This is a genomic window from Staphylococcus sp. HMSC062A01 (assembly GCF_001836805.1).
Taxonomy (GTDB): domain Bacteria; phylum Bacillota; class Bacilli; order Staphylococcales; family Staphylococcaceae; genus Staphylococcus; species Staphylococcus haemolyticus.
Genome location: NZ_KV830599.1, coordinates 115,343 through 171,241, shown reverse-complemented (window position 1 = coordinate 171,241; position 55,899 = coordinate 115,343). Strand labels below are relative to the sequence as shown.

At 32.6% G+C, this 55,899-nt stretch carries 69 protein-coding genes, 1 other RNA gene, 1 pseudogene and 1 riboswitch (2 of these 72 only partly in view); of the genes and pseudogenes, 48 read left to right on the top strand and 23 right to left on the bottom strand.

Features of this window, described 5'->3' with window-relative positions:
- From HMPREF2715_RS11590 to HMPREF2715_RS01030, 3 genes are all read right to left on the bottom strand, one after another.
- Positions 1–5, bottom strand: partial view of a hypothetical protein gene (locus tag HMPREF2715_RS11590; protein WP_075140371.1) — the start only. It extends 181 nt beyond the left edge of the window; 5 of the gene's 186 nt are visible here — the first part of the coding sequence; it begins with the start codon at positions 3–5; its stop codon lies beyond the left edge, outside the window.
- Positions 6–27: 22 nt separating this feature from the next.
- Positions 28–927 carry a TIGR01777 family oxidoreductase gene (locus tag HMPREF2715_RS01035; protein ID WP_070581540.1) on the bottom strand — a complete coding sequence of 300 codons (900 nt, stop codon included), beginning with the start codon at positions 925–927 and terminating at the stop codon, positions 28–30.
- Between the two features lie 305 nt (positions 928–1,232).
- Positions 1,233–1,412: a hypothetical protein gene (locus HMPREF2715_RS01030; protein ID WP_011276381.1), complete on the bottom strand. Its 180-nt coding sequence runs from the start codon at positions 1,410–1,412 to the stop codon at positions 1,233–1,235.
- A gap of 207 nt (positions 1,413–1,619) precedes the next feature.
- On the opposite strand from HMPREF2715_RS01030, the gene HMPREF2715_RS01025 reads away from it, so the two are divergent.
- On the top strand, positions 1,620–2,375 hold the full coding sequence (locus HMPREF2715_RS01025; RefSeq protein WP_070839161.1) for a DUF4887 domain-containing protein: 756 nt from the start codon (positions 1,620–1,622) through the stop codon (positions 2,373–2,375).
- 66 nt (positions 2,376–2,441) lie between these two features.
- Here the strand turns inward: HMPREF2715_RS01025 and HMPREF2715_RS01020 are convergent, their stop codons facing one another.
- A complete protein-coding gene (locus tag HMPREF2715_RS01020; protein ID WP_011276379.1) occupies positions 2,442–2,651 on the bottom strand; it encodes a hypothetical protein in 210 nt (69 codons plus the stop codon).
- Positions 2,652–2,988: 337 nt separating this feature from the next.
- On the opposite strand from HMPREF2715_RS01020, the gene HMPREF2715_RS01015 reads away from it, so the two are divergent.
- The 12 genes from HMPREF2715_RS01015 to ssrA all read left to right on the top strand — a co-directional run bounded on the left by HMPREF2715_RS01015 (position 2,989) and on the right by ssrA (position 15,769).
- Complete coding sequence (locus HMPREF2715_RS01015; protein ID WP_011276378.1) at positions 2,989–4,002, top strand: sugar-binding transcriptional regulator; 1,014 nt, start codon at positions 2,989–2,991, stop codon at positions 4,000–4,002.
- 51 nt (positions 4,003–4,053) lie between these two features.
- A complete protein-coding gene (gene gap / locus HMPREF2715_RS01010; protein WP_011276377.1) occupies positions 4,054–5,061 on the top strand; it encodes a type I glyceraldehyde-3-phosphate dehydrogenase in 1,008 nt (335 codons plus the stop codon).
- 163 nt (positions 5,062–5,224) lie between these two features.
- Positions 5,225–6,415, top strand: coding sequence for a phosphoglycerate kinase (gene pgk, locus HMPREF2715_RS01005; protein ID WP_011276376.1), 1,191 nt, complete (start codon positions 5,225–5,227; stop codon positions 6,413–6,415).
- Positions 6,416–6,542: 127 nt separating this feature from the next.
- Positions 6,543–7,304, top strand: coding sequence for a triose-phosphate isomerase (tpiA, locus tag HMPREF2715_RS01000; protein ID WP_011276375.1), 762 nt, complete (start codon positions 6,543–6,545; stop codon positions 7,302–7,304).
- 2 nt (positions 7,305–7,306) lie between these two features.
- Positions 7,307–8,824, top strand: coding sequence for a 2,3-bisphosphoglycerate-independent phosphoglycerate mutase (gene gpmI, locus HMPREF2715_RS00995; RefSeq protein WP_070581537.1), 1,518 nt, complete (start codon positions 7,307–7,309; stop codon positions 8,822–8,824).
- 154 nt (positions 8,825–8,978) lie between these two features.
- Positions 8,979–10,283, top strand: coding sequence for a surface-displayed alpha-enolase (eno, locus tag HMPREF2715_RS00990; RefSeq protein ID WP_070581536.1), 1,305 nt, complete (start codon positions 8,979–8,981; stop codon positions 10,281–10,283).
- A gap of 265 nt (positions 10,284–10,548) precedes the next feature.
- Positions 10,549–11,019: a hypothetical protein gene (locus HMPREF2715_RS00985; RefSeq protein WP_011276372.1), complete on the top strand. Its 471-nt coding sequence runs from the start codon at positions 10,549–10,551 to the stop codon at positions 11,017–11,019.
- A 67-nt stretch (positions 11,020–11,086) separates the two neighbouring features.
- Positions 11,087–11,320, top strand: coding sequence for a preprotein translocase subunit SecG (secG, locus tag HMPREF2715_RS00980; protein ID WP_011276371.1), 234 nt, complete (start codon positions 11,087–11,089; stop codon positions 11,318–11,320).
- A gap of 224 nt (positions 11,321–11,544) precedes the next feature.
- Positions 11,545–12,285: an alpha/beta hydrolase gene (locus HMPREF2715_RS00975; RefSeq protein ID WP_070581535.1), complete on the top strand. Its 741-nt coding sequence runs from the start codon at positions 11,545–11,547 to the stop codon at positions 12,283–12,285.
- 42 nt (positions 12,286–12,327) lie between these two features.
- The gene (gene rnr / locus HMPREF2715_RS00970) at positions 12,328–14,706 is read left to right on the top strand and encodes a ribonuclease R (protein ID WP_070581534.1); all 2,379 of its coding nucleotides are present in this window, start codon (positions 12,328–12,330) and stop codon (positions 14,704–14,706) included.
- Positions 14,707–14,730: 24 nt separating this feature from the next.
- On the top strand, positions 14,731–15,201 hold the full coding sequence (gene smpB, locus HMPREF2715_RS00965; RefSeq protein WP_011276368.1) for an SsrA-binding protein SmpB: 471 nt from the start codon (positions 14,731–14,733) through the stop codon (positions 15,199–15,201).
- A gap of 206 nt (positions 15,202–15,407) precedes the next feature.
- Positions 15,408–15,769: a transfer-messenger RNA gene (gene ssrA, locus HMPREF2715_RS00960) on the top strand.
- Between the two features lie 549 nt (positions 15,770–16,318).
- On the opposite strand, the gene HMPREF2715_RS11980 is transcribed toward ssrA, so the two are convergent.
- The 5 genes from HMPREF2715_RS11980 to HMPREF2715_RS00940 all read right to left on the bottom strand — a co-directional run bounded on the left by HMPREF2715_RS11980 (position 16,319) and on the right by HMPREF2715_RS00940 (position 19,126).
- Entirely contained in the window at positions 16,319–16,495 is a 177-nt protein-coding gene (locus tag HMPREF2715_RS11980; protein WP_176744749.1) for a hypothetical protein, read from the bottom strand.
- A 198-nt stretch (positions 16,496–16,693) separates the two neighbouring features.
- Positions 16,694–17,425, bottom strand: a complete 732-nt coding sequence (locus tag HMPREF2715_RS00955; protein ID WP_070839158.1) for a hypothetical protein — start codon at positions 17,423–17,425, stop codon at positions 16,694–16,696.
- A gap of 127 nt (positions 17,426–17,552) precedes the next feature.
- The gene (locus HMPREF2715_RS00950) at positions 17,553–17,777 is read right to left on the bottom strand and encodes a hypothetical protein (RefSeq protein WP_070581532.1); all 225 of its coding nucleotides are present in this window, start codon (positions 17,775–17,777) and stop codon (positions 17,553–17,555) included.
- A 239-nt stretch (positions 17,778–18,016) separates the two neighbouring features.
- Complete coding sequence (locus tag HMPREF2715_RS00945) at positions 18,017–18,304, bottom strand: hypothetical protein (protein ID WP_016931004.1); 288 nt, start codon at positions 18,302–18,304, stop codon at positions 18,017–18,019.
- A 75-nt stretch (positions 18,305–18,379) separates the two neighbouring features.
- Positions 18,380–19,126, bottom strand: coding sequence for a poly-gamma-glutamate hydrolase family protein (locus HMPREF2715_RS00940; protein WP_070581531.1), 747 nt, complete (start codon positions 19,124–19,126; stop codon positions 18,380–18,382).
- A gap of 136 nt (positions 19,127–19,262) precedes the next feature.
- Between HMPREF2715_RS00940 and HMPREF2715_RS00935 the strand changes: the two genes are divergently transcribed.
- Positions 19,263–19,871: a GNAT family N-acetyltransferase gene (locus HMPREF2715_RS00935; protein WP_053024265.1), complete on the top strand. Its 609-nt coding sequence runs from the start codon at positions 19,263–19,265 to the stop codon at positions 19,869–19,871.
- Positions 19,872–19,940: 69 nt separating this feature from the next.
- On the opposite strand, the gene HMPREF2715_RS00930 is transcribed toward HMPREF2715_RS00935, so the two are convergent.
- The gene (locus HMPREF2715_RS00930) at positions 19,941–20,696 is read right to left on the bottom strand and encodes a hypothetical protein (protein WP_306432230.1); all 756 of its coding nucleotides are present in this window, start codon (positions 20,694–20,696) and stop codon (positions 19,941–19,943) included.
- A gap of 151 nt (positions 20,697–20,847) precedes the next feature.
- On the opposite strand from HMPREF2715_RS00930, the gene HMPREF2715_RS00925 reads away from it, so the two are divergent.
- Positions 20,848–21,084 (top strand): hypothetical protein, encoded by a 237-nt coding sequence (locus HMPREF2715_RS00925; RefSeq protein ID WP_016931008.1) that lies wholly within the window; start codon positions 20,848–20,850, stop codon positions 21,082–21,084.
- A 46-nt stretch (positions 21,085–21,130) separates the two neighbouring features.
- On the opposite strand, the gene lnsA is transcribed toward HMPREF2715_RS00925, so the two are convergent.
- The 3 genes from lnsA to tsaA all read right to left on the bottom strand — a co-directional run bounded on the left by lnsA (position 21,131) and on the right by tsaA (position 22,298).
- Positions 21,131–21,688, bottom strand: coding sequence for a lipoprotein N-acylation protein LnsA (gene lnsA / locus HMPREF2715_RS00920; RefSeq protein WP_370591732.1), 558 nt, complete (start codon positions 21,686–21,688; stop codon positions 21,131–21,133).
- Positions 21,689–21,829: 141 nt separating this feature from the next.
- Positions 21,830–22,018: a type II toxin-antitoxin system toxin TsaT gene (tsaT, locus tag HMPREF2715_RS00915; protein WP_011276326.1), complete on the bottom strand. Its 189-nt coding sequence runs from the start codon at positions 22,016–22,018 to the stop codon at positions 21,830–21,832.
- Positions 22,019–22,040: 22 nt separating this feature from the next.
- Positions 22,041–22,298 (bottom strand): type II toxin-antitoxin system antitoxin TsaA, encoded by a 258-nt coding sequence (gene tsaA, locus HMPREF2715_RS12175; RefSeq protein WP_070441716.1) that lies wholly within the window; start codon positions 22,296–22,298, stop codon positions 22,041–22,043.
- A gap of 550 nt (positions 22,299–22,848) precedes the next feature.
- Between tsaA and HMPREF2715_RS00905 the strand changes: the two genes are divergently transcribed.
- Entirely contained in the window at positions 22,849–23,052 is a 204-nt protein-coding gene (locus tag HMPREF2715_RS00905; protein WP_070441713.1) for a sterile alpha motif-like domain-containing protein, read from the top strand.
- Here the strand turns inward: HMPREF2715_RS00905 and HMPREF2715_RS00900 are convergent.
- Positions 23,044–23,286 (bottom strand): hypothetical protein, encoded by a 243-nt coding sequence (locus HMPREF2715_RS00900; protein WP_011276324.1) that lies wholly within the window; start codon positions 23,284–23,286, stop codon positions 23,044–23,046. The two genes, HMPREF2715_RS00905 and HMPREF2715_RS00900, sit on opposite strands and share 9 nt — an antisense overlap.
- Before the next feature lie 227 nt (positions 23,287–23,513).
- Between HMPREF2715_RS00900 and HMPREF2715_RS00895 the strand changes: the two genes are divergently transcribed.
- Positions 23,514–24,122, top strand: a complete 609-nt coding sequence (locus HMPREF2715_RS00895) for a histidine phosphatase family protein (protein ID WP_070581527.1) — start codon at positions 23,514–23,516, stop codon at positions 24,120–24,122.
- A 186-nt stretch (positions 24,123–24,308) separates the two neighbouring features.
- On the opposite strand, the pseudogene HMPREF2715_RS00890 reads toward HMPREF2715_RS00895, so the two are convergent.
- The 3 genes and pseudogenes from HMPREF2715_RS00890 to HMPREF2715_RS00880 all read right to left on the bottom strand — a co-directional run bounded on the left by HMPREF2715_RS00890 (position 24,309) and on the right by HMPREF2715_RS00880 (position 26,246).
- A pseudogene (locus tag HMPREF2715_RS00890) lies at positions 24,309–24,925 on the bottom strand (LysE/ArgO family amino acid transporter).
- Between the two features lie 130 nt (positions 24,926–25,055).
- Positions 25,056–25,547: a GNAT family N-acetyltransferase gene (locus HMPREF2715_RS00885; RefSeq protein WP_070839152.1), complete on the bottom strand. Its 492-nt coding sequence runs from the start codon at positions 25,545–25,547 to the stop codon at positions 25,056–25,058.
- A 276-nt stretch (positions 25,548–25,823) separates the two neighbouring features.
- Complete coding sequence (locus HMPREF2715_RS00880) at positions 25,824–26,246, bottom strand: organic hydroperoxide resistance protein (protein ID WP_016931015.1); 423 nt, start codon at positions 26,244–26,246, stop codon at positions 25,824–25,826.
- A gap of 162 nt (positions 26,247–26,408) precedes the next feature.
- Between HMPREF2715_RS00880 and aroD the strand changes: the two genes are divergently transcribed.
- Entirely contained in the window at positions 26,409–27,134 is a 726-nt protein-coding gene (gene aroD / locus HMPREF2715_RS00875) for a type I 3-dehydroquinate dehydratase (protein WP_070581525.1), read from the top strand.
- 70 nt (positions 27,135–27,204) lie between these two features.
- Positions 27,205–27,744 (top strand): nitroreductase family protein, encoded by a 540-nt coding sequence (locus HMPREF2715_RS00870; RefSeq protein WP_070581524.1) that lies wholly within the window; start codon positions 27,205–27,207, stop codon positions 27,742–27,744.
- A gap of 170 nt (positions 27,745–27,914) precedes the next feature.
- On the opposite strand, the gene HMPREF2715_RS00865 is transcribed toward HMPREF2715_RS00870, so the two are convergent.
- Positions 27,915–28,238, bottom strand: coding sequence for a thioredoxin family protein (locus HMPREF2715_RS00865; protein ID WP_011276317.1), 324 nt, complete (start codon positions 28,236–28,238; stop codon positions 27,915–27,917).
- Between the two features lie 141 nt (positions 28,239–28,379).
- Between HMPREF2715_RS00865 and HMPREF2715_RS00860 the strand changes: the two genes are divergently transcribed.
- The 7 genes from HMPREF2715_RS00860 (at position 28,380) to HMPREF2715_RS00830 (ending at position 32,893) form a co-directional block, all read left to right on the top strand.
- Entirely contained in the window at positions 28,380–28,733 is a 354-nt protein-coding gene (locus HMPREF2715_RS00860) for an arsenate reductase family protein (protein ID WP_011276316.1), read from the top strand.
- A gap of 115 nt (positions 28,734–28,848) precedes the next feature.
- On the top strand, positions 28,849–29,229 hold the full coding sequence (gcvH, locus tag HMPREF2715_RS00855; RefSeq protein ID WP_011276315.1) for a glycine cleavage system protein GcvH: 381 nt from the start codon (positions 28,849–28,851) through the stop codon (positions 29,227–29,229).
- Positions 29,230–29,420: 191 nt separating this feature from the next.
- On the top strand, positions 29,421–29,807 hold the full coding sequence (locus HMPREF2715_RS00850; protein ID WP_037537242.1) for a toprim domain-containing protein: 387 nt from the start codon (positions 29,421–29,423) through the stop codon (positions 29,805–29,807).
- Positions 29,800–30,096, top strand: a complete 297-nt coding sequence (locus tag HMPREF2715_RS00845; protein WP_011276313.1) for a thioredoxin family protein — start codon at positions 29,800–29,802, stop codon at positions 30,094–30,096. Before HMPREF2715_RS00850 ends, HMPREF2715_RS00845 begins: the two co-directional genes overlap by 8 nt.
- Positions 30,097–30,153: 57 nt before the next feature.
- Positions 30,154–30,259: riboswitch (SAM riboswitch) on the top strand.
- A gap of 84 nt (positions 30,260–30,343) precedes the next feature.
- Complete coding sequence (locus tag HMPREF2715_RS00840; RefSeq protein WP_070581522.1) at positions 30,344–31,369, top strand: methionine ABC transporter ATP-binding protein; 1,026 nt, start codon at positions 30,344–30,346, stop codon at positions 31,367–31,369.
- The gene (locus HMPREF2715_RS00835) at positions 31,362–32,057 is read left to right on the top strand and encodes a methionine ABC transporter permease (protein WP_011276310.1); all 696 of its coding nucleotides are present in this window, start codon (positions 31,362–31,364) and stop codon (positions 32,055–32,057) included. The genes HMPREF2715_RS00840 and HMPREF2715_RS00835 overlap by 8 nt, the downstream gene beginning before the upstream one ends.
- A gap of 20 nt (positions 32,058–32,077) precedes the next feature.
- Positions 32,078–32,893 (top strand): MetQ/NlpA family ABC transporter substrate-binding protein, encoded by an 816-nt coding sequence (locus HMPREF2715_RS00830; protein WP_070581521.1) that lies wholly within the window; start codon positions 32,078–32,080, stop codon positions 32,891–32,893.
- Positions 32,894–32,940: 47 nt separating this feature from the next.
- On the opposite strand, the gene HMPREF2715_RS11975 is transcribed toward HMPREF2715_RS00830, so the two are convergent.
- Positions 32,941–33,105 (bottom strand): hypothetical protein, encoded by a 165-nt coding sequence (locus HMPREF2715_RS11975; protein WP_016931019.1) that lies wholly within the window; start codon positions 33,103–33,105, stop codon positions 32,941–32,943.
- A gap of 168 nt (positions 33,106–33,273) precedes the next feature.
- Between HMPREF2715_RS11975 and HMPREF2715_RS00825 the strand changes: the two genes are divergently transcribed.
- Positions 33,274–33,468 (top strand): CsbD family protein, encoded by a 195-nt coding sequence (locus HMPREF2715_RS00825; RefSeq protein ID WP_011276307.1) that lies wholly within the window; start codon positions 33,274–33,276, stop codon positions 33,466–33,468.
- Positions 33,469–33,611: 143 nt separating this feature from the next.
- Here HMPREF2715_RS00825 and HMPREF2715_RS00820 read toward each other — a convergent pair whose 3' ends face one another.
- On the bottom strand, positions 33,612–34,463 hold the full coding sequence (locus HMPREF2715_RS00820) for a polyprenyl-phosphate transporter PopT (RefSeq protein ID WP_053024275.1): 852 nt from the start codon (positions 34,461–34,463) through the stop codon (positions 33,612–33,614).
- Between the two features lie 354 nt (positions 34,464–34,817).
- Here HMPREF2715_RS00820 and sufC point away from each other — a divergent pair, with 354 nt between their 5' ends.
- The 12 genes from sufC to HMPREF2715_RS00760 all read left to right on the top strand — a co-directional run bounded on the left by sufC (position 34,818) and on the right by HMPREF2715_RS00760 (position 47,346).
- Positions 34,818–35,579 carry a Fe-S cluster assembly ATPase SufC gene (sufC, locus tag HMPREF2715_RS00815; protein ID WP_011276304.1) on the top strand — a complete coding sequence of 254 codons (762 nt, stop codon included), beginning with the start codon at positions 34,818–34,820 and terminating at the stop codon, positions 35,577–35,579.
- A 177-nt stretch (positions 35,580–35,756) separates the two neighbouring features.
- The gene (gene sufD, locus HMPREF2715_RS00810; protein WP_037548923.1) at positions 35,757–37,064 is read left to right on the top strand and encodes a Fe-S cluster assembly protein SufD; all 1,308 of its coding nucleotides are present in this window, start codon (positions 35,757–35,759) and stop codon (positions 37,062–37,064) included.
- A 40-nt stretch (positions 37,065–37,104) separates the two neighbouring features.
- The gene (locus HMPREF2715_RS00805; RefSeq protein ID WP_176744748.1) at positions 37,105–38,355 is read left to right on the top strand and encodes a cysteine desulfurase; all 1,251 of its coding nucleotides are present in this window, start codon (positions 37,105–37,107) and stop codon (positions 38,353–38,355) included.
- Positions 38,345–38,806: a Fe-S cluster assembly sulfur transfer protein SufU gene (gene sufU / locus HMPREF2715_RS00800; protein WP_070581519.1), complete on the top strand. Its 462-nt coding sequence runs from the start codon at positions 38,345–38,347 to the stop codon at positions 38,804–38,806. Before HMPREF2715_RS00805 ends, sufU begins: the two co-directional genes overlap by 11 nt.
- Before the next feature lie 179 nt (positions 38,807–38,985).
- Positions 38,986–40,383, top strand: a complete 1,398-nt coding sequence (gene sufB / locus HMPREF2715_RS00795) for a Fe-S cluster assembly protein SufB (RefSeq protein WP_070839149.1) — start codon at positions 38,986–38,988, stop codon at positions 40,381–40,383.
- 202 nt (positions 40,384–40,585) lie between these two features.
- A complete protein-coding gene (locus tag HMPREF2715_RS00790) occupies positions 40,586–41,266 on the top strand; it encodes a hypothetical protein (protein WP_070581518.1) in 681 nt (226 codons plus the stop codon).
- A gap of 294 nt (positions 41,267–41,560) precedes the next feature.
- Positions 41,561–42,634: an NAD(P)H-dependent flavin oxidoreductase gene (locus HMPREF2715_RS00785; protein WP_070581517.1), complete on the top strand. Its 1,074-nt coding sequence runs from the start codon at positions 41,561–41,563 to the stop codon at positions 42,632–42,634.
- A gap of 124 nt (positions 42,635–42,758) precedes the next feature.
- Positions 42,759–43,607, top strand: coding sequence for a DUF72 domain-containing protein (locus tag HMPREF2715_RS00780; RefSeq protein WP_070839146.1), 849 nt, complete (start codon positions 42,759–42,761; stop codon positions 43,605–43,607).
- A 13-nt stretch (positions 43,608–43,620) separates the two neighbouring features.
- The gene (locus HMPREF2715_RS00775; RefSeq protein WP_070581515.1) at positions 43,621–44,448 is read left to right on the top strand and encodes a sulfite exporter TauE/SafE family protein; all 828 of its coding nucleotides are present in this window, start codon (positions 43,621–43,623) and stop codon (positions 44,446–44,448) included.
- A 21-nt stretch (positions 44,449–44,469) separates the two neighbouring features.
- Positions 44,470–45,792 carry a bifunctional metallophosphatase/5'-nucleotidase gene (locus HMPREF2715_RS00770; RefSeq protein WP_070581514.1) on the top strand — a complete coding sequence of 441 codons (1,323 nt, stop codon included), beginning with the start codon at positions 44,470–44,472 and terminating at the stop codon, positions 45,790–45,792.
- Positions 45,793–45,924: 132 nt separating this feature from the next.
- Positions 45,925–46,845, top strand: coding sequence for a lipoyl synthase (gene lipA, locus HMPREF2715_RS00765; protein WP_029376689.1), 921 nt, complete (start codon positions 45,925–45,927; stop codon positions 46,843–46,845).
- Positions 46,846–46,953: 108 nt separating this feature from the next.
- Positions 46,954–47,346 (top strand): YutD family protein, encoded by a 393-nt coding sequence (locus HMPREF2715_RS00760; RefSeq protein WP_070581513.1) that lies wholly within the window; start codon positions 46,954–46,956, stop codon positions 47,344–47,346.
- Positions 47,347–47,418: 72 nt separating this feature from the next.
- Here the strand turns inward: HMPREF2715_RS00760 and HMPREF2715_RS00755 are convergent, their stop codons facing one another.
- Complete coding sequence (locus tag HMPREF2715_RS00755) at positions 47,419–47,685, bottom strand: DUF3055 domain-containing protein (RefSeq protein ID WP_037548938.1); 267 nt, start codon at positions 47,683–47,685, stop codon at positions 47,419–47,421.
- 102 nt (positions 47,686–47,787) lie between these two features.
- On the opposite strand from HMPREF2715_RS00755, the gene HMPREF2715_RS00750 reads away from it, so the two are divergent.
- The 8 genes from HMPREF2715_RS00750 (at position 47,788) to dltD (ending at position 54,687) form a co-directional block, all read left to right on the top strand.
- The gene (locus HMPREF2715_RS00750; RefSeq protein ID WP_059748168.1) at positions 47,788–48,222 is read left to right on the top strand and encodes a DUF86 domain-containing protein; all 435 of its coding nucleotides are present in this window, start codon (positions 47,788–47,790) and stop codon (positions 48,220–48,222) included.
- Positions 48,222–49,013, top strand: a complete 792-nt coding sequence (locus HMPREF2715_RS00745) for a TIGR01457 family HAD-type hydrolase (RefSeq protein ID WP_070581512.1) — start codon at positions 48,222–48,224, stop codon at positions 49,011–49,013. The genes HMPREF2715_RS00750 and HMPREF2715_RS00745 overlap by 1 nt, the downstream gene beginning before the upstream one ends.
- Positions 49,014–49,030: 17 nt before the next feature.
- Entirely contained in the window at positions 49,031–49,996 is a 966-nt protein-coding gene (locus HMPREF2715_RS00740) for a 2-hydroxyacid dehydrogenase (RefSeq protein ID WP_070581511.1), read from the top strand.
- A gap of 440 nt (positions 49,997–50,436) precedes the next feature.
- Complete coding sequence (locus tag HMPREF2715_RS00735; protein WP_103262005.1) at positions 50,437–50,565, top strand: teichoic acid D-Ala incorporation-associated protein DltX; 129 nt, start codon at positions 50,437–50,439, stop codon at positions 50,563–50,565.
- 14 nt (positions 50,566–50,579) lie between these two features.
- Positions 50,580–52,037, top strand: coding sequence for a D-alanine--poly(phosphoribitol) ligase subunit DltA (dltA, locus tag HMPREF2715_RS00730; RefSeq protein WP_070581510.1), 1,458 nt, complete (start codon positions 50,580–50,582; stop codon positions 52,035–52,037).
- Positions 52,034–53,248 (top strand): D-alanyl-lipoteichoic acid biosynthesis protein DltB, encoded by a 1,215-nt coding sequence (gene dltB / locus HMPREF2715_RS00725; protein ID WP_070581509.1) that lies wholly within the window; start codon positions 52,034–52,036, stop codon positions 53,246–53,248. The genes dltA and dltB overlap by 4 nt, the downstream gene beginning before the upstream one ends.
- A gap of 15 nt (positions 53,249–53,263) precedes the next feature.
- A complete protein-coding gene (dltC, locus tag HMPREF2715_RS00720; protein ID WP_011276285.1) occupies positions 53,264–53,500 on the top strand; it encodes a D-alanine--poly(phosphoribitol) ligase subunit 2 in 237 nt (78 codons plus the stop codon).
- A complete protein-coding gene (dltD, locus tag HMPREF2715_RS00715) occupies positions 53,497–54,687 on the top strand; it encodes a D-alanyl-lipoteichoic acid biosynthesis protein DltD (RefSeq protein WP_070581508.1) in 1,191 nt (396 codons plus the stop codon). Before dltC ends, dltD begins: the two co-directional genes overlap by 4 nt.
- 81 nt (positions 54,688–54,768) lie before the next feature.
- Here dltD and HMPREF2715_RS00710 read toward each other — a convergent pair whose 3' ends face one another.
- On the bottom strand, positions 54,769–55,011 hold the full coding sequence (locus HMPREF2715_RS00710) for a NifU family protein (RefSeq protein ID WP_002433501.1): 243 nt from the start codon (positions 55,009–55,011) through the stop codon (positions 54,769–54,771).
- A 103-nt stretch (positions 55,012–55,114) separates the two neighbouring features.
- Here HMPREF2715_RS00710 and HMPREF2715_RS00705 point away from each other — a divergent pair, with 103 nt between their 5' ends.
- Positions 55,115–55,435 (top strand): YuzD family protein, encoded by a 321-nt coding sequence (locus HMPREF2715_RS00705; RefSeq protein ID WP_037548965.1) that lies wholly within the window; start codon positions 55,115–55,117, stop codon positions 55,433–55,435.
- An 81-nt stretch (positions 55,436–55,516) separates the two neighbouring features.
- Here HMPREF2715_RS00705 and HMPREF2715_RS00700 read toward each other — a convergent pair whose 3' ends face one another.
- Positions 55,517–55,899, bottom strand: the end of a protein-coding gene (locus HMPREF2715_RS00700) for an NAD(P)/FAD-dependent oxidoreductase (protein ID WP_037559160.1). Its footprint extends 682 nt past the window's final position; only the last 383 of its 1,065 coding nucleotides appear in the window; its start codon lies beyond the right edge, outside the window; its stop codon occupies positions 55,517–55,519.

Below are 55,899 nucleotides of genomic sequence, written 5' to 3'. Positions count from 1 at the left end.
TTCATTTTCAAAACTCCAATTAAATTATTATGCATCTATTAAATCTTCGAAAGCAATTTTTAGATTAGAATAGTTAAATGTAAAACCGAGCGCATCCAGTTTATTTGGTAATACCTTTTGCGTATCTAAAACAACCGTAGACATTTCACCAAGTGCTAATCGCATTAGGAATGATGGCACCCATGTTTCATGAGGGCGATGCATGACACGCGCAAGTGTGTATCCAAATAAATTTTGGCGTTCAGCAATTGGTGCAGCCATATTGAATGGACCTTTTGCTTTAGGATTATCGATTGTGAATAGAATTGCGCGCACTAAGTCATTAATGTGAATCCATGAATACCATTGGAATCCAGATCCTAATTTACCACCTACGAAGAATTTATAAGGAAGCTTCATCGTCTGTAAGGCGCCTCCATCATTAGATAAAATCATGCTGAATCTGCCAAGTACTACTCGCGTACCAAATGACTCAAAGCGTTTAGCAAAACGTTCCCACTGATAAACCACATCAGATAGAAAATCAAATGGATGTGTTTGATATTTTTCTGTATACGTATGATATAAACTAGGTGGATAATAACCCATTGCACTAGCATTAAAGAGCACTTCAGGTTTATGTTCCCGTTGGCTAAACAAGTCAACTAGTGATTGTGTTGACTGAATACGACTAGTCATAATCAATTGTTTATATGATGGAGTCCAGCGTTTATTTAAAGTTGCACCAGCCAAATTAACTACAACATCTATATCTGGAACTTGGGACATCCAACCGTCTTTTGACCAATTAACATAAGAAATCTTTGGATCATCACTTTGCTTATCACTACGAGTTAGTATTGTAATATGTACATCGCGATTCTTTAATTCATTTACTAATTGACTGCCTACCATTCCAGTTCCGCCAGTTATTAAGAATTGCTTCATATTTACACCTCTATTAATTTATAGTATTAAGATAACTTTTCTATTATCAACATTGAACTTTTCTTGTTCAAAAAATGTACAATGATTAGTCAATAATATGTCATTTACTAAGCTGTAGACAGGATTTAAATTATCTAAAGTTAAGTTATAATTAATTTGTACCTTCGCTATAGTAGATTTCAATATCTCTGAGTAAATTGAGTATACCCCATAGACTACACAAAATAAACGAAGGTCAATTTTGACTCCCTTTAGTAGAAGCCCATGCGAGAATCGTGTGGGCTCTTTGTATATCTATTATAGTCCTAATGAATAAAGATTAAGAATAATATGATTAGAGGAATGAAAATGACTGATAAAAATATAAAATCAAACTGAGATGTATGACTGTCATCATAATCATCATTATTCAACATCATAGTTTTTAGATTATGTTTAGGTACATTTTCATCTTCAAATATATCTTCAGAAACAAATTTTTTCATTATGACTCACACTTTCACATTATAATAAAATTAAATTTGCATAATTGATGTTTGTAATTACTTATGATGTTATCATATATAAGTGATTATGTATCATTATAATTAATGTCTTAAACCTTTTTATTTCATTTCCGTGCGAATTACTGTAAAATTATATGCTACATTTAGGGGACTAGACAATTTTAATATATTAAAGTGAGGTAACTTATGTCTAAGAACAATAGAAATAGAGATGACTTTGGTGAACCGGAAAAGAAAAAAATGAGTGGCATTTCGAAACTTATTAGTACGATTATCGTTTTATTATTATTAAGCGGATTAGCATTTGCGATTTTTGCATTTGTAGATCATTCAAATCGTTCAAGTGAACGCTTAAACAATCAATCAACTGAAGAGCACAAAGATAAAAATGATAAAAAAGACAAAGAAGATAAAGACAAAAAGGATAAGTCAGATAAAGACAAAAAGGATAAGTCAGATAAAGATAAAAAAACTAGTGAAGATAGTTCGAATGTGACTCAAGAAAATGTTACGCAGCAAACAGCTCAAACCCAACAACGTCAGACACAACAAGCAACACCTTCAACTCAACAAAGAACTAAACAACAACCATTAACAGAAGAGAAACAAAGAACCAAAGAAGCACAGACTAAGGAAGAAAAAACACAAGAGAGAACAACTAAAGAAGAAGCTACAACAGAAGAAGCTCGCACTAAAGAACAAGCAACTCAAGAAAGTAACAGTAATAATAGCAGTGATAGTAATTCTAGTGAGTCAAATACGGATAAGTCTAATGGTAACCAGACAAGCAATCAAACTAGAACGCAACAATCACCGCAAACACAACAACGATCAACAACTCAGTCGTCTACGCAGCAATCAACCACAAGACAAACTTCACAACGAAGTTCTACGTCTAGTCAAAGTCAGTCAAGCCAAAAATCATCAAATAGTAATGAATAATATAGTTAGTAGTTATCAAAGTGAGATTTTGAAACAGTCATGTTTCAAGTCTCACTTTTTACTTTTTTAAAACATCCAATTGAGTAAAAAGGTAAAAATAATTGAAAGCAAAATAGAAATGATTATTGAAGAAAGGCAACCAAATGGACAACCACAACCATAATGATATCTTATTGAATAGTTGTTACGTTCATTACCATTAAAATAGTTATCATCTTTATATCTACGATCTTCAGGGTCAATGACTTCTACATTATTATCATTTTCTTGAGCCATTTCTTCATCCTCCTTAAATGAATTTCTTATATTGTAAATTAAAATAGTTTAAACAAGAAAGTATTTTGCAAAAGAATAATTTCTAAACTTAAAGGGTAATACTATAAAATAAGGGTTTAATTAAACTTTGTGCCACTTTATAAAATGGGAAATACTACTTAAATTAGGGAATTTTACAGATAATTTTAAATATTAGAGTTTTTCTCTTGCATTTTCAACAACACAATAGTACTATTGCAAGTGTAAAGAGGTTAGATTTTGTCCCGCGCGGGACACAATAAGTCAAACTGGGTTTATGCTATTGGTTACCCTTTATACATAAAGGAGGAAGGTAGTAGTGAAGGACTTGATTAAAATTCAACAGAAGCTGATACCTGATTTAATTGATAAAATGTATCGACGCTTTTCTATCTTAACTACTATCTCAAATAATCAACCAGTAGGTAGAAGAAGTTTAAGTGAGCACATGGATATTACCGAACGTGTCTTAAGATCTGAAACTGATATGTTGAAAAAGCAAGATTTAATTCAAGTCAAATCGACTGGAATGGAAATCACTGAAGAAGGCAAGTCAGTTTTGAATCAGCTTAACGAATATTTCAATATTTATACTGATGATAATCAATTAGCTGATCAAATTAAGTCAACTTTTGGTATTAAAGAAGTTCACGTTATACCTGGTGATGCAGATGCTCAAGAGAATGTTAAATCCGAAATGGGAAGACAAGCTGGCCAATTATTGGAAAGCATCTTATATGAAGACGCTATTGTTTCAGTAACAGGTGGTTCAACAATGGCAAATGTAAGCCGAGCCATGCATCTTCTACCATTTAATGTATTTTTCGTACCAGCTCGTGGTGGTCTTGGTGAGAATGTTATTTATCAAGCTAACACGATTTCAGCGAGCATGGCGCAACAAACAGGTGGTTATTATACAACACTTTATGTACCAGATAATGTGAGTGAATCAACGTATAATACACTTCTGATGGAACCCTCTGTGGTTCATACATTAGATAAAATTAAACAAGCAAATATAACAATTCACGGTATTGGTGATGCGCTGAAGATGGCGTATCGTAGACAATCGTCAGAACAGGTGATTGAAAGCCTTCAACATCATCAAGCCGTCGCAGAAGCTTTCGGTTACTATTTTGACGCTCAAGGAAATGTAGTCTACAAAGTAAAGACAATAGGACTACAACTTGAAGATTTAGAAACCAAAGATTTTATATTCGCTGTTGCAGGTGGACAATCTAAAGGTGAAGCAATTAAAGCTTACTTAAGTATTGCACCTAAAAATACAGTTTTAATTACTGATGAAGCAGCAGCAAAGGTAATATTAAATTAGTAATAAAAAGTTTAAAGCTTTTTAAATATCATTTTAAAGGAGGCCATTATAATGGCAGTAAAAGTAGCAATTAATGGTTTTGGTAGAATTGGTCGTTTAGCATTTAGAAGAATTCAAGACGTAGAAGGTATTGAAGTAGTTGCAGTAAACGACTTAACAGACGACGAAATGTTAGCTCATTTATTAAAATATGACACTATGCAAGGTCGTTTCACAGGAGAAGTTGAAGTTATTGATGGTGGTTTCCGCGTAAATGGTAAAGAAGTTAAATCATACGAAGAACCAGATGCAAGCAAATTACCTTGGGGCGATTTAGATATCGACGTAGTATTAGAATGTACTGGTTTCTATACAGATAAAGAAAAAGCAGAAGCACACATCAATGCAGGTGCTAAAAAAGTATTAATCTCTGCACCAGCTAAAGGTGATGTAAAAACAATCGTATTCAACACTAACCACAATGACTTAGATGGTTCAGAAACAGTTGTTTCAGGTGCATCATGTACTACTAACTCATTAGCACCAGTTGCTAAAGTATTAAGTGATGAATTTGGTTTAGTTGAAGGTTTAATGACAACTATTCACGCATACACTGGTGACCAAATGACTCAAGACGGTCCACATAAAAAAGGTGACAAACGTCGTGCGCGTGCAGCAGCTCAAAACATCGTACCTAACTCAACAGGTGCTGCAAAAGCAATCGGTAAAGTTATTCCTGAAATCGATGGTAAATTAGACGGTGGTGCTCAACGTGTACCAGTTGCTACGGGTTCATTAACTGAAGTAACAGTTGTATTAGAAAAAGACGTTACTGTTGAAGACGTTAACAAAGCAATGAAAAACGCTTCAAACGAATCATTTGGTTACACTGAAGACGAAATCGTTTCTTCTGACGTAGTTGGCATGACTTATGGTTCATTATTCGATGCTACTCAAACTCGTGTAATGTCTGTTGGTGACCGTCAATTAGTTAAAGTTGCAGCTTGGTATGACAACGAAATGTCTTACACTGCTCAATTAGTTCGTACTTTAGAATATTTAGCAGAATTATCTAAATAATTTAGAAGCATAGTTAAATAAACTTGTGCTCAGTATGGATGTACTATTCACAGTACACTTGTACAAATTATTGAAATAAGTTAGCTTATGAGTAAGCGGGGAGCACTAACGCTTCTCCGCTTATTTTTATATTAGTAATTCCTATTTAGAGGAGGAAATTATAATGGCAAAGAAAATTGTTTCTGATTTAGATTTAAAAGGGAAAGTTGTTTTAGAACGTGCTGATTTCAATGTACCTTTAAAAGACGGTAAGATCACAAATGATAACCGTATTGTTCAGGCTTTACCAACAATTAAATATATCATCGAACAAGGTGGTAAATTAGTACTATTTTCTCACTTAGGAAAAGTTAAACAAGAAAGTGATAAAGAAGGTCTTACATTAAAACCTGTTGCTGATGCTTTATCTGAAAAATTAGGTAAAGAAGTTACTTTCGTACCTGAAACACGTGGTAAAAAATTAGAATCAGCTATCAAAAACTTAAGTGAAGGCGATGTATTATTAGTTGAAAATACACGTTTCGAAGATTTAGATGGTAAAAAAGAATCTAAAAATGACCCTGAACTAGGTAAATATTGGGCATCACTAGGCGATGTATTTGTAAATGATGCTTTCGGTACAGCTCACCGCGAACATGCTTCTAATGTTGGTATTTCAACGCATTTAGAAACAGCGGCTGGTTATTTAATGGAAAAAGAAATTAAATTTATCGGTGGTGTTGTTAACGATCCACATAAACCAGTAGTTGCAATTTTAGGTGGCGCAAAAGTATCTGACAAAATTGGTGTTATTAAAAACTTAGTAAATATCGCTGATAAAATTCTTATTGGTGGTGGAATGGCGTATACTTTCTTAAAAGCACAAGGCAAAGAAATTGGCTTATCTTTACTAGAAGAAGACAAAATCGACTTTGCTAAAGAATTACTTGAAAGTAATGGCGATCAAATTGTGTTACCAGTAGATGCGAAAGTTGCGAAAGAATTCTCAAATGACGCTGAAATTACTGAAGTATCAATCGATAACATCCCTTCTGATCAAGAAGCAATGGACGTTGGCCCTAAAACTGTTGAATTATTCTCTAAAGAATTAGAAGGTGCACATACAGTAGTATGGAATGGACCTATGGGTGTATTTGAATTTAGTAACTTTGCTCAAGGTACAATCGGTGTATGTAAAGCCATTGCTAACTTAAAAGACGCTACTACAATTATCGGTGGTGGTGACTCAGCAGCAGCTGCAATTTCTTTAGGTTTTGAAGATGACTTCACACATATTTCTACTGGTGGCGGTGCATCATTAGAATACCTAGAAGGTATTGAATTACCAGGAATTAAAGCAATTAATGATAAATAATCATCTTATAAAAGGTGTACGTTTTTCTAAGCATTTTCAAGGGAAAATGTACAAAGAATAAGACTTTACGTCTTAAAAAGTTATTTAACGCTAAAATTACAATTTTAAATATATAGGAGTGTAATCAATGAGAAAACCAATCATAGCTGGTAACTGGAAAATGAACAAAACAGTTAAAGAAGCTAAAGACTTCGTTAATAATTTACCAACATTACCTGATGAAAAAGAAGTTGAATCAGTAATTTGTGCACCAACAATTCAATTAGATGCATTAATTTCATTAGTGAATGATGGCAAAGCAAAAGGATTGAAAATTGGTGCTCAAAACACTTATTTTGAAGATAATGGTGCATTCACAGGAGAAACTTCTCCAGTGGCATTAGCTGACTTAGGTGTTAAATACGTAGTTATTGGACACTCAGAACGTCGTGAATTATTCCATGAAACAGATGAAGATGTGAATAAAAAAGCACATGCGGTATTTAATCATGGCATGACACCAATTATTTGTGTTGGTGAAACTGATGAAGAACGCGAAAATGGCAAAGCTAATGAAATCGTTAGCAATCAAGTTGAAAAAGCATTAGAAGGTTTATCTGAAGAGCAACTTAAAGAAGTTGTTATTGCATACGAACCAATTTGGGCAATCGGTACTGGTAAATCAGCTACTTCTGATGATGCTAATGAAATGTGTGCTCACGTGCGTAAAACAGTAGCGAAAGTGGCTAGTCAAGATGTTGCTGATGCAACACGTATTCAATATGGTGGTAGTGTTAAACCTAACAACGTTAAAGAATACATGGCTCAATCTGACATTGATGGTGCATTAGTAGGTGGCGCATCATTAAAAGTTGAAGATTTCGTACAATTGTTAGAAGGTGCAAAATAATTATGGCTAAACAACCGACAGCTTTAATCATTTTAGATGGTTTCGCTAATCGTGAAAGTGAACATGGTAATGCTGTAAAACAAGCGCATAAACCAAATTTTGACCGCTATTACAGTAAATACCCAACTACACAAATTGAAGCCAGTGGTTTAGACGTAGGTCTTCCAGAAGGCCAAATGGGTAACTCAGAAGTTGGTCATATGAACATTGGTGCAGGACGTATTGTTTACCAAAGTTTGACACGAATCAATAAATCAATCGCAGATGGCGATTTCTTTGAAAATGATGTGTTAAATAACGCCGTGCAACATGTTAATGAGCATGATTCTGCATTACATGTCTTTGGATTACTATCTGATGGTGGTGTACACAGTCATTACCAACATTTATTTGCATTGTTAGAACTTGCTAAACAAAAAGGTTTAGATAAAGTTTATGTACATGCATTCTTAGACGGTCGTGACGTAGACCAAAAATCAGCACTAAAATACATTGAGGAAACAGAAGCTAAATTTAAATCATTAGGTGTAGGTGAGTTCGCATCTATTTCTGGCCGTTATTACGCTATGGACCGTGATAAACGTTGGGACCGTGAACAAAAAGCATATAATGCTATCCGTAACTTTGAAGGGCCTGCTTATGCTTCAGCAAAAGAAGGCGTTGAAGCTAACTACGCTAATGATTTAACAGATGAATTTGTTGAGCCATTTGTTGTTGAAGGTCAAAATAATGGCATCAATGATGGAGATGCAGTTATCTTCTTCAACTTCCGCCCTGATAGAGCAGCTCAGTTGTCAGAAGTATTTACTAATAAAGCATTTGATGGCTTTAAAGTAGAACAAGTTAAAGATTTATTCTACGCAACATTTACTAAATATAATGACAATGTAGATGCTGAAGTTGTCTTCGAGAAAGTGGATTTAACAAATACAATTGGTGAAGTTGCTCAAAATAATAACTTAAAACAATTACGTATTGCTGAAACTGAAAAATATCCACATGTAACGTACTTCATGAGTGGTGGACGTAATGAAGAATTTGAAGGTGAGCGTCGTCGTTTAATCGATTCACCAAAAGTAGCGACTTATGATTTAAAACCAGAAATGAGTGCGTATGAAGTTAAAGATGCGTTATTAGAAGAGTTAGATAAAGGGGATTTAGATTTAATTATCTTAAACTTTGCTAACCCTGATATGGTTGGACATAGTGGTATGTTAGAACCAACTATCAAAGCAATTGAAGCAGTGGATGAATGCTTAGGTGAAGTTGTTGATAAAATCTTAGACATGAATGGTTATGCAATTATTACAGCTGACCATGGTAACTCTGACCAAGTATTAACAGATGATGATCAACCAATGACTACTCATACGACTAATCCGGTTCCTGTTATTGTAACTAAAGAAGGCGTTACATTACGTGAAACTGGTCGTCTGGGAGATTTAGCACCAACACTATTAGATTTATTAAATGTAGATCAACCATCAGACATGACTGGTGAATCACTTATTAAACACTAAAAATTAGTCCAGTTATAAATGGTAAGAATATTGAAATCCCTAATACGATATTTGAAACTTTAGGGATTCAGTCCTTATCTGATATAAATATTTTATTTAAAGATTAAATCAAGCTATAATAGCTTTAGAATCTAAATTAAAGGAGATTTTTCACATGCCAATTATTACAGATGTTTATGCTCGCGAAGTCTTAGACTCACGTGGTAACCCAACAGTTGAAGTTGAAGTATTAACTGAAAGCGGTGCTTTCGGTCGTGCATTAGTGCCATCAGGTGCTTCTACAGGTGAACACGAAGCAGTTGAATTACGTGATGGAGATAAATCACGTTATAGCGGTAAAGGTGTTACTAAAGCTGTTGAAAATGTTAACGAAATTATTGCACCAGAAATCGTTGAAGGTGAATTTTCAGTATTAGATCAAGTATCTATTGATAAAATGATGATTCAATTAGACGGTACACCTAACAAAGGTAAATTAGGTGCAAACGCTATTTTAGGTGTATCTATCGCAGTTGCACGTGCAGCAGCAGACTTATTAGGTCAACCTTTATACAAATATTTAGGTGGATTCAACGGTAAACAATTACCAGTTCCTATGATGAACATCGTTAATGGTGGTTCTCACTCAGACGCACCAATCGCATTCCAAGAATTCATGATTTTACCAACAGGTGCAGAATCATTCAAAGAAGCATTACGTTGGGGTGCTGAAATCTTCCATAACTTAAAATCAATCTTAAGTGAGCGTGGTTTAGAAACAGCAGTAGGTGACGAAGGTGGTTTCGCTCCTAAATTTGAAGGTACTGAAGATGCTGTAGAAACAATCATTAAAGCTATCGAAAAAGCAGGTTACAAACCTGGCGAAGAAGTATTCTTAGGATTCGACTGTGCTTCATCTGAATTCTACGAAAATGGTGTATATGATTACACTAAATTCGAAGGTGAACATGGTGCGAAACGTAGCGCAGCTGAACAAGTTGACTACTTAGAAGAATTAATTGGTAAATACCCAATCATCACTATCGAAGATGGTATGGATGAAAATGATTGGGACGGTTGGAAACAATTAACTGATCGTATTGGAGATAAAGTTCAATTAGTAGGTGACGATTTATTCGTAACTAACACTGAAATCCTTTCTAGAGGTATTGAACAAGGTATTGGTAACTCAATCTTAATCAAAGTTAACCAAATTGGTACTTTAACAGAAACTTTCGAAGCAATCGAAATGGCTCAAAAAGCTGGATATACTGCAGTAGTTTCTCACCGTTCAGGTGAAACAGAAGATACTACAATCTCTGATATCGCAGTAGCTACTAATGCTGGTCAAATTAAAACTGGTTCATTATCAAGAACTGACCGTATTGCTAAATACAATCAATTATTACGTATTGAAGATGAATTATTTGAAACTGCTAAATTCGATGGTATCAAATCATTCTACAATTTAGACAAATAAGTATAATAATTTAACCTATTTAAAACATTAATAGAGTTCACGCTTATGTATTACCTGTCACAGAGTTGAGACTGTGGCAGGTTTTTTAATTATTAAACAATGTAAGTGATTAATTAAATTGTAAAATCATAATGACAAAATCATTAATGTAGCTTTTATCACATATATCTAACCTACTAATGATTTTTAACGAACATGGAACAGATTTAATTTAGGTATACAAACTGATATAATAGTTATGTATATAAAAGAAGGAGAAATAAAGATGGAGAATCAACTTAATCAACCTAGTCAAAGAGAACGCAATGCAGGTAAATTAATAGGCTACAGTTCTTTAATTTTATGTATTTTATTGATCATCCATAACTTTATTGCACTAGATACGTTAACTGCTAAGACACTATTATCACAGGCAGGACAGAAAGCAAGTGATAGTGCAGTAGCTAATATATTAAATAGCTTTAGATATACTGGCATTATGTATATTTTGGCATATTTAGCAGGTGTCATTGCATTATGGAATCGACATAAATATCTGTGGTGGTTTATGTTTGCAGTCTATGTTTCAAATGTATTATTTACATTAGTAAACGTAACTATGGTTATAAATGCGATAATAACAGCTAAATCAATGTTGTTTATTATTCCTATTATAATCGTAATTGTGGGCTCTACAGTATTAGCATTATACATGCTAGTTATTTCAATCATCCGTAAGAGCACCTTTAATCGATAGTCATTGATTATAAAGACTAGTATATGATATAATTCGGAACGTATATAATGAATGGAGGACAATTTTCATGCATACACTTTTTATAGTACTATTAATTATTGATTGTATTGCATTAATCACTGTTGTATTACTCCAAGAAGGTAAAAGTAATGGACTTTCAGGTGCTATTAGTGGTGGCGCAGAACAGTTATTTGGTAAACAAAAACAACGTGGCGTCGATTTATTCTTGCATAGATTAACAATTATTTTAGCAGTCATTTTCTTTTTAATAATGATTGGTATCAGTTACTTTGGTTTATAAGGTCCGACGATGTTAATGTCGGGCTTTTTTATTTATAATGAATAGTGACGGACGACGTCATTGATATTTAGTCAGGAGACCTAAGGTCCGATTTAAATAATGCATATTTCCGAGATAATAAGGGAATATTTAGTTAAATATAATATTAATACGAAGCATTGTATTTGAATTAAAAAATATAACGCAAGAATAATTTTGAGATAATGATGGAAGAGGGATTTTAAATGCAAATTAAATTACCACAACCGTTTTTCTTTGAGGAAGGAAAACGAGCAGTCTTACTTCTACATGGATTTACAGGTAATTCATCAGACGTAAGACAATTAGGAAGATTCCTACAGAAGAAAGGTTACACTTCTTATGCGCCTCAATATGAAGGGCATGCTGCACCACCTGAAGAAATTCTAAAATCAAGCCCACATGTGTGGTTTAAAGATGTGATTGATGGTTATGATTATTTAGTGGACCAAGGCTATGAAGAAATTGCCGTAGCAGGCTTATCTCTTGGTGGTGTATTCGCATTGAAATTGAGCTTAAATCGTCCTGTAAAGGGTATTATAACTATGTGTGCACCCGCTGAAGGTAAAACGCAAGGTGCGATATACGAAGGCTTTTTAGAATATGCACGAAACTTCAAAAAATATGAAGGCAAAGATCAAGCAACGATTGATAAAGAAATGAAAGACTTCCATCCTACTGAAACGTTAAAAGAGTTAAGCGAAACATTAAATAACGTTAGAAACGAAATCGATGAAGTGTTAGATCCAATTTTAGTAGTACAAGCTGAAAATGATGAAATGATTAATCCTCAATCAGCAAATTATATATACGAGAATGTCGACTCAGATGAAAAAGACATCAAATGGTATGCAAATTCAGGACATGTCATTACAATCGATAAAGAAAAAGAACAAGTATTCGAAGATGTATACAGTTTCTTAGAAACTTTAGATTGGTCTGAATAATAAATTTAAAAATATTAAACGAAAGAAGAAAGGAGGGGCATGATGAATTTAAAGCAATCCATTGAAGAAATCATAAAGCAACCTGATTACGAACCGATGTCGGTATCTGATTTTCAAGATGCTTTAGGTCTTAATAGTGCCGACTCATTTAGAGATTTAATAAAGGTGCTAGTAGAACTTGAACAAGCAGGTTTAGTTGAACGAACTAAAACAGATAGATACCAACGCAAACATTCGCATAAAAGTTCAAATTCTAAGTTAATTAAAGGGACGTTAAGTCAAAATAAGAAGGGCTTTGCATTCCTACGTCCTGAACTAGAAGATATGGATGATATCTTTATTCCACCAACGAAGATTAATCGTGCATTAGATGGTGATATAGTTATTGTAGAAATACAGAAGTCTAAAGGTGAGCATAAAGGTAAAATTGAAGGCGAAGTTAAATCAATCGAGAAACATTCTGTCACTCAAGTAGTCGGTACCTATAGTGAAGCGAAACATTTTGGCTTTGTTATCCCAGATGATAAACGTATTATGCAAGACATTTTCATACCGAAAGGTCAAAGTCTTGGTGCGGTAGATGGTCATAAAGTACTCGTTCAAATTACGAAGTATGCAGATAGTACAGATAATCCTGAAGGACATATATCTGCGATTCTAGGCCATAAAAATGACCCAGGAGTAGATATCTTATCAATCATTTATCAGCACGGTATCGAAATCGAATTCCCTGATAATGTATTGAAAGAAGCCGAAGCGGTTCCTGAAGAGATTAAGCCTGATGAAATTAAAGGTCGTACAGACTTACGTGACGAGTTAACGATTACCATTGATGGTGCAGACGCAAAAGACTTAGACGATGCTATTAGTGTAAAAAAATTAAAAAATGGTCACACTGAATTAACTGTAAGTATTGCGGATGTTAGCTACTATGTTAAAGAAGACTCAGAACTTGATAAAGAAGCTTACGATAGAGCGACAAGTGTTTATTTAGTAGACCGTGTTATTCCAATGATTCCACACCGTTTGAGTAATGGTATTTGTTCATTGAACCCAGAAGTCGATCGCTTAACACTAAGTTGTCGCATGGAAATCAATGAACGAGGCGAAGTGGTTAATCATGACATTTTTGATAGTGTAATCCATTCTAATTACAGAATGACATATGATGCAGTTAATCAAATTATAACTGAAAAGGCCCCTGACGTACGTAAGCAGTATCAAGAAATTACACCAATGCTTGATTTAGCACAAGATTTATCAAATCGTTTAATCCAAATGCGTAAACGTCGTGGTGAAATTGACTTTGACATAAGTGAAGCTAAAGTGTTAGTGAATAACGAAGGCTTACCAACTGATGTGGTTTTACGTGAGCGAGGCGAAGGTGAACGTTTAATTGAATCATTTATGTTAGCTGCTAACGAAACGGTGGCAGAACATTTCAATAAACTTGAAGTTCCTTTCATTTACCGTGTTCACGAACAACCTAAATCAGATCGTTTAAGACAGTTCTTCGACTTTATTACAAACTTTGGAATTATGATTAAAGGTACGGGGGAGGATATTCATCCTTCAACATTACAATCTATCCAAGAAGAAGTTGAAGGTCGCTCTGAACAAATGGTTATATCAACAATGATGTTACGTTCAATGCAACAAGCACATTATGATGATACAAACTTAGGTCACTTCGGTTTATCAGCGGAATACTATACACATTTTACATCACCTATTAGACGTTATCCGGACTTAACAGTTCATCGTTTAATTCGAAAATATCTTATCGATAATTCAATGAATAACAAAGAATTACACAAATGGGAAGATAAATTACCTGAATTAGCTGAGCACACATCTCAACGTGAACGTCGTGCAATTGAAGCAGAACGAGATACTGATGAATTGAAAAAAGCTGAGTATATGATTCAACATATCGGTGATGAATTTGAAGGTATTGTAAGCTCTGTTGCAAATTTTGGTATGTTTATCGAACTACCTAACACAATTGAAGGTATGGTTCATATTTCAAATATGACAGATGATTATTATCAATTTGATGAACGCCAAATGGCACTTATTGGTGAGCGCCAAGCAAAAGTATTCCGTATAGGCGATCAAGTTACAGTGAAAGTCACACATGTCGATGTAGATGAACGAATGATTGATTTCCAAATTGTTGGTATGCCATTGCCAAAAAATAATCGAAGTCAACGACCATCGAGAGGTAAAACGATTCAAGCTAAAACACGTGGCAAGTCTTTAGATAAATCAAAAGATGATGATCATAAAGGCAAGAAGAAAAAACGTAAGCAACGAAAAGGTAAAAACCAACGTAGTCGTGATAAACAAGGTAAAACGAATCACAAACCATTCTATAAAGATAAAAGTGTGAAGAAAAAATCACGTCGTAAGAAAAAATAATCAGCAAAGAGGTGACACAGATTAATGGCTAAGAAGAAAACGAAATCACCCGGTACACTAGCTGAAAACCGTAAAGCCAGACATGATTATAATATTGAAGATACAATTGAAGCAGGTATTGCTTTAAAGGGAACAGAGATTAAATCTATTCGTCGAGGTAGTGCCAATTTGAAAGATAGCTATGCTCAAGTTAAACGTGGCGAGATGTTCATTAATAATATGCACATTGCACCTTATGAGGAAGGTAACCGTTTCAATCATGACCCTTTACGTTCTAGAAAGTTATTACTTCATAAGAAGGAAATTATTAAACTTGGGGAACGTACGAGAGAAATTGGCTATTCACTTATTCCATTAAAACTTTATTTAAAACATGGTCAATGTAAAGTCTTATTAGGCGTAGCACGTGGTAAGAAAATACATGATAAACGTCAAGCTTTAAAAGATAAAGCAATGAAACGTGATGTTGATCGTGCAATCAAAGACCGTTATTAAGCATGTTTGTTGATTAATCGGGTGCTATTTGGTATGATAACTGATGTTGTGAATTAAAAAATACGTTAGATAGAGAGTGAAGTAGGATTCTTTCGATTGTGTTATTTTACTTTAGTATGAATGACTAGAACTAAGAATTGCTTTATATATTGCTTTCTTAGTTCAGTCAGTCACTACGTATTGTAATGATTTATAAATTTTATTACGGGGGCGTTTTTGGATTCGACAGGGGTCCCTCGAGCACATTAAGCGTGTCGGAGGGCTGTCTCCGACATCAACACATTTCAGTAAATATAACTGACAAATCAAACAATAATTTCGCAGTAGCTGCGTAATAGCACTCTGCATCGCCTAACAGCATCTCCTACGTGCTGTTAACGCGATTCAACCCTAGTAGGATATGCTAAACACTGCCGTTTGAAGTCTGTTTAGATGAAATTTAATCAAACTAGCATAATACTGGTTGTCTGTTGCTTACTATTATGCGAAATTCATCAATAGACTACACACGTAGAAAGATGTGTATCAGGACCTCTGGACGCGGGTTCGAATCCCGCCGTCTCCATAATGTAGCCTATAACCTTTGTGGTTGTGGGCTTTTTGTTTTTGTTGCCACAGTATTGCCCCAAAATTGCCATACAAAAAATGGCTCTATAATAAATAGGAATTAAAAGATAGACTGAAAAATTTAAATCAACGCGATGATTATTATTTGTTATTATAGTTGAAAGATAATAAAATTAATGGCTTAAGTGGTATGTGTAAAATATTGTTTTTTTTAAAAGTGGAGAATATATGAGGGTTTTAGCATTTGTCATTAATTCTAATTATTGAAAAAAGGTTATGGCTCATTTTTTACTTAATAAAGGCGAGAGTTTAGTATGTACATTGGGAAGTAAAGTACTTACCCTGAATAGTGGTATAAAGGAAGAAAGAAAAAATGCTCATTCTTTTTATACAAGTAATGGTTTAGATAGAAAAGTATTTGGATTCGTTAAATATTTATTATAATAAGTGACAGAAGGTGGATTAATAAATTTGTTGCGTCAGTAATATTGATAGAAAAAACAAGCATTTACGTTTCAATTAAAGAAGCATGTAAATGCTTGTTTTGCTATTAGTTATCGTTGATTTTTTTACCATCTATACGATCTGATTCGCCTTTATCTTTGTGAACCTTAGGGTTGTCTTTTTTGTGAGTACTTTTCTTAACATTATCTACTGAATCATCATTGTTACCACATGCCCCTAATAGTAAAAAACTTGAGAGTAGTACAAAAGCTACTTTCTTCATAAGTGTCACCCTTTATTTAATTATATTTAATATCTAATTGATATAAATATTATTACTATAAGTATGTCACACTTTTCTAAAAATTCAACAGTTAATAATATTTGATAATTTAAATTAAAAAATACCGGGATAAGTCGAAAAGTTGATTATCCCGGTAAAAGTAATTGTATTAATTAATTTATATATTGATTACACTAATTAGTTTGCACTAATATTTGATTCATCTGTATTAGTCTCAGTTGTTGCTTCGCCATTGTCAGATTGTTCAGCGGAGCTATTTTCTGAATATGTCTGTGTTTGATTTTCATTAGACTGATTATCAGTACTTGAACTATCCTCTGTAGAGATATTTCCGTTTGAACCGCTATTATCATCATTGTCATTACTATTTCTATTACTTTGATTATAGTTTTGATTTGTGTCGTTTGCTTGATTCGCATTTTGATTATTATTAGAAGAAATATTATTTTGATTGTTTACAGTATTATCTTGTGTAGTATCTTGTTGAGTAGAAGGTGCTTCGTTATTTGATTCTTCAGTTGTTGGTTGCTCTTGTTGTGAGCTTTGTTGTTCTTGAGTATTTAATTCTTCATTAGTTGATGTTTCTTCAGAACGATTTTGTTCTTCTTGAGTAACATTATTATCATCTTTGTCGTCATCTTTTTTGTCTTTTTTCTTTTTATCATTAGATGATTTATCCTCTTTAGGTTGCTTATCTTTAGATTGAGTTGCTTGATTTTCAGTTGGATTATTACTTTCAATCATTTTATGAATGCCTAAAGCAAGCATACTTAGTAGAATAATCGTAATAGCCATCGCAAAATATTTAAAATAATTCTTATTTTTAAATACTGCCAAAATAGCGAACAAGATTAATATAATCGCAATAATTAGTAATACCGTGCCTGTATAGAACAACAGTTTCTCCATACGCTACCTCCATTAAATTTACATCATTAATTGTATTGTATTACACATATAATATAATACATATTACCTTGTAATTAACATCTAATTACTATTTAAAAACAGTAGTGTAAACGTATAATTAATCAAGCTATTTCACCTTATCGAAAATGCTAATCTCTTTATGCTCTTTACTTACAGATACATATAAGTTTTCATCGTTAAGTTGTGCTTCGTTTGATGTTTGACTTAAGTTAATTTCAGCTAATATTTTGAAAGATCCATTATGATAAGGTTCAACAATAGATATTTCATTCGCATGTTCTTGAATCATCAAATGTCTTTGTGATTGATTATCTATTTTCCAGTTAGTCATATATTCACCTTTTTCGTAAAAATAAAACTGGAAGTAGGACAGAATTTTTTAATTCGTTCCACTTCCAGCTTGGTTCGATTGTAGAATTTCTTAGGGAAATTCTCTTTGCTGGGGATCCGCCCGCAAGGATGACTTGAAATGAAAAAGCATAATTTAAGCACCTTTTCAGTTCAGTCAGCTACTACGAAATTGCAAAATAGCATCATTATTTTACTTATGCCCTAGGCCCAGTAGTTTAACTATTTAAAACTTTGCTCTATTTCTGTAAAAGCTTTGTTAGTAACGCTAATGTCATCAATTCTATCTGCTGTAAGTTGTCCTTCAAGATAACCATGATCGATTAGAACTTTACAATTCTCTAAAAAATCATCGTATTCACGATCACAGAAATAATCATCTTGTGCTTTTATACTATCTCCAAAATAATTCGCTTCACTTTCAGATTGCCCTTCATTAGAACGTTCCATGTATAATTTATAAAATTTAGCTATCGTATATTTTTGTTCTTGAGTTAATGAATCTAACATGACATGTTCCCCCTCACTATAATATGTTATACCCAAATTAAATATGATTGAAAACGTAGTGTAGGGGTTAATAAACTACTGTGCATCTTCAATGCCTTTATTAACTGCTTTAGCGAATTTGTAAAATGTATGTGTGTAATTGTCTGGGTTCTTTCTTGTATTTTGATCTAATTTTTTATCCTTAAAGAATAATGCTCTTTGTCCAGTAGTTAATTCAAGTTGAACGCCTGAATCATTATCACTTCTATTAATAATATTAGATGATGATGTCGCTTCAATACCTTTAGGGCTCTTTTGAACAGTGAAACCTCTATTTTTTAATGATTTTGTGATAGATTTCGCTAATTTTTTATCCTTACCGCCAACGTAAACAATAGGGTCTTCACCAGAATAGCCATGAATGGATATTGTCTCATCTGAGTGGTCTAACATTTTTAATAGTGTCGGTTCATCAAACACAGTTGAAGTGATATGCAAGCGTTCGTTATGCTTTGGCATTAATCCTTCGAATGTGTAAAAATCATATTCACCTATATTGGCCACACGACGTGCAAGTTCAGTTGTACCTGGTTCAATACCTCCGCCATGTATCGCTGTGACAAGCATGTGATTATCTTTACGATTTTTCGTTTTAATACGCCAATCTTTACCTTCTGTTGTGTTTTCTTTTAGCTCTTCGAAATTTGAATAATAATCTAATGAACGATTTTGTTTATCTTCACGTGTTTTATAAAGTATAAATGCAATAGCTATAATAGTAATAATTAAGACAGAAATAAAAATATAATATAATTTAGAATACCAGTTTTTTCTTTTTCTCATATGACCTTCCTTTATATTGATTGTAATAATAAAAATGTGTAATTTAACTTTTATATTATAAATTATATTACTGATAACCTCAAATATTGTTTAATTTAGAAAAATAAGTAAAAAATTGAAATAAGGAGGAATGAAAGTGACGAAAATAACAATTCAATCAGCGAAGCCTCACCATAATGAAGGGGGTCAGTTAATTTACTCGGCAATAGATGACATGGCTAAAATTATATTAGGTAAGTCAAGTGATAATGAAATTATTGGTGACTTACAACAACTTTGGAATAATCGTGCGAATCGCTTTAGTCATGATATGTCATTTGTAGCTCTTGATGATAATCAAGTGCTTGGAGCTATTACGTGCAATCCTTTAAAACAGATTGATAGAGCGATGACGCCAACAGTACTTCAAATTATTTCAATGAATAAGTTGAAACCTTTCTTATCAATCATCTCACATCCGAAGTCCTTTTATTCACTTGTTACGATGGACGAGGGTAATGAAGATGAATACCATATTAGTATGCTAGCGACTATGCCTAATGCAAGGGGAAAAGGAGTAGGGCAACAATTATTAAATTTTGCTGAACAAAAAGCTAAAGAATCAGGCTTCAGTAAACTTTCATTAACAGTAGTACAAGATAATGATGTAGCATTGAAACTATATCAAAAAATGGGATTTGAAATTGTTGGAGAAATTAATAGAAAACCGTATTATCTATATCAAATGAGAAAAGAAGTAAAATAGAGAGAGGCATAGTCACATCACATATTTAACATGTGATAGCTTGCCTCTCTCTAAGTCCAATGAACTTTATTAATTATTCTTATATTTATCGTATTTACCGTTAGCTATATCTTGTTCTCGTTGTTGTATTGTTTGATAAACTTCTTCAGCATCATCACCATCATAATAGCCTTGTTCAATTGCATGCTTAGTTTGAATCTCTCCAGAAGATAAACCGCCGTTATATTTTTTTCTCAAAGCATCTACGTATTCATCCTCATTAGTTGCAGCGTTGATTTCTGCATTTGGATCGTCTATGTTTTCTTCTTCTGAAGACTGGTTAGACTGATCATAAACAGATTTTTCTTGACCACTTTCCACGCGTAGTGAACTTGCATAAGCTTCACTTGCAGGGCCTTCCATTACATTACCTTGTGGAATAACACCATTTGCAACTGCACTATTATATGCAGCAATTTTATCTATTTCAGAGTAATCGTTGCTGTTAATAACTGCTTCTAATGTGGCACGGTCAGTTATATTGTGAATATCGATTTGCTTTGCATTCTGAGAATTCGAATTAGAAGTGGATTGCTGTTCGTTGGAAGAACTGTCTTCATTGTTTTGATCAGTAGATTCATCATCGCTTTCTGCATCATATTTTGATGACTTAGAATTAGAATGTTGATCATTTTTCTTTATAGTATTTTCATTCTCTTTTTTATTCTGTGAGGAAGATTTAGATTTAGAATGATCTTCTTCCTTATCTTCATTCGAAAAACTACAACCAGTTAATATAAAAAGACCTAATAATAATGTAAATAAAACTTTTTTCAATATAGTCACTCCTAAATTTAATATAATACTATTTTATAATGAAATGACTAGTAAATGTTTGAAAATATTTTAAAAGATATATTTACATAAATTATAAGGTAATTTCATTGTTATTTTACAAAATAGTGGTAAATATGAAGTGAATAGGATGTGAGATAACATGGATAAAAAATTATTAAAAAAGTACTTTGATAATAATGATTTTAAAGCAATTGCGATTGTAGTGGGTTCTAAAAAAATGGTGTTAGAAAATGATATTCATCTAGATTATGAAAATGAAATTATTATCTATCCTTTAAAAAATTGTACGCGTATTATCCCGTTTAGCTCTATTTCTTATATTGATTTATTAGAAGAAAATGAGCATTTCATAAATTATTTCAAGGAAACTGTCTAACGAAAAAGAGTAACTATTTCAAAGCTACTCTTTTTACTATGGATATTTAGTATTGTTTAACTAATTTGAGTTGATAATCTTTCGTGAAATTATCTACAAGCGCGTATGGAGAAATGATGAGTAAGCCATGTTCGTTAATTGAATTTTTACTTACGCCATATTTATAAGCTTGATAAATAATCTTAGTACAGTATGTAAATCTTTCACTTTTAAGATTTAAAGTGACTAGATATGTCTTATCTGTATCTTTATAGTGTTCTTCAGCCCATTTAGCGGCTCTCTCTCCAGCTCCAGGCATAGAACAACGATAGATTTTAATCCAATCATCTTTGCCTTCACCAAATCGTTGTTTGAAAGAATGGAACGACTCTGTAATAGGTTTGTCCCCAGGGCCTTCTATTTGTAAAACGGTATCGTGATCAAGTGCGATACTAGAATGACCAAAGAAACCATATAAAACTGGGCCCTTAGTAAGTATAATATCACCTGGCTGTAAATCAAAATCATCTTCAGTTGGTGAGAGTGGATTAGAGTTACTCGTATAAGCTAATAAATGTGTTGGAAAAGTTATAAGAATTATCAGTGTAACAAATAATATTTTTATAAATGGAGAAATTGAATATTTCACTTTGATACTCCTTAGAAATTAACAAATCATATTTGATGAGTTATTAATGAATATTACATATAGATATAAATAAAAAAGAACAAAAATAACAGTGTCATTTTGTTCTTTAATTCTACGCTATAATATACCAAATATGAATACGTAGATGAGTAAAGCAAATCCAAAAATATAAAATATTACGGTAAAACCTAAATATGATTCTTTACGTTCTTCTTTTTTAGATTTAAGTAATAAGCCCAATATAATTGAGGCTGCTATTACAAAAATGATACCAAGCCATAACAATATAGTTAAATGCAAACTCATGTGTAAGCCTCCTAAATTTATATTAAAAAAATGTATATACTATAGGATAAATGTAGTATAAAAGCATAGCAATATTGATTAGAAAAATAACTTCGCTAACCAGGTTCTTGCAAATGAGCGCAGTACTTAAGCTTAGTACAATTGTAATACCACTAATTGTAAGTCCTGGAATTAGCCAGAAGAAATCATCTAAGTCTGCATTGTAAGTAACAATGATATTGAAACCCAAAAATAATAGCGTAATAAAAATATTTATCCAAAAAATTTTATTATTATTCATGGGTGTCACCTCTTATTAAATAGTAAAACTTTACATAATCATATCATTTATTGTATACCGGTAAAATGAGTTAATCAAAGTAATTGTATGTTTTTATCTTAATATTAGAATTTGTCAAAAATTTAGTTGCTAATATTGTAAAAGTGAGCAATAATAAATATCAAACTTATATTTAATCTTCTTTATATACAAAAATGCCAACCGACTTAATGAAGCGGCTGACACAACATCCCTTATAACTTTTGATGAATGTTTTAATATTTATTTTCATTTTTGCATGAAGCTACGTAACTAAACAAATGAACTTCGATTTCTTCACCATATTGTAACAATTACGACAAGTTACCATCTTAATAAATAACAAATTTAGTGATTAATTATTGGGTAAATGATTTAATAATCTTAAACAGTATATTTAATGCAATGAGTTATATACTAGAAACAAGCAAAAGTTGCTAATTACATATTAAAGTTGAGTTATCTTATATGTTTAGACAATATTAATAATGAAATATTTTAAGAGAGATTAATTAAACTGAGGAGGGGAACTATGACATTCTATGATTTTGTAATTGGGTTTATAAACGATGATACACCTCTAGGAAGTTTAGCTCAATATATTGAAAACGACTGTGAGTTTCCAAAACATGAACGAAATAACAAAGCTATTAGATCGTATGTTATGTCTAACTACGTCGATCATCAACTTATTGAAAGTACTAATAGAGCAATAAGTCTATATAAATTAATTTGAGTGAGCGTAATACCAATTTTGGGTGTTTAGCGCATTCCACACATCTTTAGTTTTAAAGTTAATTTCATTATCTTTTATTGAAAAAGGCTCAATAATATTTCTGTCCATCCAAGAATTAATTAATTCTTTTGGAACACCATCTAATAACATATCTGTTTTACTTATGATTAAACATTCCCAATCTAACGAGAGCTTATTTGGATTAACATAATTATATTGATTATGGTCGCTCATGAAAGACACTCCTTTTAGAATTGTGAATCTTATAATATTTTATACCCACCATGACGGGACTCAAACCACTTTATAAATTTTTTCTATGTTCTTGTTTTTGAAAATTAAAAAATTAATGTATACTATTACTCGAAAATACAATTGTACTTAGGAACGGTTAATAACAAATAAAAGCGTTCAATTAATGTCAGTAATTTGAAACAAAAACTAAGTTTGAGGTGTATACAATGTTAAAAACACTTTATTTAATGAGACATGGACAAACAATGTTTAATTTACGAGGTAAGGTGCAGGGGGCAAGTGACTCTCCTTTAACAAGTTTAGGAACCTCTCAAGCCAAACAAGCTGGTCAATATTTTAACGAACATAATATTTCATTTGGAAATTTATATTCATCGAGCTCTGAACGCGCATGTGATACATTGGAATGCGTCGCACCAAACCAAGACTATAACCGTTTAAAGGGACTCAAAGAATGGCATTTTGGTATTTTAGAAGGCGAAAGTAATGATTTATTAAATGCAAATTATGATATTACAGATGCTTTTGGGGATCGTTTAGTAGTGTTTGACGGAGAGTCTAAAAATGAAGTAGAAGAACGTTTTATAGGTACATTAACTGAAATAATGCGTACATCAGATAGTGATTCGAATTTAGTTGTAAGTCATGGAACTACGATTGACGTATTTTTAAGAAAAGTTATTGGAGATACAGATGCAATTAATTACTTTATTGGCAATTGTCATATTCTAAAATTTGAATATAGAAATAATGAATTTCAGTTTATTGAAAAAATTGATCCAGAAAACGGAGAAATTACTAAACATGAAAATTAAAATATAGCAAATATAGATAGACACAAGTAAAAAAATAAAATATTAACTCAACATTCTCTACAAGATCAATTACTTGTAGAGGTTTTTTGCTGTTTAAATCTTCAAAACATAAATGGCTAGAACCAAAAACACTTATGATAAGTTATTTTAAGTTCTAGCCTGCTACTAATGTTTAGAAAATCACCTTTAAAATATGAGTTGATAAATTTTTTGAAGTATCATTAATGCAACAATTAAGATAATAATACTTGAAATTTTATTTAGTAAGATCAATAGATGATCTGATTTATCAAAATGACCTACAGTACGACCAGCAATAGATAGAAAGATAAACCATAGCCATGAAACGCTAATTGTCGCAACAGTGAAGGCTACCTTTTCTGAACCACCATAGGCAGAAGCGCTTGTACCTATTACGCCAATGGTATCCATAATTGCATGAGGATTAAGTGATGAAACAGAAAGTGCGAAGCTTATTTGATTTGCAGGTGAGATGCCACCTGCAAATCAATATCACTACTTTGTTCATGCCACAATGCCCACGCCATATAAAGTAGAAATACTAATCCTATTATGTAAACAATCATTTGAAGTATTGGAAATGACATAAGTATAAGGGACACGCCAACCACTGCTAGTATGATGAGTAAAGAATCACATAAACCAGCTGTAATAACAGCAGGAAGTGCACGCCTAAATTTCGTTTGGTTAGCGCCTTGGTAAAAAACAAATATGTTTTGAGCGCCTAATGGTAGTATTAAGCCTATAGCTAACAATACTCCATGAAAAATAGCTTGTAACAATTTTATCCCCTTAGACTTAAGTATTTTTAAATTTTACAAAATCTGAAAATTTAGAATATATCAATTATTATAGTGGCTATAAATTAAATGTCTGGAGAAAAATTTTTAATAGTATAGTTAAAATAGGGGATTAAACGATATCATACAACAGCCAATGAACATCGAAATATTCGTCACCAATTTTTGAAGACTTCGATTCGAGACCCAAAGTTTCAAATCCTATAGATGAGAAAAAGATTTTGCCACTAATGTTATTAGAAGTTACGCAAGTCATCAATTTTTCAATATTGCGAGATTTAGCGTGATCTATAGCAAATTGCATTAAATTTAAAATCGTACTTTCATCTTTTTTATCAAGTAAAAATAAATTCTCTATCATAGCTTTGTGCGAACTTCCAACTTGCTTTAATTGACGCAAAGTAACACATGCTACGAGTTTATCATCTTTAAAAGCACCGATAATATTACAAAATTCATCTTCATCGGATAGCATTTGTTTAAGATCATCGTTTGAAAGATTTTCTAAATAGGCTTTGTCCCACGAATAAGTGTGCGTGTTGCTGAATAAGAGTTGAGTATAATGGTCTAAATCATTTTGATTTAGTATACGAATATTAGTCATCATGTCCTCCCATAACTGTCATAGTTTAATGTTTCTTACTTATATATATAATAGGTTAAAATCAAAAAACTTGGTATATAAATGATTTTATAAAAAACTATTTGAGTTTTAATATGTATAAATGTTTTATAAAGTTAATTATTTACTGTATTTATAGAATAACTTAAATTTAAAAAATTCACAAAAAAAGAAGACACAAAAATCCGTGAAAAGATTTTTGTGTCTAATAATTAGTATATGATTAAAAATAATCACATATTTATTTTATATATAAATTTAATCTACTACTTGAACATTTAAATCAACATCGATGTTACCACGAGTTGCTTTAGAATATGGGCAGAATTCGTGTGCATCTTGTAAATATTTTTCAGCGTCTTCTTGAGACAATACATTTTTAACTTTAGCATCAATCGCTACGCTTAATTTTGGGCTTTCCGCATCAGGATCGTCTTCAAGGCGAACAGTTAAAGTAACTTCTGGTTCAGCGTCACGTACTTTATTTTGTTTTAAAATAAGATCGAACGCACCATTGAAACATGAAGCGTAACCAGCAGCAAATAATTGCTCAGGGTTAGTTGCGTTTCCGTCCGCTTGTTGTGGTGGTAATACATCTACGTTTATTGCATTATCGTCAGTGTTTACATGTCCTTTACGTCCACCAACGTTAGTAGCTTTTGTTTCATATTGAACTGCCATTATTATTACCTCCTAAATTTGTATGCATTTATTATTTACCCATTTACATAATTTTAAATCATTGAATATTAATTTTATTGAAAAGTAAGTTACTCAAGGTTGGAGAAAGACGGCCAATAGTTTAAAATAAATACAAGTTAAATTGAGGAAGAAGGGATCATTATGACGAATGTTGAAGTGGCTGCCACAGTTGCTCCCAATCAATTACTGGATACATTAACAATAAATAATATCAAAGAATATAGTAATGATATTGATATAATCGAATTACGAATTGACCAATGGGAAAGTCGACATCTTGAATTGCTTAAATCCAATTTAGAACAACTACAAGAATTAAATATAAACGCTAACGTCTTGGTAACGTATCGCACGGTCTCACAAGGCGGTAAAGGTGAAATGACATATGAAGCATACATGACATTATTAAAAGAAATTATTAAAAATCATCATTGCCAAATGATCGATATTGAATGGGATAGTGATCTTGATGTTTTCACGCATCGTGATTTAATTGATCTAGCACATCGATATAATAAACAAGTTGTTGTATCTTATCATAATTTTCAAGAAACACCTGATATAGATATTTTAAAATTGACATATTATAAAATGAATCAATTAAACCCTGATTATGTCAAAATAGCTGTCATGCCACAAGACAAAGAAGACGTAGCTACATTGCTTGAAGCGGTAGCAACAAGTGCCGACACTCTTGATGCTAAGGTGATTGGTATTTCTATGTCTAGTGTTGGCTTAGTTAGTAGAACAGCTCAAGGTGTGTTTGGAGGCACTGTATCCTATGGATGTTTAGGTGAGCCCCAAGCGCCTGGACAAATACATGTTAAAACTTTAAAACAACAACTATTATTTTATAGTAATCATTAAAATACATTTGAAATTAAGAGGTAAAGGTTTTATAATTGAGAAGAGTTATCAACAATAAGGAGCGATAATTGTGGAATTACAAGAGGCAATTGCTTCAAGAAGAAGTATAAAGAAATTCAAACATGATATGACAATAGATGATGATAAGCTTTATCAAGCGATTGAAAAAGCTGCAGATGCTCCAAACCATGGCATGCGAGAACCATGGAGAATTATCCATATAGCCAAAGATAGATTAGGTGAAATGAGCAGAGATGTAACGCATTTTGCATTTCCAAATCATCCTGAGAAACAAGAAGATCATTATAATAATGTGACTAATCTTGGTGGTATGTTAGTGTTAGTACTTAAAACTGACCCAAGACAACGACAAAATCGTGAAAACTTTTTTGCAATGGGTGCGTATGCTCAAAACTTAATGCTGCTATTACATGAACAAGGAATTGGTACATGTTGGAAGACACCACCATACATTTTTGAACCAAAAGTTCGTAAGGTATTTGGCGTTCATGGAGATGAAGTCATTGCAGGTTTCCTTTACCTAACAGATTTAGAAGAAGTGCCACCAAAAGCACTGCGTAAAAACAAACATTTAATTTCAAAATACTAGAATTAATAAAGACGGCTGGACAAATAAATGTCTCAACCGTCTTTATTATTACACGGGCATAGCTAACAGAACTGAGAAAGCATCTATAACAAACTTTATTCAGTTCTAGTCATCTATGCCAGACTAGTATCATCAAATTAATTTTTCAAATTAGATAACTATTCTATATCCTATTTATTAAATGTTTCTGATAAGAATGATTCTACTTGTTCAGGTGATTTAGCATTAGCAGAGTGTAAATGCGCAAGTTTATTGCCATTTTCAAATACTAATAAGCTAGGAATACCCATTACATCATTATCTGCAGCTACATCTTCGAGTTCATCACGGTTAACAGTATACCAATCATAGTCATTATATTTTTCGACGATTGGATCAATCCACATGTCCATAGATTTACAATCAGGACACCAACCAGCTTCAAATTTTACGATAACTGGTTTATCGCTTTCAATTGTTGATTTAAACGCATCAGTTGTATTAATACTTTGCATAATAAACGCTCCTTTAGATAATTACTAAATGTATTATAACGAATAATTTCCTTTAATTGAAAAATTAAGCTTAAAATATAGAGCGTTTACATAGATTATCTGATATATTTAAATTAAGACAGAATAGGAGGTTACATCTGAATGATTAAATTTTATCAATATTCAAATTGCACAACTTGTAAAAAAGCCGCAAAATTTTTAGATACACATGGCGTAAGTTACGAACCAATTGATATTGTACAACACACACCAACTAAAAAAGAGTTTGAAGAAATTATCGATAAAACAGGTGTAGAGGTTAATAAATTATTTAATACCCATGGTGCTAAATATAAAGAACTAGGGTTAAAAGATAAATTAAAAGATTTATCAACTGATGAAAAATTAAATTTATTAGCTTCAGATGGCATGTTAGTTAAACGACCATTAGCTATTGCTGGAGATAATATCACATTAGGATTTAAAGAAGATCAATACAAAGAAATTTGGTTATAGTTTAAAATTACAAATTCTAATTATATAAATTATTGTAACTTTTTGTTTTAATAGTTGAATGAAAACTTACGGTATGGCATCATTAAATTGTAATTAATTTTAGGAGGGGATTCTCGTGGCAGTACCGAGCGAATTAAAATATTCTAAAGAACATGAATGGGTAAAAGTTGAAGGCAACACAGTAACAATTGGTATTACTGAATACGCACAAGGTGAATTAGGTGATATCGTATTCGTTGAATTACCAGAAGTTGATGACGAAATCAACGAAGGGGATACTTTTGGTAGTGTAGAATCAGTTAAAACTGTTTCTGAATTATATGCGCCAGTATCTGGTAAAGTTGTTGAATCAAATGAAGAATTAGAAGATAGTCCTGAGTTTGTTAACGAATCACCATATGAGAAAGCATGGATGGTTAAAGTTGAACTTAGCGATGAAAGCCAATTAGATGATTTATTATCAGCTGATCAATACAAAGAAATGATTGGTGAATAATTAATTTAAACTCCTTGATTGCGGTCATGGAGTTTTTATTTTGCCTATTTTTTGTAAATATTAATCAACAAATTTTAAAATTTATACTTTGTTGATATAAAATGTTAAGTAATCGTAAATAATGTTTAATCTATTAGCGTTCTGTGAAAAAGTAACTGATTGTTTATTATCGACTTAGAAGGTGGATTATCATGGCAATTTTAAATAAAGTTATTATTGTTGAAGGCAAATCTGATAAGAAGAGAGTACAACAAGTCATCGCTGAACCTATAAATATTATTTGTACGCATGGTACAATGAGTATTGATAAATTAGATGACATGATTGAAACATTATATGATAAGCAAGTCTTTGTTCTAGCAGACTCAGATGATGAAGGTGAAAAGATAAGAAAATGGTTTAAACGTCATCTTAGCGAATGTGAACATATCTATGTGGATAAAACATTTTGTGAGGTAGCTAGATGCCCAAAGAATTATCTTGCGCATGTATTGAGTAAACATGGTTTTACAGTTCGTAAAGAGAAACGTCTAATTCCTAATTTAACGACTGAAAGGTTAGTAATCATGCATGAGTAAATCTGTAGAAATAGAAGATATTTGTGAGAATTTTAATAAAGAAAAACATCTAATTTTTGGATACACACCGATGTGTGGTACTTGTAAAATGTCAGAGCGAATGCTAGATATTGCGAATGAAATACTACAATTACCCGTTAAAAAAATCGATTTGAATTACCATCCTAAATATAGTGAGCGTAACAAAATTATGTCAGTTCCTGTTCTAATAGTAATGAATAAAGATATAGAAATAGATAGAATCTATGCTTTTCAATCTGTTCCTTATTTGTTAGAAAAGTTAAAATAATTATTGACGAAATTATAGTGCAATGGTAGGATATAAATTAATTAAATAGTGCGAAAATTCTTATCAAGAGAGGTGGAGGGATGTGCCCTATGAAGCCCGGCAACCGTCTAGTTATAGAAATGGTGCCAATTCACATAAAGTTGATTACTTTAGAAGATGAGAGAAAGATGAATCAATGCTTTCTCAACTTTGCTAAAGTGAGAAAGCATTTTTTAATTACATAATGATTTTTAAGGAGGCACTAAACGTGATTGAGTTAAATCAAGTTGTAAAACGTTATCACACTAAAGATAAAGATGTACTAGCAGTTGATAACGTTAACTTAAATATAGAAACGGGCTCTATTTTCGGAGTTATCGGATTCTCTGGTGCTGGTAAAAGTACGTTAATCAGAATGTTCAATAATTTAGAAGAACCTACTTCTGGCGATATTATTATAGATGGCGATAATATTAACAAACTTTCAAAAGCAGAATTAAGAAGAAAACGACAAAAAGTAAGTATGGTATTCCAACACTTTAATTTATTATGGTCACGAACAGTACTTCGAAATATCACGTTCCCACTAGAAATTGCAGGGTATTCTAAAACCAAAGCAAATGAAAGGGCGAAAGAATTAATTAACCTTGTTGGTTTAAATGGCAGAGAAAATGCTTATCCATCAGAATTATCAGGTGGGCAGAAACAACGTGTGGGTATTGCAAGAGCTTTGGCTAATGAACCTGACGTCCTCTTATGTGACGAAGCTACAAGCGCATTAGATCCACAAACAACAGATGAGATTTTAGACCTACTGCTAAAAATTAAAGAACGTGAAAACCTTACAATCGTGATTATCACTCATGAAATGCATGTTATCAGACGTGTTTGTGATGAAGTAGCCGTTATGGAAAGTGGACGTGTAATTGAGCAAGGTAAAGTAACGCAAGTATTTGAAAATCCACAACATGAAGTTACAAGACGATTTGTGAAAGATGATTTGGATGATGATTTTGAAGAATCAATCAAACATCTAGAACCATTAGATTCAGATGCATACATTGTTAGACTTAATTTCAATGGTGGTAATACGACTGAACCAGTTGTATCTTACATAAGTAAAACGCATAACATTGATATAAATATTCTTGAAGCAAACATAAAAAATACCCGTGGTGGTTCTGTCGGGTTCTTGGTGGTTCATATTCCACATATTGCTGAAACAGAGTTTGAGACATTTAAAGAAGATTTACATCAGCAACATGTAAATGTGGAGGTGGTTAAGCATGGATAAATCTTATGGTGATATTTTTAAAGAGATGATTACAATGCCTAACGTCCAATGGCCTGAAGTATGGCAAGCCATTTATGAAACATTATATATGACTGTAGTTTCAACTATTTTCGCATTTATTTTTGGATTGATTTTAGGAGTATTATTATTCTTATCAGCTAAGAGTAATTCTAAAGGTGCTAGAGTCTTTTATAGCATCGTTTCATTTATTGTTAACTTATTCCGAGCGATTCCATTTATCATTTTAATCTTGTTATTAATTCCATTTACAAGTGTGATCCTTGGAACAATAAGTGGTCCAACTGGTGCCTTACCAGCTCTAGTTATTGGTGCAGCACCATTCTATGCAAGATTAGTAGAAATTGCCTTCAAAGAAATAGATAAAGGTGTTATCGAAGCGGCTTGGTCAATGGGAGCTAGTACTTGGACAGTTGTCCGAAAAGTATTACTACCTGAGGCAATGCCAGCACTAGTTTCAGGTATTACTGTAACAGCAATCGCATTAGTTGGTTCTACTGCAATTGCAGGTGTAATTGGTGCAGGTGGTTTAGGTAACTTAGCTTACTTAACAGGTTTCACTCGTAACCAAAACGATGTCATTTTAGTTTCAACTGTATTTATTTTAATTATCGTATTTATAATTCAATTTATTGGGGATTGGATTACAAATAAAATTGACAAACGCTAAAAGAAAAGAGGAATGATTCAATGAAAAAACTTTTAAGCTTATTTTTAGTATTAACATTAACAGTCGTTTTAGCAGCTTGTGGTAATGGTAGTGGGGATAAAGATAAAAAAATTGTTGTAGGCGCATCTCCAGCACCTCACGCTGAAATTCTTGAAAAGGCTAAACCTTTACTTAAAAAGAAAGACTATGACTTAGAAATTAAAACAATTAATGATTACACTACGCCAAACAAATTATTAGATAAAGGTGAATTGGATGCTAACTATTTCCAACATGTAACTTATTTAAAAACTGAAAGTAAAGAAAAAGGATACAAAATTGAAGACGCAGGTAAAGTTCACTTAGAACCAATGGCTGTTTACTCTAAAAAATATAAAAGTTTAAAAGACCTTCCTAAAGGTGCAACAGTTTATGTATCAAATAACCCAGCTGAACAAGGACGTTTCTTAAAATTCTTTGTTGATGAAGGATTAATTAAAATTAAAAAAGGTGTAAAAATCGAAGATGTTAAATTCGAAGATATCACTGAAAACAAAAAAGACATTAAATTCAACAGTAAACAATCAGCAGAATATCTTCCAAAAATCTATCAAAATGAAGATGTAGATGCTGCAATCATCAACTCTAACTATGCGATTGATCAAGGCTTAAGCCCTCAAAAAGATTCAATTGCTATTGAAAAACCAAATAACAACCCTTATGCTAACTTAATCGCAGTTCAAAAAGGACATAAAGATGATGAAAAAATTAAAGCTTTAATTGAAGTGTTACAATCTAAAGAAATCCAAGATTTCATTAAAGATAAATATAAAGGTGCAGTTGTACCAGCAAAATAATAATGAAAGAAACTCCGTAACCATTTTGATTACGGAGTTTCTATTATTTAGAAAGATTTTCTGTCCTTATACAATATACCGACGCCTTGTCCACCAGATCCCATTGTATAATCAAATTTAATAACTTCGATATACGGGTTCTCCTCTAAAAAGCGATTTACTTTTTTAGTTAAACCACTTTCAGTCATAGCGGTAAAATTAATAAATTTCATCATATACCCCCTTTAATTTTATTGTTACAGTGTCATTATATAAGAATTATTCAATAGAATGAAAATATTCTATAATATATAAAATTTATGAATAAGGTGTTTAATGATAAGATTATAGGGGTATGTAATCATTAAGTAAAGATACAGACAATCAAGGAGGAATTTTAAATGGCTGAAGATAAATTTGAACAAGCAAAAGGTAACTTAAAAGAAACTGTTGGTAACGTAACTGACAATAAAGATTTAGAAAAAGAAGGTCAAAACGATAAAGCTTCTGGTAAAGCCAAAGAAGCAGTTGAAAACGTTAAAAATAAAGCTAACGACCTTATCGATAAAGTAAAAGGTAATAACGATAACAAATAATTTGTCTATATCACAAAGCGTAAGTGCTCAGCACTTGCGCTTTCAATTTAAAATGAATTTTAATTTAACAGAAAAACGGGCCCATTAGATTAACCTTATGGGTCCGTTTCATTATAAATATTTATATAATATTTTAAAATTAATTACACATTATCATCAGTAATTTGACCAATCCAATAACTAGCTGCAAATCCAATGATTAAAGTGATGATCGAAAGTGTCCACTCAATACCAGTTTGAGGAAGACCAGGGAATACAGCATATATGGAGCCGATAACGAATCCAGTTATTAATGCGAATGTGGTATAGAAATGATGATGTAAGAAGTATTTAATAATACGACTTGATAATAAAAACCCTGCTAATACACCTAATCCTACAACAATTAATAATGGTAGGCCATCGAAATTCAATTTAACTAAATCAGCAATGGCTAACATAATTGTTCCATAAGCACCAAATATTAGTAGCATAAACGATCCGGAAATACCAGGTAATAACATTGCGCTTGAAGCACACGCACCAGCTAAGAAATATTTAATAATAAGACCGAATGATAAATCTAGTGATGTATCAGCACTTTGATTACTTGAATTCATTAATGTAATTACTACTAAAATGATAATGCCTACTACCATAATGCTATAATGTTTTGCTTTAAACGTTTTATTAAATTTCGCAGTTCTTAGTAAATAAGGGATGATACCAATAATTAAACCGGTAAAGAAGAACATAGTAATTACTTGGTGATGTTCTAATAAATAATTGATTAGATTACTTAATATACCGACAGCTAAAGCCATACCTATTAAAATAGGAAGTAAAAACTTTAAACTAGGCCAAAATCGTTTTGAGAATAAGCCACTAATTGAAGAAATGAATCCATCATATATGCCTAATAGTAAGGCAATGGTTCCTCCACTTATTCCAGGAACTAAATCGCTTGTTCCCATACCAAACCCTTTTAATATATTTATCCATTTAAAATTTTGCATGAATGTCTCCTTTCAATTAAATAGCATCATAACAGAATTTTGAATAATTATAAAATATTCAGTTTGTAAAAATATAATTTTTATAAAAATCGCGCTAAATTAATAACATTTGTGTCGGAAATATTTCTATTGAGAACAATAAGCCTTTGATTATCAGTTGCGAGAAAAAATTGAGTATCAAGTAAAAATTATTTTAGATAGATAATCACTATAATTTAGAGTTTTAATAAGTTTATATTAAGGGCTATTTACGTTATAATGAAGTGTATTAAAGTACACAAAGTCTTTTTGACTACAAATTAAAATTATTATAAACTAGTTAAGAAAACTTTATATTTTACGGAGGGAATATAAATGTCATCAACATTAGAAATTAAAGACCTACATGTGTCTATTGAAGATAAAGAAATTTTAAAAGGTGTTAATTTAACTATTAATACAGGTGAAATACATGCAATTATGGGACCAAATGGTACTGGTAAATCAACATTATCATCAGCGATTATGGGACATCCATCATACGAAGTAACTCAAGGTGAAGTGTTACTAGATGGCGTTAATATTTTAGAATTAGAAGTTGATGAAAGAGCAAAAGCTGGTCTGTTCTTAGCAATGCAATATCCATCAGAAATTACTGGTGTGACAAATGCTGACTTCATGCGTTCAGCTATTAACGCGAAACGTGAAGAAGGACAAGAAATCAACTTAATGCAATTTATCAAAAAATTAGATAAAGAAATGGATTTCTTAGATATCGATAAAGATATGGCACAACGTTACTTAAATGAAGGTTTCTCTGGCGGTGAGAAAAAACGTAACGAAATCTTACAATTAATGATGTTAGAACCAAAATTTGCCATCCTAGATGAAATCGACTCAGGTTTAGACATTGACGCATTAAAAGTTGTATCTAAAGGTATCAACGAAATGCGTGGCGAAGAATTTGGTGCTTTAATGATTACACACTATCAACGTTTATTAAACTACATCACACCAGACAAAGTACATGTTATGTACGGTGGTAAAGTAGTTAAATCAGGAGGTCCTGAACTAGCTAAACGTCTTGAAGAAGAAGGTTATGAATGGGTTAAAGAAGAATTCGGTGCTAAAGAATAATCTAGCAATCATTTATTTTAAATGATGAAACTAGAAATATGGTGTTAATGTGAAACATTGCATTAATATCAACGATTAAATATGTGAGACTTAGACATCGTATAAACTTAATCATTTAAGTATACGAAATATCTACAGTCGCTAAAATTTTTCATCAAGTAGGAGGAAAAGAGAGTTATGACAACTGAAACTTTAAACATTTCTGAGGAACAACTTGTTGATTATTCTAAAGCGCACAATGAACCTTCTTGGATGACTGAGTTACGTCAAAAAGCGTTGAAATTAACAGAAACTTTAGAAATGCCAAAACCAGATAAAACTAAATTAAGAAAATGGGACTTTGATTCATTTAAACAACATGAAGTTAAAGGTCAATCTTTCAGTAATTTATCAGAGCTTCCAGAAGCTATTAAAAAAATTATAGACGTTGAAAACACTAAAAATTTAGTTGTTCAACATAATAATGCTTTAGCTTATACTCAAGTATCAGATCAAGCACAAAAAAATGGCGTGATAATTGAAGGATTATCAGAAGCTTTAATTAATCACGGGGAGTTAGTTCAAAAATATTTAATGACAGATGCAGTGAGTGTTGATGAACATCGTTTAACTGCATTGCATACAGCTTTAATTAATGGTGGCGTGTTTGTTTATGTGCCTAAAAATGTAGTTGTTGAAGATCCAATTCAATATGTTGTGTTACATGATGATGATAATGCTAGTTTCTTTAACCACGTGATCATTGTTACTGAGGAAAGCGCTGAAGTAACGTATGTTGAGAACTATTTATCAACTGCAAGTGGTGAAGGTAACCAATTAAATATTGTTTCAGAAGTTATTGCCGGTGCTAATTCAAATATCACTTATGGCTCAGTTGACTATTTAGATAAAGGATTTACTGGTCATATCATTCGTCGTGGTACTACTGTTGCAGATGCATCAATCAATTGGGCATTAGGTCTAATGAATGAAGGTAATCAAATCATTGATAATACAACTAATTTAATTGGTGACCGTTCAACAAGTGAACTTAAATCAGTTGTTGTCGGTACAGGTGACCAAAAAATCAACTTAACATCTAAAATTGTTCAATATGGTAAAGAAACTAATGGTTACATCTTAAAACACGGTGTTATGCGTGAAAATGCATCATCTGTATTTAATGGTATTGGATATATTAAACATGGTGGTACAAAATCTATCGCTAACCAAGAGTCACGTGTCTTAATGCTTTCTGAGAATGCAAGAGGCGATGCCAATCCAATCTTATTAATTGATGAAGATGATGTAGAAGCAGGACACGCAGCGTCTGTTGGCCGAGTTGACCCTGAGCAACTTTACTACTTAATGAGTCGTGGTATTTCTCAAAAAGAAGCTGAACGATTAGTAATTCATGGTTTCTTAGATCCTGTAGTGCGTGAATTACCAATTGAAGACGTTAAACGTCAATTAAGAGAAGTAATTGAACTTAAAGTAAATAAATAAACATATAAATCTAAAAGAGATTTTTAATATTAGAAAGGTCGTGAAAAAAGTGGCCGAAACTTCATTAAATGTTGAGGAAATCATCAAAGATTTTCCAATATTAGATCAAAAAGTTAATGGAAAAAGATTAGCATACCTGGATTCTACAGCTACCAGTCAAACACCTGTTCAAGTGTTGAACGTATTGGATGATTATTATAAACGTTATAATTCAAATGTACACCGTGGTGTTCATACACTTGGTTCACTTGCTACTGACGGATACGAAGGTGCTCGTGAGACTGTAAGACGTTTCATTAACGCTAAATACTTTGAAGAAGTCATCTTTACTAGAGGAACAACTGCAGCAATCAATATTGTTGCGCGCAGTTACGGAGATGCCAATGTTGAAGAAGGCGACGAAATAGTTGTTACTGAAATGGAACACCATGCCAATATTGTTCCATGGCAACAATTAGCTAAACGTAAAAATGCCTCATTAAAATTCATTCCAATGACAGATGAGGGTGAATTAAGACTTGAGGATGTTAAAGCGACAATAAATGATAATACTAAAATTGTAGCAATAGCACATGTGTCTAATGTGTTAGGTACAATTAATGATGTCAAAGAAATTGCTAAAGTTGCCCATGAGCATGGTGCAATTATTAGTGTCGATGGTGCACAATCAGCACCTCACATGAAAATAGACGTTCAAGATTTAGACGCTGATTTCTTCAGTTTCAGTGGTCATAAAATGTTAGGACCTACTGGCATCGGTGTGTTATATGGTAAACGTGATTTATTAAAAGAAATGGAACCAGTTGAATTTGGTGGAGATATGATTGACTTTGTAAGTAAATATGACGCTACATGGGCAGATTTACCTACTAAATTTGAAGCTGGTACACCTATTATCGCTCAAGCAATTGGATTAGGTGAAGCCATTCGCTACATTGAGAAATTAGGCTTTGATGTTATTCATGAACATGAAAAAGCATTAACAGAATACGCCTATGAACAAATGTCATCTATTGAAGGACTTGAAATTTATGGTCCTCCAAAAGAACGTCGTGCCGGTGTTATCACATTTAATTTGGCTGATATCCATCCACATGATGTTGCTACAGCAGTAGATACAGAAGGTGTTGCTGTAAGAGCTGGACACCATTGTGCACAACCGTTAATGAAATGGTTGAATGTATCATCTACTGCACGTGCAAGCTTCTATGTATACAATACTAAAGAAGATGTAGACCAACTTGTTGAAGCATTGAAACAAACGAAGGAGTTTTTCTCTTATGAATTTTAATAATTTAGATCAACTTTATCGATCTGTAATTATGGATCATTATAAGAATCCTAGAAATAAAGGCGTTTTGGACAATGGCTCAATGACTGTAGACATGAACAATCCTACTTGTGGTGATCGTATCAGATTAACGTTTGATATTGAAAATGGCATTATTAATGATGCTAAATTCGAAGGAGAAGGTTGTTCTATTTCGATGTCTAGTGCATCTATGATGACTGAAGCTGTAAAAGGTCATTCTCTAGGTGAAGCAATGCAAATGAGTCAAGAATTTACTAAGATGATGCTTGGTGAAGACTATGTAATCACTGAAGAAATGGGAGATATTGAAGCACTACAAGGTGTATCTCAATTCCCAGCACGCATCAAGTGTGCAACATTAGCCTGGAAAGCACTTGAAAAAGGAACAGTTGAAAAGGAAGGTAAAGCAGAAGGTACGACAGAAGAGTAAACTTTAGTCGTATGTGAAACTTTATAGTGATGATAGATAGCAATTTCTAAAGTCCAACTTTAACTTTTTACACTTTTGACTTTTTATGAAGGTTGCATATTGTTACAATGGCAATAGACAATAATGAATATTAAAAATCTCACGCACGTCGTTTTAAATATATTTAAGGAGTGATTGAAATGGCTAAAAAAGCACCTGATGTTGGAGATTATAAATATGGTTTCCACGATGAGGATGTTTCCATTTTCAGATCAGAACGTGGTTTAACAGAAAATATCGTTAGAGAAATTTCAAAAATGAAGGAAGAGCCTGAATGGATGCTCGACTTCAGATTAAAAGCTTTAAAATTATTCTACAAAATGCCAATGCCTCAATGGGGTGGCGATTTATCAGAATTAAACTTTGATGACATCACATACTACGTTAAACCTTCAGAGCATACTCAACGTTCATGGGACGAGGTGCCTGAAGAAATTAAACGTACATTTGATAAATTAGGTATTCCAGAAGCTGAACAAAAATATTTAGCAGGTGTTTCTGCTCAATATGAATCAGAAGTTGTATATCATAATATGGAAAAAGAATTAGAAGAAAAAGGTATCATCTTTAAAGATACTGATAGTGCTTTACGTGAAAACGAAGAACTATTTAAAGAATACTTTGCTTCTGTTGTTCCATCAGCTGATAACAAATTCGCAGCATTAAACTCAGCAGTATGGTCAGGTGGTTCATTCATCTATGTACCTAAGAATGTTAAATTAGATACACCATTACAAGCATACTTCCGTATTAACTCTGAGAACATGGGTCAATTCGAACGTACATTAATTATTGCTGATGAAGGTGCTTCAGTAAACTACGTTGAAGGTTGTACTGCACCTGTTTATACAACAAGTTCATTACACTCAGCAGTAGTTGAAATCATCGTTCATAAAGATGCACACGTACGTTATACTACAATTCAAAACTGGGCTAACAACGTTTATAACTTAGTTACAAAACGTACGTTTGTTCATGAGAATGGTAACATGGAATGGGTTGACGGCAACTTAGGTTCTAAGTTAACGATGAAATATCCAAACTGTGTTCTTTTAGGTGAAGGTGCGAAAGGTAGTACATTATCTATCGCCTTTGCTGGTAAAGGTCAAGTACAAGATGCTGGTGCTAAAATGATTCATAAAGCACCAAACACATCTTCAACAATCGTATCTAAATCTATTTCTAAAAATGGTGGTAAAGTTATCTATCGTGGTATCGTTCACTTCGGACGTAAAGCGAAAGGTGCACGTTCTAATATTGAATGTGATACTTTAATTTTAGATAACGAATCTACTTCAGATACTATTCCTTATAATGAAGTATTCAATGACAATATTTCATTAGAACATGAAGCGAAAGTTTCTAAAGTATCAGAAGAACAATTATTCTACTTAATGAGCCGTGGTATTTCAGAAGAAGAAGCGACAGAAATGATCGTTATGGGCTTTATTGAACCATTCACTAAAGAATTACCAATGGAATATGCAGTAGAAATGAACCGTTTAATTAAATTCGAAATGGAAGGCTCTATCGGTTAATTTAACCTATATCACCAACTTTTTCTTAATAACAATAACAAGTACCAAAGTGTTCCAACTAAGTGAATGCTTTGGTGCTTTTTTATCTCTAAATAGTTAACACTTATTTATATTAAATGTTTATTTTTATTATGATATAATTTTATATAATATTTAAAAAGTAATTGATTTAACAAAATACATGTTGTGAGAGGACTCTACAATGTTTGACTTTTATGCGAATTGGTATTCGTTGATTATCATTATTGAATATCTTGCTATATTTTTAGGTTCAATTGGCTTAATCTTTATAGCAATGGTCAGTCTAAGACAAATTCAAAAGAAAAAGAAGATTTGGTATTTAGGAATATTCTTAATTTATTCATCATTACTTGAATTGTTAATACATTTTACAGGGGAAGATATTCATACTTACAACTTGGTTTTTGTCGTAACACTTCTTCCTTTTTTATTGATGTGTTATTTATCGAGTCATTATTTGGTAAAACGGCCATTCAAAACAAAATTAGAATTTGTGAAAACTGGTCACGGTAAAACTAACAAAGTTACCAAGCAAGAAATGAAAAATATGAAAGACGAATTGCAATCGGCTAATATAATTGCATGGTCAGGTTCAATTGGAGCTGCTTTTCTAATAGTTGCTTGGTCAGCTAAAGTAAGATTTATACATAGTAAGGAATGGATGATGGCGCAAGAATTGACCAAAACTACTGATAATTTGTTAGGGTTTGGAGGCTTTATGTTTTTAATCTCAGCGTTTTTAATTGTCATTTATTTCATTGTTGACGTAGTGTTATGGAATAAAAGAGGTAAATTTCCCGGTCTAGTATTTCGACCAATGATTTTGTGTTTATGGCAATTTTTATTTTTGATTTCGATTTAAAAATTAATAATTAGATAAGTATCAAATTTAGAAACTTTCCTAATTTTAAATATCTTTTTGAAATACATAAATATGTGATGTCTGCATAATTAAATAATTATCTTTTTAACAAGTGCACTATTGTAAAATCATCATTTTATAAGCAAGGCTAACTTTACATAAGTTCAGTCCTTGCTTTTATTTTTTCAAAAATTAGCAAAGTTTACTGAAAATGGGAGTAGGGAATACTTTGAATAATTATTTAAGTGAAATAAGCATAGTAATTACCCTAAAATAAAGAAAAGGTGATTTTAAATGTGGTATAACAATCAACTAACGCAATCTTTAAATATTCAATATCCTATTATTCAAGCAGGTATGGCTGGTAGTACAACTGCGGAACTTGTTGCAACTGTAAGTAATAAAGGTGGTTTAGGCTGTATTGGAGCGGGCTACTTTACTACAAAAAAGTTAGCGCAAGAAATTCAAAAAGTGCAAGGATTAACATCACAACCATTTGGTGTGAATTTGTTTGTACCAAGTCATCAATCATACACTAATGAACAAGTCGAACATATGAATGCTTGGCTGAAACCCTATCGTAAGGCATTAAATCTTGAAGAGCCAGTAGTCAATATTTCTGAAGAACAACAATTTAAAAGTGCAATTCAAACTGTGATTAAATATAGAGTACCAGTATGTTGTTTCACCTTTGGTATCCCGTCAAAAGAAATCATTGAACAATTAAAAGGTGCTAAAATTACTTTAATTGGTACAGCTACTACTGTAGATGAGGCAATTGCAAATGAGCATGCAGGTATGGATATTGTAGTTGCTCAAGGCAGTGAAGCAGGTGGACATAGGGGGTCATTTTTAACAACCAACAATCAGCGTGAACCGCTCATAGGAACAATGAGTTTAATACCACAGATAGTTGATCATGTATCGATACCAGTTGTTGCTGCAGGTGGTGTTATGGATGGTCGTGGTATATTAGCTAGTCAGATACTAGGTGCACAAGGTGTACAAATGGGAACCGCTTTCTTAACTACTGAAGAAAGTGGCGCAAATCAATTAGTTAAACAAGCAGTGCTTCATAGTAAAGAGACTGATACAATAGTCACTGACGTATTTAGTGGTAAATCAGCACGCGGTATCAACAATGAATTTGTAGAGACGATGAAACAATACGAAGGGAACATACCGCCATATCCTGTACAAAATCAACTAACTAATTCTATTAGAAAGACAGCCGCTTCCACAGGGCATCGTGAATGGACGCATATGTGGAGTGGTCAATCGCCACGTTTAGCTACGTCACAACATGTCAATCAATTGATGGATCGACTTGTTGAACAAGTAGAAACATTATTAACGGTTGTTCGATGATTTTTAGAAAAATAGAGTGTGCATGAGAATGCAACATTTCCGAAAATAATAAGATAATGTAAAGATGATATAGAACAAGTGATATCATAAAATTGAATATGGTATCATATAGCTGGTGATAAAAATGATAAATATAGGTCTTACTGGATGGGGAGATCACGATCCTTTATATGAGGATTTAGAACGACAATCAGATAAGTTGCAAACATACGCTAGTCACTTTCCAATCGTTGAACTTGATGCATCTTACTACGCCATCCAACCTGAAAGAAATATCATGAAATGGATTAAAGAAACACCTGATCGTTTTGAATTTATAGTGAAGATTCATCAAGCACTTACACTACATGCAGATTATAAAGATTACGCAGAAACAAGAAGTGAATTATTCGAGCAATTCAAACAAATGCTACAACCACTTATAGATCATCACAAACTAGCTATGGTCTTAGTTCAATTTCCACCTTGGTTTGATTGTACGGCACAAAATATCAAATATATCTTGTATGTTCGTCAACAATTGGCTGATGTACCGATTAGTGTCGAGTTTCGACATCAATCATGGTTTAACGATCAATTTAAGGAACAAACGCTGTCATTTTTAACTGAGCACCACATTATCCATTCAGTAGTAGATGAGCCACAAGTGCGCGAAGGCTCAATACCACTAGTTAATCGTATTACTACTGAGACGGCTTTTGTACGCTATCATGGAAGAAATAGACAAGGCTGGACCAAAAAAGACATGACCGACCAAGAGTGGCGTGATGTGAGATACTTATATAACTACAACAAAGAAGAGCTTACCGATTTAGCTAATAAAGTTAGAATTATAGAACAAAAAGCTAAAAAGGTTTATGTCGTATTTAATAATAACTCGGGTGGGCATGCTGCTCAAAACGCTAAAACATATCAGGATATGTTAGATATTGAATACACAGGTTTAGCTCCGCAACAATTAAAATTATTCTAAGAGGCGAAATATAATGTTAGTGACAATTATTTTATTAGTGATTATCGGCCTTTTCTCTGCTATTTTAGGGTCATTAGTAGGTATTGGTGGTGGGATCATTATTGTTCCAACACTGGTATACTTGGGCGTTACACACGATGTTTTACATGGTATTACACCACAAATAGCGATAGGAACATCATCGGTGATTCTAATCGTCACAGGCTTATCTTCATCATTAGGCTACTTAAAGACGAAGCAGGTAGATATTAAAAATGGTTCTATCTTCTTGTTTGGATTATTACCAGGTTCATTGTTAGGTTCGTTTTTAAGTAGATATCTTACTTTAGAGTCTTTCAATTTATACTTCGGTATTTTTATGATTATTGTTTCAATTATTTTAATGGTGAGACATAAAATCAAACCGTTTAAGATTTTTGATAAAGAGAAATATCGTAAAACGTATGTTGATTCTGAAGGAAAGACATATCACTATAGCGTACCACCTTTATTTGCATTTGTTGCGACACTGTTCATTGGTATTTTAACAGGTCTATTCGGAATTGGTGGTGGCGCATTAATGACACCACTAATGTTAATTGTTTTCAGATTTCCACCGCACGTTGCAGTTGGTACAAGCATGATGATGATTTTCTTTTCAAGTGTTATGAGTTCTATAGGTCACATTTTACAAGGACATGTTGCATGGTCATATTCTATAATTCTTATTATTTCAAGTTATATCGGCGCCCAAATTGGAGTACGTGTTAACCACTCGATTAAATCTGAAACTGTTGTAACGCTATTACGTACGGTTATGTTGATAATGGGTGTATACTTAATTATTAAATCTTTTCTTTAAATAAATATAGGGGGAATTTAAGTGAAGTTAACCATTTTTCACACGAACGATATTCATAGTCATTTAAACGAATATGCACGTATAACATCTTATATGGCAGAACATAGACCCAAACTTCAACATCCCTCACTCTATTTAGATATAGGCGACCATGTGGATTTATCAGCACCAGTGACTCAAGCAACGATAGGTCGCAAGAATATCGACTTGCTTAATGAGGCTCAGTGCGATATTGCGACGATAGGTAATAATGAAGGTATGACCATCTCTCATGAAGCATTAAATAATTTATATAATAATGCGACATTTAACGTCATTTGTACAAATGTTATCGATGAAGAAGGAAAGTTACCTCATAACATAGCCTCATCATGTATTAAAGAAATTGAAGGCGTACGTATTTTATTTGTGGCGGCAACAGCACCTTTCACACCATTTTACAGAGCTCTTGATTGGATTGTAACGGATCCTTTAGAAGCGATTAAAGATGAAATCGCTAATCAACAGGGTAATTATGATGTACTTATTGTGATGAGTCATGTAGGCATCTTTTTTGATGAAAAGTTATGCCAAGAGATTCCTGAAATTGATGTGATTTTTGGGAGTCATACACACCATCATTTTGATGAGGGTGAAATGAATAATGGCGTACTTATGGCAGCTGCTGGTAAATATGGTTATTATTTAGGTGAAGTTAATTTAACTATTGAAAATAAAAATGTTGTTAGTAAAGAAGCGATTATTTATCCGGTTGAAACATTACCTATGGTTGAAACAGATTATGAGTCAGAAGGAAAGGCATTGATGAGTGAACCGGTGATTGATTATCCTATCAACTTAAGTAGTAAAACAGATGTCATTACTAAAACGACTTATTTATTAGCTGAAAGTGTATTTGAATTTACTAATACAGATTGTACTATCATAAATGCTGGTTTAATTGTAAAAGGAATTGAAGCGGATAGACTAACGGAATATGATATTCATAAAATGTTGCCACATCCAATTAATCTAGTGCGCGTACGTTTGACAGGTAGTGAATTGAAAAAAGTAATTGAAAAAAGTCAGAAGCAAGAATATATGCATGAACATGCTCAAGGACTAGGTTTTAGAGGAGATATATTTGGAGGCTATATTTTATATAATTGCGGTTTTATCCAGTCAGAAAATAGATTCTTTGTTAATGGTGAAGCGGTAGTTGATGATAAAATATACACTTTAGGAACAGTTGATATGTATACGTATGGTAGATATTTCCCTATATTGAAAGGGAAGTCAATTGATTATATTATGCCTCAGTTCCTTAGAGATATCTTTAAAGATAAGTTATTGAGACTCCAATAGAATAACACAAATAAATTATGTATAGAATAGAATTAAATTCAAGGTTGAAATTTGTGGTTTATTACGTTTTAATTTAATGTAAATTTCGTTATAATAGGAAAAGATAGATTATACAGGAGGGTATACGTGGTTATGGCTACTAAAAATGAAGAAATCTTACGTAAACCAGATTGGTTGAAAATTAAGCTTAACACGAACGAAAACTATATTGGCCTCAAGAAGATGATGCGTGAAAAGAACTTACACACTGTTTGCGAAGAAGCAAAGTGTCCAAATATACATGAATGTTGGGGTGCTAGACGTACTGCTACATTTATGATTTTAGGTGCAGTATGTACAAGAGCATGTCGTTTCTGTGCAGTTAAAACTGGCTTACCTAATGAACTAGACTTAAATGAACCAGAACGTGTTGCAGAATCAGTTGAGTTAATGAATTTAAAACACGTTGTTATCACTGCAGTTGCACGTGATGACTTAAGAGATGCAGGTTCTAACGTATATGCTGAAACAGTACGTAAAGTACGTGAACGTAATCCATTCACTACAATTGAAATCTTACCATCAGACATGGGTGGTGACTATGAAGCACTTGAAACATTAATGGCTTCTAAACCTGATATCTTAAACCATAATATCGAAACAGTACGTCGTTTAACACCAAGAGTTCGTGCACGTGCAACATATGAAAGAACATTAGAGTTCTTACGTCGTTCTAAAGAATTGCAACCAGATATTCCTACTAAATCAAGCTTAATGGTTGGTTTAGGAGAAACGATTGAAGAGATTTATGAAACAATGGATGATCTTCGTGCAAATGATGTAGACATTTTAACAATTGGTCAATATTTACAACCATCACGTAAGCATTTAAAAGTTGAAAAATACTATACACCATTAGAATTTGGTAAATTAAGAAAAGTAGCTATGGACAAAGGTTTCAAACACTGTGAAGCTGGCCCAATGGTACGTAGTTCTTATCATGCCGACGAACAAGTAAATGAAGCGGCTAAAGAAAAACACCGTTTAGGTGAAGAAAAATTACAACAAAATTAATTTGAACAATTAAACGGTTTAGATTAAGTTTTTAGAGACTTAGGTTGCACATTTTAAATTGAATTGTGTAATCTAAGTTTTTATTATACGAGTTAAAGGTGACAAATTATGATTAAGATAGGTCAACAATATTTTGAAATCATTGAAGAATATAGATCATGCTTTGATGAAGAATTATTTGCATCGAGATATTCAAATATATTAGATAAGTATGATTTTATTGTAGGGGATTTTGGATATGATCAATTACGATTAAAAGGTTTCTATAAGGATACGAATAAAAAAGCTGAAATCTCGAAACGTTTTTCGAGTATTCAAGATTATATATTAGAATATTGCAATTTCGGTTGTCCTTATTTTGTTTTACGTCATTTATCTAACAAAGAGGTACAACAATTAAATCATGATGAAGAGGAAGTTATTTTGTCTGATTCTGAAGATAAATTGCATGATGTTAAAATTAAACCTACCATTCAGGAAGTTAAGCACCAAGATGAGTAACTATAGAATTAATAAAATGAGCTGTGAAGAAATCTAAGAGAAGAGATTTTTTCACAGCTTTTAAAATAGTAATTATTGAATGACTTGATTAAGATATTCAATGATTTCATCACTTTCTTCTTGACTCACACCTAGAATATGCGCGATATATCCTTCTTCTTCAATATCATCTGTCCCGATAATACCGAATTTGTTTGTTTGCATATTTAGCACAAGTGTCTTTCCGTAATGACGATCTGTTTGAACGAGCATTAAATCATAACGGCTATGTTCACCTACAAAGCCTACAAACTGTACTTGGCTTTGTTCTTCATCATCATATAAGTACATATCTATCATAAGAGTAGAACTCCTTTTATCTTGTATTTTTAATTAAGTATAACGACAAATGAAGACCTATGCAAAACTGTGATATGATAGACATATTAAGAGGTGAAGGATATGTATTTTGTAGATAAAGATCAGCTTACTTTAAAATTAACTTATTTAAATCAATTAATTAAAGATTATGAATCGAATAAAGGAAATCATTATGCATTTGAACGTATCGCACAAATGTTAATTGAATCATCTGTGGATATAGGTAATATGATTATTGATGGTTTTATCTTGAGGGATCCAGGAAATTATAAAGATGTCATCGATATTCTTGAACTAGAAGGTGTTATTTCGAAATCTACTCAACGATATGTTAATGAAACAGTTGACATTAGAAAGCAGTTCGCACACCATTATACAGAACTTGATAATAGTAAGATTCAGCCATTATTTGACGAGGCTTTGCCTTATTATGAACAGTTTATTCAAGAGGTAACTCAGTTCCTTGAGAAAGAGAATGTTCCAGTTACCGCTTTTGGAAAAGGAGATAACAAGTAATGAAAAATTATAAAGGATATTTAATTGACTTAGATGGAACTATGTATATAGGTACAGATGAAATCGATGGTGCAGCACAATTTATTGACTACTTAAACAATCATCAAATCCCGCATTTATATGTTACAAACAACTCTACAAAGACGCCTGAAGAGGTAACGCAAAAATTAAAAGAAATGAATATTGATGCGAAACCTGAGGAAGTTGTAACGTCTGCCTTAGCAACAGCAAATTATATTGCAGATGAGAAAAGTGATGCTACGGTATACATGCTTGGCGGCAGTGGCTTACGCACAGCTTTAACTGAAGCTGGATTAACTGTAAAAGATGATGAAAACGTTGATTATGTTGCGATTGGTTTAGATGAAAACGTTACTTACGAAAAATTAGCTGTGGCAACGCTTGCAGTACGTAAGGGTGCAAGATTTATTTCAACGAACCCTGATGTATCGATTCCTAAAGAACGTGGTTTCTTACCAGGTAATGGTGCGATTACAAGTGTAGTTAGTGTATCTACAGGTCAAGCACCACAATTTATTGGTAAACCGGAGCCAGTCATTATGGATATTGCTTTAGACATCTTGAAATTAGATAAATCAGACGTAGCAATGGTTGGCGATTTGTATGATACCGATATCATGTCTGGTATTAATGTTGGTGTTGACACAATTCATGTACAAACTGGTGTAACGACTTATGAAGAAATAAAAGAAAAAGACCAACAACCTACATATTCATTTAAAGACTTAAATGTAGCAATTTCAGAATTAGAAAGAAATGCCCAAAAATAAAAGAGGGGTGGCATGACATGGTTAAAATTCTAGTCACACGTCAAATTCCAGATCGTTTCATAGAGCAATTGGAACAGTTCGGCGACGTTAAAATGTGGAAAGAAGCATTTGAACCTATGCCTAGAGAGCAATTTTTGAAAGAATTAGAAGATGTTGATGCATGTTTCATCACATTAAGTGAAAAGATTGATGCCACATGTCTCGAACACGCTAAACATGTAAAGGTAATAGCAAATATGGCGGTTGGTTTTGACAACATTGATGTTAAGTTAGCTCAAGAAAATGGTATAGTCGTTACTAATACACCTCAAGTACTTACAGAAACGACAGCCGAATTAGGGTTTACGTTAATGTTAACTGTGGCACGACGTATTGTTGAAGCGGAAAAATATGTACAAGATGGTGAATGGAAAAGCTGGGGACCATACTTATTATCTGGTAAGGATGTTCATGGTTCAACTGTAGGTATTTATGGTATGGGTGATATTGGAAAGAGTTTTGCACGTCGACTTCAAGGATTTAATACAACTATCTTGTATCATAATCGTTCAAGACATGAAGATGCAGAATCAGAACTTAATGCAAGTTATGTATCCTTTGATACATTATTAGAAGACAGTGATTTTGTCGTATGTACTGCGCCATTGACACCTGAAACAGAGAATAAGTTTAATAAAGATGCGTTTTCAAAAATGAAAAACGATGCAATCTTCATTAATATCGGCCGTGGTGCAATTGTAGACGAGGATGCTCTAATTGATGCATTGAACAATCATGAAATTGGTGGATGTGGTTTAGACGTCTTACGTGAGGAACCTAGTAAACTTGATCACCCTCTCTTAAAAATGGAGAAAGCAGTCATATTACCGCATATAGGTAGTGCTTCTGTGGCAACTAGAGATCGAATGATTCAATTATGTGTTGATAACATTGCTGCGATATTAAAAGGAGAAAAACCGTTGACTCCGATTACTAATAAATAAATTTTAAAGAACTTCTAACGTTTAGGTAAAGATTTAACCATGAACGATAGAGGTTCTTTTATTATAACTAACAGTTTTGTTATACCGTATGTAATTGTTAAGCTAACTATTTGGTACTAATATAATTATTGTCATTTGAATTCATCATTGCCACTAATGCAGTGTTGTTGATAGTAACATTAACGCATAAAATCTTATTAATTTTTTAAGTGTTAATTTAGCATCATTAGCACAATAGTTTGAAGTGGGAAAATTAATTTGCCTTAAAATCAAATTTTAATTATAATAAGATGAATATATAATATATAAAAATTATATTTAATGAATTTTGTTTTGTTTTCGTGAATTCGGTTTTAACTCAGGAGTAGGACGAATACTTCACTCCGATATTTGAAATGATAGTGAGGTGCAATAGTGCATTGAAAGAGAAAAATCATAAGATGATGAAATATTATGAGAAAGCTAAACCTTATTTATTAACACTTTTATATTTAGCGATATTTATTGCGCTGTACCTAATTTATGGTTCCGGCGATACACATAATAATTTCATTTATAATGAATTTTAATAAGGAGTCTAATTATGACAGATATCATAAATTTAATAAATGACTTCGGTCAAAGTGATCCTGAACGTGTAGCAGTTAGACATAAAGATGAAGAATTAACATATCAACAATTAATGGATGAATCTAGTAAATTAGCGCATCTATTACAAGATAATCATAAGCCGTTAATCGTTTATGGACATATGTCACCTTACATGTTAGTGGGAATGATAGGTGCTATCAAAGCAGGTTGTGGCTATGTACCTATTGACACTTCAGTACCAAGTGAACGTGTGAATATGATTATAAATAAAGTACAACCGGACATTATATTTAACACAACAGATACACAATTAAATTATTCCAATATACAAGAACTTACAATTCAAAGTATCCAAGGTTCTGATAATCCAACACTATTTGACAGTCAAATGGGATTAACGGATGTTGTATATACTATTTTTACATCTGGTTCAACAGGTGAGCCTAAAGGTGTTCAGATCGAATATGCAAGTTTAATAGAATTTGCAGAATGGATGGTATCGCTTAATGAATCAGAAGGTTCACAAGAATGGTTAAATCAAGCACCATTCTCGTTCGATTTATCAGTCATGGCAATTTATCCTTGTTTAACATCAGGTGGCACACTTAATTTAGTAGATAAAGAAATGATCAATAAACCTAAATTACTCAATGAAATGTTAGTTAATACACCAATCAATGCATGGGTATCTACACCATCATTTATGGAAATGTGCTTGCTATTACCTAACCTTAACGAATTAAGTTACACAAGCTTGAATCATTTCTTCTTCTGTGGAGAAATCTTACCTCATAGAACTGCGAAAGCACTTTTAGATAGATATCCAAGTGCAGTGGTTTATAACACGTATGGACCTACGGAAGCGACAGTAGCTGTTACAGGTATTAAATTGACACCTGAAATTATTGAAGCTTATAACCCGCTACCTGCTGGTGTTTCAAGACCTAACACATCATTGTTTACAACAGACGAAGGTGAACTTGTTATTAAAGGTAATAGTGTTAGTCTTGGGTATTTAGATAACAAAGAAAAAACCGATGCGGTATTTAACTTTGAAGATGGACTTCGTATATATCATACGGGTGATAAAGCCATCGAGAAAGATGGACAATGGTTCATTCAAGGAAGAATTGATTTCCAAATTAAACTTAACGGTTACCGAATGGAATTGGAAGAAATTGAAACGCAACTTAGACAATCAGAGTTTGTTAGAGAAACTGTTGTCGTTCCAGTATATAAAAATAATAAAGTAATACATTTAATCGGTGCTGTCGTTCCGACTGAAGAAGTTAAAGATGATTTAGAAATGACAAGACAAATTAAATCTGAACTAAAATCTCGCTTACCTGAATATATGATTCCGAGAAAATTTGTTTGGATGAAACAGTTACCATTAACGTCAAACGGAAAGCTTGATCGTAAACAAGTCGCAGAGGATATTAACGCATGATTCCATATGGCACGTTTACCTTCTTCTTAGTTGCATTTATAGTACTTTTACCAGTCATCATACTCGGATTTTTAGGTAAGCGAAGCTATATTTATAACGGTTTAAGTACTGCAATTATGATTGTCATCATCTTTTCATCAGATAAACATAATTTATTCGGTAATAAATATTTAAGTATTCAACTCATCAGTTTTGTAATTTATCTCATATGGCAAGTGTTATTAATTATGGGTTATTATAAATCAAGACAGAAGAGTAATACATTTAGCAAATTTGTCATTGTAATGATTTTATCCATTTTGCCATTAGCGATTGTTAAAGTATTACAAAGCTCATGGCTAGGTGGTCAACAAATTCATTTCCATGAACACAAGCTTATAGAATTTGTAGGTTTCCTAGGTATTTCTTATGTAACGTTTAAAAGTGTGCAATTAATTATGGAGATTCGAGATGGATCTATTAAAGAGATCAAAGTTGGGAAATTATTCCAATTCATTTCTTTCTTCCCAACGGTGTCTTCAGGGCCAATTGATCGCTATAAACGTTTTGTTAAAGACGATAAAAAGGTTCCTACAAGTGAACAATATAGGGAAATGGTTGCCAAAGCGATACACATGATTATGCTTGGATTTTTATACAAGTATATTATCGCTTATTTAATCAATGTTTATGCAATTCATCCATTATTAATGAATCTAGATGGATTTACTCATAAATGGCTATATATGTATGCTTATAGTTTCTATTTATTCTTTGATTTTGCAGGATACAGCTTATTTGCTGTAGCAGTAAGTTATTTATACGGTATTAATACACCGCCTAACTTCAAGCAACCTTTCAAAGCCAAAAATATAAAAGACTTCTGGAATAGATGGCATATGTCATTATCGTTCTGGTTTAGAGATTGTATTTATATGCGTACATTATTCTATATGTCACGTAAAAAAACATTTAAAAGTCAATTTGCGATGTCTAATTTCGCATTCTTCTTAAACTTCTTTATCATGGGTGTGTGGCATGGTTTAGAGTTATTCTATATCGTTTATGGTATTTACCATGGACTGATGTTTATTGGTTATGGATACTATGAACGTTGGAGAAAGAAACATCCACCACGTTGGCAAAATGGTTTTACTACAGCGTTGAGTATTATCATTACTTTCCATTTTGTAGCATTTGGATTTTTAATCTTTTCAGGAAAATTAATTTAAAAGGAGTCATAAATTATGGAATTTAAAGAACAAGTATTAGATTTATTAGCTGATGTGGCAGAAAATGATGTTGTAAAAGAGAACCCTGATGTTGAAATCTTCGAAGAGGGTATCATCGATTCATTCCAAACGGTAGGTTTATTACTTGAGATTCAAAACAGATTAGGCATTGAAGTATCTATCATGGATTTCGATCGTGATGAGTGGGCAACTCCAAACAAAATTGTTGAAGCATTAGAAGAATTACGATGAAATTAAAACCATTTTTACCAATTATTATTAGCGGCATTTTATTTCTAGCCTTCGTATTAATGCCTGCTAGCTGGTTTACTGGATTAGTTACAAACAAGGCTGTCGCTAATAATAGAATATCTTTAACAGATCAAGTTCTTAAAGGTACGCTCATTCAAAATAAACTATTTAGTAGTGATAAATATTATCCAATATATGGGTCAAGTGAACTGAATAAATTAGATCCATTTAACCCTGCACTTGCTCTAAATCATAGAAAACATACTAAACCAATTTTTCTAATTGGTACGGGTGGTAATACAGATTTAATCAATGCAATTGAATTAGCTGGTCAATATGATCAACTAAAAGGGAAAAAGATGACATTTATTATTTCACCACAATGGTTTAGTACGCATGGTGTTAATAATCGTGATTTTGTAGCACGTACAACACCAAATCAAATTAATCAGTTATTTCAACAAAAAGATATGCCTTCAGAATTAAAAGAGAGATATGCCAAACGCTTATTACAATTTAAAAGTGCGTCGAATAAAGAATTCTTGAAAGACGTCGTAAATAATCACGGTAAAGTAGATGGTAACTATGTTTCTCGCTTTAAAGAGAATCAGTTATTAAAAATTGAAGCGATTAAAACTTACTTCTCATTAGATAAGTCGCCATTATCACATGTGAAACCTGTGACTGAGCCAAATGTATCATGGCAGGAAATGCAAGATAAAGCTGTGACATTAGGTGAGAAACGCTCATCATCAAATAATTATGGAATACGTAATGAATATTGGGAAAAACTTATGCATAAAAAGCCAATGAATCATCGTAAATATGAGTTTAAAATGAACTCTCCAGAATTTAATGATTTATCATTGTTAGTGGATACAATGCATAATGCAGGTGCAAACGTACAATACGTTATTTTACCGGTGAATGGTAAATGGTATGATCACTTAGGTATTGAACGCTCAACAAGAGAACCAGTCTATAAGAAAATACATCAAACTGTAGTAGCACATGGTGGTAAGGTGTATGATATGTCAGATAAAGATTATGAGAAATATGTTCTTAGTGATGTCGTTCACGTAGGTTGGAAAGGTTGGGCTCACATGAACCAACATATTGTTCAACATATGAATGATGACAAAAACCCGCATAACAAAGATCATTATAAACAACATGAACACCAATAATTAACAAAAGCACCAACGCGCAGAGTTTAAGAACTCTGCGCGTTGGTGCTTTATTGAATATATATCATATATGTCAGACGCTTAGAATACTTGTTCAACTTCAATAACGCCTGGAACTTCTTCGTGTAACGCACGTTCAATGCCGGCTTTTAATGTGATTGTTGAGCTAGGACAAGTACCACAAGCTCCGTGTAATTGTAATTTCACAATACCATCTTCTACATCTACTAATGTACAGTCTCCACCATCACGTAATAAAAATGGACGTAAACGTTCAATGACTTCAGCTACTTGATCAAACATCGTTGCATTCTCAGTAGGCATGAGATATGTCTCCTTTCAAGTAAATTACTTCATAAATTCATTATTAATTTATTATAATAGATAAAGAAAGAAAAATCTATAAAACAAAACGGGGGATTTGAGTATGACTAAAGTAAGCGTGGTAGTATATGGCGCTGATGTCGTATGTGCAAGTTGCGTCAATGCACCAACATCTATTAATACATTTGAATGGATTAAACCTTTATTAGAAAGAAAGTATCCAGACATTCAATTTAAATACACATACATTGATTTTCAAAATCAAACAGATAATCTAAGTGATCATGACCAACAGTATATTGAACAAATTGAGGAAGATGAATTATTTTATCCTTTAATTACAATGAATGATGAGTATGTAGCAGATGGTTATATTCAAACAAAGCAAATTACAAACTTTGTAGATAAACATTTTGCAAATTAATTTAAAGTATAATTCTTGAGAAAAAGAGGTCGGGGTAGGATAGGATTCATCATGAATTCTATCCTACCCCTTATTTTATTATTAACCATTATGATATTTATATAACCATAGGACGCCCGATTTAAGTATATGAGCAAGACGTCCGGTAACTGTACGGTCCATAATATAGGCAAAGCCTTTTTTCTCGCCAAGAGAACCAAGGAAACCTTGTACTTTTAATTCAGGCATTTTATCTGGTAATGGTTCATTATTCCATTGTTTCTTAAGTACATTAGCGATTTGATCACCTTGAACTTCAGCTAATTGTGCACTTGGTGCATGAGGTAAATCAGCACAATCTCCGACTATAAATACATTAAGATATGTTGGCACTTGATGATATTGATTGATGATGACACGTCCACTTCGATTGATATCAATCGGTAAATGTCTTACAACTTCAACAGGTTGAATTCCAGCAGTCC

Coding starts and splice junctions, on each gene's coding strand:
- HMPREF2715_RS00835 (WP_011276310.1), top strand. CDS start 31,362: ATGGATAAATCTTATGGTGATATTTTTAAAGAGATGATTACAATGCCT.
- HMPREF2715_RS00985 (WP_011276372.1), top strand. CDS start 10,549: ATGGAGAATCAACTTAATCAACCTAGTCAAAGAGAACGCAATGCAGGT.
- sufU (WP_070581519.1), top strand. CDS start 38,345: ATGAATTTTAATAATTTAGATCAACTTTATCGATCTGTAATTATGGAT.
- HMPREF2715_RS00830 (WP_070581521.1), top strand. CDS start 32,078: ATGAAAAAACTTTTAAGCTTATTTTTAGTATTAACATTAACAGTCGTT.
- HMPREF2715_RS00785 (WP_070581517.1), top strand. CDS start 41,561: ATGTGGTATAACAATCAACTAACGCAATCTTTAAATATTCAATATCCT.
- HMPREF2715_RS00880 (WP_016931015.1), bottom strand. CDS start 26,246: ATGGCAGTTCAATATGAAACAAAAGCTACTAACGTTGGTGGACGTAAA.
- HMPREF2715_RS00845 (WP_011276313.1), top strand. CDS start 29,800: ATGAGTAAATCTGTAGAAATAGAAGATATTTGTGAGAATTTTAATAAA.
- dltB (WP_070581509.1), top strand. CDS start 52,034: ATGATTCCATATGGCACGTTTACCTTCTTCTTAGTTGCATTTATAGTA.
- smpB (WP_011276368.1), top strand. CDS start 14,731: ATGGCTAAGAAGAAAACGAAATCACCCGGTACACTAGCTGAAAACCGT.
- eno (WP_070581536.1), top strand. CDS start 8,979: ATGCCAATTATTACAGATGTTTATGCTCGCGAAGTCTTAGACTCACGT.
- HMPREF2715_RS00820 (WP_053024275.1), bottom strand. CDS start 34,463: ATGCAAAATTTTAAATGGATAAATATATTAAAAGGGTTTGGTATGGGA.
- tsaA (WP_070441716.1), bottom strand. CDS start 22,298: ATGAATAATAATAAAATTTTTTGGATAAATATTTTTATTACGCTATTA.
- dltA (WP_070581510.1), top strand. CDS start 50,580: ATGACAGATATCATAAATTTAATAAATGACTTCGGTCAAAGTGATCCT.
- tsaT (WP_011276326.1), bottom strand. CDS start 22,018: ATGAGTTTGCATTTAACTATATTGTTATGGCTTGGTATCATTTTTGTA.
- dltD (WP_070581508.1), top strand. CDS start 53,497: ATGAAATTAAAACCATTTTTACCAATTATTATTAGCGGCATTTTATTT.
- HMPREF2715_RS00895 (WP_070581527.1), top strand. CDS start 23,514: ATGTTAAAAACACTTTATTTAATGAGACATGGACAAACAATGTTTAAT.
- HMPREF2715_RS00905 (WP_070441713.1), top strand. CDS start 22,849: ATGACATTCTATGATTTTGTAATTGGGTTTATAAACGATGATACACCT.
- HMPREF2715_RS00740 (WP_070581511.1), top strand. CDS start 49,031: ATGGTTAAAATTCTAGTCACACGTCAAATTCCAGATCGTTTCATAGAG.
- HMPREF2715_RS00940 (WP_070581531.1), bottom strand. CDS start 19,126: ATGAGAAAAAGAAAAAACTGGTATTCTAAATTATATTATATTTTTATT.
- HMPREF2715_RS00755 (WP_037548938.1), bottom strand. CDS start 47,685: ATGATAGATATGTACTTATATGATGATGAAGAACAAAGCCAAGTACAG.
- HMPREF2715_RS01020 (WP_011276379.1), bottom strand. CDS start 2,651: ATGGCTCAAGAAAATGATAATAATGTAGAAGTCATTGACCCTGAAGAT.
- HMPREF2715_RS00780 (WP_070839146.1), top strand. CDS start 42,759: ATGATAAATATAGGTCTTACTGGATGGGGAGATCACGATCCTTTATAT.
- HMPREF2715_RS00760 (WP_070581513.1), top strand. CDS start 46,954: ATGATTAAGATAGGTCAACAATATTTTGAAATCATTGAAGAATATAGA.
- dltC (WP_011276285.1), top strand. CDS start 53,264: ATGGAATTTAAAGAACAAGTATTAGATTTATTAGCTGATGTGGCAGAA.
- HMPREF2715_RS00900 (WP_011276324.1), bottom strand. CDS start 23,286: ATGAGCGACCATAATCAATATAATTATGTTAATCCAAATAAGCTCTCG.
- tpiA (WP_011276375.1), top strand. CDS start 6,543: ATGAGAAAACCAATCATAGCTGGTAACTGGAAAATGAACAAAACAGTT.
- sufC (WP_011276304.1), top strand. CDS start 34,818: ATGTCATCAACATTAGAAATTAAAGACCTACATGTGTCTATTGAAGAT.
- aroD (WP_070581525.1), top strand. CDS start 26,409: ATGACGAATGTTGAAGTGGCTGCCACAGTTGCTCCCAATCAATTACTG.
- HMPREF2715_RS00710 (WP_002433501.1), bottom strand. CDS start 55,011: ATGCCTACTGAGAATGCAACGATGTTTGATCAAGTAGCTGAAGTCATT.
- HMPREF2715_RS00885 (WP_070839152.1), bottom strand. CDS start 25,547: ATGACTAATATTCGTATACTAAATCAAAATGATTTAGACCATTATACT.
- pgk (WP_011276376.1), top strand. CDS start 5,225: ATGGCAAAGAAAATTGTTTCTGATTTAGATTTAAAAGGGAAAGTTGTT.
- HMPREF2715_RS00745 (WP_070581512.1), top strand. CDS start 48,222: ATGAAAAATTATAAAGGATATTTAATTGACTTAGATGGAACTATGTAT.
- HMPREF2715_RS00975 (WP_070581535.1), top strand. CDS start 11,545: ATGCAAATTAAATTACCACAACCGTTTTTCTTTGAGGAAGGAAAACGA.
- HMPREF2715_RS00790 (WP_070581518.1), top strand. CDS start 40,586: ATGTTTGACTTTTATGCGAATTGGTATTCGTTGATTATCATTATTGAA.
- HMPREF2715_RS11975 (WP_016931019.1), bottom strand. CDS start 33,105: ATGAAATTTATTAATTTTACCGCTATGACTGAAAGTGGTTTAACTAAA.
- HMPREF2715_RS00750 (WP_059748168.1), top strand. CDS start 47,788: ATGTATTTTGTAGATAAAGATCAGCTTACTTTAAAATTAACTTATTTA.
- HMPREF2715_RS01035 (WP_070581540.1), bottom strand. CDS start 927: ATGAAGCAATTCTTAATAACTGGCGGAACTGGAATGGTAGGCAGTCAA.
- HMPREF2715_RS00925 (WP_016931008.1), top strand. CDS start 20,848: ATGGATAAAAAATTATTAAAAAAGTACTTTGATAATAATGATTTTAAA.
- sufB (WP_070839149.1), top strand. CDS start 38,986: ATGGCTAAAAAAGCACCTGATGTTGGAGATTATAAATATGGTTTCCAC.
- HMPREF2715_RS00945 (WP_016931004.1), bottom strand. CDS start 18,304: ATGTTAGATTCATTAACTCAAGAACAAAAATATACGATAGCTAAATTT.
- HMPREF2715_RS01030 (WP_011276381.1), bottom strand. CDS start 1,412: ATGAAAAAATTTGTTTCTGAAGATATATTTGAAGATGAAAATGTACCT.
- secG (WP_011276371.1), top strand. CDS start 11,087: ATGCATACACTTTTTATAGTACTATTAATTATTGATTGTATTGCATTA.
- HMPREF2715_RS00735 (WP_103262005.1), top strand. CDS start 50,437: ATGATGAAATATTATGAGAAAGCTAAACCTTATTTATTAACACTTTTA.
- HMPREF2715_RS00705 (WP_037548965.1), top strand. CDS start 55,115: ATGACTAAAGTAAGCGTGGTAGTATATGGCGCTGATGTCGTATGTGCA.
- HMPREF2715_RS00825 (WP_011276307.1), top strand. CDS start 33,274: ATGGCTGAAGATAAATTTGAACAAGCAAAAGGTAACTTAAAAGAAACT.
- sufD (WP_037548923.1), top strand. CDS start 35,757: ATGACAACTGAAACTTTAAACATTTCTGAGGAACAACTTGTTGATTAT.
- HMPREF2715_RS00865 (WP_011276317.1), bottom strand. CDS start 28,238: ATGCAAAGTATTAATACAACTGATGCGTTTAAATCAACAATTGAAAGC.
- HMPREF2715_RS01025 (WP_070839161.1), top strand. CDS start 1,620: ATGTCTAAGAACAATAGAAATAGAGATGACTTTGGTGAACCGGAAAAG.
- HMPREF2715_RS00850 (WP_037537242.1), top strand. CDS start 29,421: ATGGCAATTTTAAATAAAGTTATTATTGTTGAAGGCAAATCTGATAAG.
- HMPREF2715_RS00950 (WP_070581532.1), bottom strand. CDS start 17,777: ATGACTAACTGGAAAATAGATAATCAATCACAAAGACATTTGATGATT.
- gpmI (WP_070581537.1), top strand. CDS start 7,307: ATGGCTAAACAACCGACAGCTTTAATCATTTTAGATGGTTTCGCTAAT.
- gap (WP_011276377.1), top strand. CDS start 4,054: ATGGCAGTAAAAGTAGCAATTAATGGTTTTGGTAGAATTGGTCGTTTA.
- HMPREF2715_RS00860 (WP_011276316.1), top strand. CDS start 28,380: ATGATTAAATTTTATCAATATTCAAATTGCACAACTTGTAAAAAAGCC.
- HMPREF2715_RS00775 (WP_070581515.1), top strand. CDS start 43,621: ATGTTAGTGACAATTATTTTATTAGTGATTATCGGCCTTTTCTCTGCT.
- rnr (WP_070581534.1), top strand. CDS start 12,328: ATGAATTTAAAGCAATCCATTGAAGAAATCATAAAGCAACCTGATTAC.
- HMPREF2715_RS00955 (WP_070839158.1), bottom strand. CDS start 17,425: ATGGAGAAACTGTTGTTCTATACAGGCACGGTATTACTAATTATTGCG.
- lipA (WP_029376689.1), top strand. CDS start 45,925: ATGGCTACTAAAAATGAAGAAATCTTACGTAAACCAGATTGGTTGAAA.
- HMPREF2715_RS11980 (WP_176744749.1), bottom strand. CDS start 16,495: ATGAAGAAAGTAGCTTTTGTACTACTCTCAAGTTTTTTACTATTAGGG.